This is a genomic window from Collinsella aerofaciens, assembly GCF_032584215.1.
Classification (GTDB): Bacteria; Actinomycetota; Coriobacteriia; order Coriobacteriales; family Coriobacteriaceae; genus Collinsella.
This window is the reverse complement of record NZ_JAWHPN010000001.1, coordinates 1-57,671: the sequence shown is the minus strand read 5'-3', so window position 1 is coordinate 57,671 and position 57,671 is coordinate 1. Positions and strand designations below refer to the sequence as shown.

Annotated in this window: 52 protein-coding genes and 1 riboswitch (1 of these 53 running past the window's edge); of the genes, 25 read left to right on the top strand and 27 right to left on the bottom strand. The window is 59.1% G+C overall.

Translation table 11 applies throughout. The annotated features are described in order from the left end of the window. The 4 genes from RX395_RS00260 to RX395_RS00245 form a co-directional block, all read left to right on the top strand. Positions 1-179: the end of an NCS2 family permease gene (locus RX395_RS00260; RefSeq protein WP_195192972.1), read on the top strand. It extends 1,135 nt beyond the left edge of the window; only the last 179 of its 1,314 coding nucleotides appear in the window; the start codon falls outside the window, past its left edge; it ends in the stop codon at positions 177-179. A gap of 207 nt (positions 180-386) precedes the next feature. Further along, positions 387-2,159 (top strand): carbohydrate-binding domain-containing protein, encoded by a 1,773-nt coding sequence (locus tag RX395_RS00255; protein ID WP_316364612.1) that lies wholly within the window; start codon positions 387-389, stop codon positions 2,157-2,159. 271 nt (positions 2,160-2,430) lie between these two features. Next, positions 2,431-4,221, top strand: coding sequence for a hypothetical protein (locus RX395_RS00250; RefSeq protein ID WP_316364611.1), 1,791 nt, complete (start codon positions 2,431-2,433; stop codon positions 4,219-4,221). A gap of 207 nt (positions 4,222-4,428) precedes the next feature. Next, positions 4,429-5,094, top strand: coding sequence for an alpha/beta hydrolase (locus RX395_RS00245; protein ID WP_316364609.1), 666 nt, complete (start codon positions 4,429-4,431; stop codon positions 5,092-5,094). 60 nt (positions 5,095-5,154) lie between these two features. On the opposite strand, the gene RX395_RS00240 is transcribed toward RX395_RS00245, so the two are convergent. The 4 genes from RX395_RS00240 to RX395_RS00225 all read right to left on the bottom strand — a co-directional run bounded on the left by RX395_RS00240 (position 5,155) and on the right by RX395_RS00225 (position 9,716). Then, positions 5,155-6,489, bottom strand: a complete 1,335-nt coding sequence (locus RX395_RS00240; protein WP_316364607.1) for a uracil-xanthine permease family protein — start codon at positions 6,487-6,489, stop codon at positions 5,155-5,157. 122 nt (positions 6,490-6,611) lie between these two features. After that, positions 6,612-7,745 carry a 5-methyltetrahydropteroyltriglutamate--homocysteine S-methyltransferase gene (locus RX395_RS00235; protein ID WP_316364604.1) on the bottom strand — a complete coding sequence of 378 codons (1,134 nt, stop codon included), beginning with the start codon at positions 7,743-7,745 and terminating at the stop codon, positions 6,612-6,614. Positions 7,746-7,900: 155 nt separating this feature from the next. Continuing rightward, positions 7,901-8,797, bottom strand: coding sequence for a LysR family transcriptional regulator (locus RX395_RS00230; RefSeq protein WP_117563541.1), 897 nt, complete (start codon positions 8,795-8,797; stop codon positions 7,901-7,903). Positions 8,798-8,807: 10 nt separating this feature from the next. After that, complete coding sequence (locus tag RX395_RS00225) at positions 8,808-9,716, bottom strand: HAD family hydrolase (RefSeq protein WP_316364600.1); 909 nt, start codon at positions 9,714-9,716, stop codon at positions 8,808-8,810. A 163-nt stretch (positions 9,717-9,879) separates the two neighbouring features. Then, positions 9,880-9,990, top strand: a riboswitch (TPP riboswitch). 51 nt (positions 9,991-10,041) lie between these two features. Here RX395_RS00225 and thiM point away from each other — a divergent pair. Genes thiM through RX395_RS00210 form a run of 3 tightly spaced genes read left to right on the top strand, consistent with a single transcriptional unit; the run spans position 10,042 to position 11,918 of the window. Continuing rightward, positions 10,042-10,881, top strand: a complete 840-nt coding sequence (gene thiM, locus RX395_RS00220) for a hydroxyethylthiazole kinase (protein ID WP_233543262.1) — start codon at positions 10,042-10,044, stop codon at positions 10,879-10,881. Positions 10,882-10,884: 3 nt separating this feature from the next. Further along, on the top strand, positions 10,885-11,226 hold the full coding sequence (locus RX395_RS00215; RefSeq protein WP_229030451.1) for a thiamine-binding protein: 342 nt from the start codon (positions 10,885-10,887) through the stop codon (positions 11,224-11,226). Continuing rightward, entirely contained in the window at positions 11,223-11,918 is a 696-nt protein-coding gene (locus RX395_RS00210) for a thiamine phosphate synthase (RefSeq protein WP_117803763.1), read from the top strand. Before RX395_RS00215 ends, RX395_RS00210 begins: the two co-directional genes overlap by 4 nt. A gap of 101 nt (positions 11,919-12,019) precedes the next feature. Here the strand turns inward: RX395_RS00210 and RX395_RS00205 are convergent, their stop codons facing one another. Continuing rightward, complete coding sequence (locus RX395_RS00205; RefSeq protein WP_316364595.1) at positions 12,020-12,889, bottom strand: patatin-like phospholipase family protein; 870 nt, start codon at positions 12,887-12,889, stop codon at positions 12,020-12,022. Positions 12,890-13,208: 319 nt separating this feature from the next. Here RX395_RS00205 and RX395_RS00200 point away from each other — a divergent pair, with 319 nt between their 5' ends. The 6 genes from RX395_RS00200 (at position 13,209) to RX395_RS00175 (ending at position 20,557) form a co-directional block, all read left to right on the top strand. After that, positions 13,209-15,926 (top strand): bifunctional diguanylate cyclase/phosphodiesterase, encoded by a 2,718-nt coding sequence (locus tag RX395_RS00200; RefSeq protein ID WP_316364593.1) that lies wholly within the window; start codon positions 13,209-13,211, stop codon positions 15,924-15,926. Positions 15,927-16,053: 127 nt separating this feature from the next. Next, complete coding sequence (locus RX395_RS00195) at positions 16,054-17,583, top strand: diguanylate cyclase domain-containing protein (protein ID WP_316364591.1); 1,530 nt, start codon at positions 16,054-16,056, stop codon at positions 17,581-17,583. A gap of 74 nt (positions 17,584-17,657) precedes the next feature. Beyond that, the gene (locus RX395_RS00190; RefSeq protein WP_089572906.1) at positions 17,658-18,281 is read left to right on the top strand and encodes a flavodoxin family protein; all 624 of its coding nucleotides are present in this window, start codon (positions 17,658-17,660) and stop codon (positions 18,279-18,281) included. Positions 18,282-18,298: 17 nt separating this feature from the next. After that, positions 18,299-18,640: an arsenate reductase family protein gene (locus RX395_RS00185; RefSeq protein WP_316364589.1), complete on the top strand. Its 342-nt coding sequence runs from the start codon at positions 18,299-18,301 to the stop codon at positions 18,638-18,640. Between the two features lie 86 nt (positions 18,641-18,726). After that, positions 18,727-19,857, top strand: coding sequence for a CobW family GTP-binding protein (locus RX395_RS00180; RefSeq protein ID WP_316364587.1), 1,131 nt, complete (start codon positions 18,727-18,729; stop codon positions 19,855-19,857). A 100-nt stretch (positions 19,858-19,957) separates the two neighbouring features. Further along, on the top strand, positions 19,958-20,557 hold the full coding sequence (locus RX395_RS00175) for a tRNA (cytidine(34)-2'-O)-methyltransferase (protein WP_316364586.1): 600 nt from the start codon (positions 19,958-19,960) through the stop codon (positions 20,555-20,557). Positions 20,558-20,660: 103 nt separating this feature from the next. Here RX395_RS00175 and RX395_RS00170 read toward each other — a convergent pair whose 3' ends face one another. The 8 genes from RX395_RS00170 to RX395_RS00135 form a co-directional block, all read right to left on the bottom strand. Next, the gene (locus tag RX395_RS00170; RefSeq protein WP_316364584.1) at positions 20,661-22,049 is read right to left on the bottom strand and encodes an EcsC family protein; all 1,389 of its coding nucleotides are present in this window, start codon (positions 22,047-22,049) and stop codon (positions 20,661-20,663) included. Positions 22,050-22,060: 11 nt separating this feature from the next. Beyond that, positions 22,061-22,777 carry a DUF4230 domain-containing protein gene (locus tag RX395_RS00165; RefSeq protein ID WP_316364581.1) on the bottom strand — a complete coding sequence of 239 codons (717 nt, stop codon included), beginning with the start codon at positions 22,775-22,777 and terminating at the stop codon, positions 22,061-22,063. A gap of 72 nt (positions 22,778-22,849) precedes the next feature. Continuing rightward, a complete protein-coding gene (locus RX395_RS00160; protein WP_118333956.1) occupies positions 22,850-23,662 on the bottom strand; it encodes an FxLYD domain-containing protein in 813 nt (270 codons plus the stop codon). A 167-nt stretch (positions 23,663-23,829) separates the two neighbouring features. Beyond that, positions 23,830-24,465: a recombinase family protein gene (locus RX395_RS00155; protein WP_117778936.1), complete on the bottom strand. Its 636-nt coding sequence runs from the start codon at positions 24,463-24,465 to the stop codon at positions 23,830-23,832. 255 nt (positions 24,466-24,720) lie between these two features. Continuing rightward, the gene (locus RX395_RS00150) at positions 24,721-27,234 is read right to left on the bottom strand and encodes an excinuclease ABC subunit UvrA (protein ID WP_457921680.1); all 2,514 of its coding nucleotides are present in this window, start codon (positions 27,232-27,234) and stop codon (positions 24,721-24,723) included. Then, complete coding sequence (locus RX395_RS00145; protein WP_316364576.1) at positions 27,227-28,345, bottom strand: ATP-binding protein; 1,119 nt, start codon at positions 28,343-28,345, stop codon at positions 27,227-27,229. The genes RX395_RS00150 and RX395_RS00145 overlap by 8 nt, the downstream gene beginning before the upstream one ends. 93 nt (positions 28,346-28,438) lie before the next feature. Then, positions 28,439-30,442: a translation factor GTPase family protein gene (locus tag RX395_RS00140; RefSeq protein ID WP_316364574.1), complete on the bottom strand. Its 2,004-nt coding sequence runs from the start codon at positions 30,440-30,442 to the stop codon at positions 28,439-28,441. Between the two features lie 305 nt (positions 30,443-30,747). Beyond that, the gene (locus tag RX395_RS00135; RefSeq protein WP_316364572.1) at positions 30,748-31,236 is read right to left on the bottom strand and encodes a GNAT family N-acetyltransferase; all 489 of its coding nucleotides are present in this window, start codon (positions 31,234-31,236) and stop codon (positions 30,748-30,750) included. Between the two features lie 77 nt (positions 31,237-31,313). On the opposite strand from RX395_RS00135, the gene RX395_RS00130 reads away from it, so the two are divergent. Beyond that, complete coding sequence (locus RX395_RS00130) at positions 31,314-31,610, top strand: hypothetical protein (RefSeq protein WP_117776030.1); 297 nt, start codon at positions 31,314-31,316, stop codon at positions 31,608-31,610. 48 nt (positions 31,611-31,658) lie between these two features. Here the strand turns inward: RX395_RS00130 and RX395_RS00125 are convergent, their stop codons facing one another. Then, positions 31,659-32,363, bottom strand: a complete 705-nt coding sequence (locus tag RX395_RS00125) for a class I SAM-dependent methyltransferase (RefSeq protein ID WP_316364570.1) — start codon at positions 32,361-32,363, stop codon at positions 31,659-31,661. 435 nt (positions 32,364-32,798) lie between these two features. Here RX395_RS00125 and RX395_RS00120 point away from each other — a divergent pair, with 435 nt between their 5' ends. After that, positions 32,799-33,200 carry a hypothetical protein gene (locus RX395_RS00120; protein WP_273375992.1) on the top strand — a complete coding sequence of 134 codons (402 nt, stop codon included), beginning with the start codon at positions 32,799-32,801 and terminating at the stop codon, positions 33,198-33,200. A gap of 128 nt (positions 33,201-33,328) precedes the next feature. Here RX395_RS00120 and RX395_RS00115 read toward each other — a convergent pair whose 3' ends face one another. Further along, on the bottom strand, positions 33,329-34,144 hold the full coding sequence (locus RX395_RS00115) for a putative RNA methyltransferase (protein WP_316364568.1): 816 nt from the start codon (positions 34,142-34,144) through the stop codon (positions 33,329-33,331). A 190-nt stretch (positions 34,145-34,334) separates the two neighbouring features. Between RX395_RS00115 and RX395_RS00110 the strand changes: the two genes are divergently transcribed. Then, entirely contained in the window at positions 34,335-35,717 is a 1,383-nt protein-coding gene (locus RX395_RS00110; RefSeq protein ID WP_316364566.1) for an MATE family efflux transporter, read from the top strand. A gap of 29 nt (positions 35,718-35,746) precedes the next feature. Here RX395_RS00110 and RX395_RS00105 read toward each other — a convergent pair whose 3' ends face one another. Then, positions 35,747-36,613, bottom strand: coding sequence for a LysR family transcriptional regulator (locus RX395_RS00105; RefSeq protein ID WP_316364565.1), 867 nt, complete (start codon positions 36,611-36,613; stop codon positions 35,747-35,749). A gap of 158 nt (positions 36,614-36,771) precedes the next feature. Between RX395_RS00105 and RX395_RS00100 the strand changes: the two genes are divergently transcribed. Next, the gene (locus RX395_RS00100; protein WP_117817266.1) at positions 36,772-37,674 is read left to right on the top strand and encodes a DMT family transporter; all 903 of its coding nucleotides are present in this window, start codon (positions 36,772-36,774) and stop codon (positions 37,672-37,674) included. 88 nt (positions 37,675-37,762) lie between these two features. Next, on the top strand, positions 37,763-38,488 hold the full coding sequence (locus RX395_RS00095; RefSeq protein ID WP_117817265.1) for a uracil-DNA glycosylase: 726 nt from the start codon (positions 37,763-37,765) through the stop codon (positions 38,486-38,488). A 50-nt stretch (positions 38,489-38,538) separates the two neighbouring features. Here RX395_RS00095 and RX395_RS00090 read toward each other — a convergent pair whose 3' ends face one another. The 3 genes from RX395_RS00090 to RX395_RS00080 form a co-directional block, all read right to left on the bottom strand. Continuing rightward, on the bottom strand, positions 38,539-39,219 hold the full coding sequence (locus RX395_RS00090) for an SDR family NAD(P)-dependent oxidoreductase (RefSeq protein ID WP_316364561.1): 681 nt from the start codon (positions 39,217-39,219) through the stop codon (positions 38,539-38,541). A 9-nt stretch (positions 39,220-39,228) separates the two neighbouring features. Next, complete coding sequence (locus RX395_RS00085) at positions 39,229-39,951, bottom strand: VUT family protein (protein WP_233539975.1); 723 nt, start codon at positions 39,949-39,951, stop codon at positions 39,229-39,231. 156 nt (positions 39,952-40,107) lie between these two features. Beyond that, positions 40,108-41,721, bottom strand: coding sequence for a peptide chain release factor 3 (locus RX395_RS00080; protein ID WP_316364558.1), 1,614 nt, complete (start codon positions 41,719-41,721; stop codon positions 40,108-40,110). A gap of 215 nt (positions 41,722-41,936) precedes the next feature. On the opposite strand from RX395_RS00080, the gene RX395_RS00075 reads away from it, so the two are divergent. The 3 genes from RX395_RS00075 to RX395_RS00065 are packed head-to-tail and all read left to right on the top strand — an operon-like array spanning position 41,937 to position 43,917. Further along, complete coding sequence (locus RX395_RS00075; protein ID WP_117640582.1) at positions 41,937-42,317, top strand: GntR family transcriptional regulator; 381 nt, start codon at positions 41,937-41,939, stop codon at positions 42,315-42,317. Between the two features lie 23 nt (positions 42,318-42,340). After that, positions 42,341-43,222 (top strand): ABC transporter ATP-binding protein, encoded by an 882-nt coding sequence (locus RX395_RS00070; protein ID WP_118333974.1) that lies wholly within the window; start codon positions 42,341-42,343, stop codon positions 43,220-43,222. Continuing rightward, on the top strand, positions 43,219-43,917 hold the full coding sequence (locus tag RX395_RS00065; RefSeq protein ID WP_316364555.1) for an ABC-2 transporter permease: 699 nt from the start codon (positions 43,219-43,221) through the stop codon (positions 43,915-43,917). The genes RX395_RS00070 and RX395_RS00065 overlap by 4 nt, the downstream gene beginning before the upstream one ends. Before the next feature lie 83 nt (positions 43,918-44,000). Here RX395_RS00065 and RX395_RS00060 read toward each other — a convergent pair whose 3' ends face one another. The 3 genes from RX395_RS00060 to RX395_RS00050 form a co-directional block, all read right to left on the bottom strand. Further along, entirely contained in the window at positions 44,001-45,305 is a 1,305-nt protein-coding gene (locus RX395_RS00060; protein WP_316364554.1) for a chloride channel protein, read from the bottom strand. 125 nt (positions 45,306-45,430) lie between these two features. Next, a complete protein-coding gene (locus tag RX395_RS00055; RefSeq protein WP_152068434.1) occupies positions 45,431-45,964 on the bottom strand; it encodes an LOG family protein in 534 nt (177 codons plus the stop codon). A 36-nt stretch (positions 45,965-46,000) separates the two neighbouring features. Beyond that, entirely contained in the window at positions 46,001-46,426 is a 426-nt protein-coding gene (locus RX395_RS00050; protein WP_316364552.1) for a potassium channel family protein, read from the bottom strand. A 286-nt stretch (positions 46,427-46,712) separates the two neighbouring features. On the opposite strand from RX395_RS00050, the gene RX395_RS00045 reads away from it, so the two are divergent. Continuing rightward, the gene (locus tag RX395_RS00045) at positions 46,713-49,517 is read left to right on the top strand and encodes an ATP-binding protein (RefSeq protein ID WP_316364550.1); all 2,805 of its coding nucleotides are present in this window, start codon (positions 46,713-46,715) and stop codon (positions 49,515-49,517) included. Between the two features lie 41 nt (positions 49,518-49,558). After that, a complete protein-coding gene (locus RX395_RS00040; protein WP_316364549.1) occupies positions 49,559-50,038 on the top strand; it encodes a pyridoxamine 5'-phosphate oxidase family protein in 480 nt (159 codons plus the stop codon). Positions 50,039-50,110: 72 nt separating this feature from the next. Here RX395_RS00040 and RX395_RS00035 read toward each other — a convergent pair whose 3' ends face one another. The 4 genes from RX395_RS00035 to RX395_RS00020 all read right to left on the bottom strand — a co-directional run bounded on the left by RX395_RS00035 (position 50,111) and on the right by RX395_RS00020 (position 55,378). Next, positions 50,111-52,303 carry a hybrid sensor histidine kinase/response regulator gene (locus RX395_RS00035; RefSeq protein WP_316364547.1) on the bottom strand — a complete coding sequence of 731 codons (2,193 nt, stop codon included), beginning with the start codon at positions 52,301-52,303 and terminating at the stop codon, positions 50,111-50,113. After that, complete coding sequence (locus tag RX395_RS00030; RefSeq protein WP_316364546.1) at positions 52,300-53,169, bottom strand: substrate-binding periplasmic protein; 870 nt, start codon at positions 53,167-53,169, stop codon at positions 52,300-52,302. The genes RX395_RS00035 and RX395_RS00030 overlap by 4 nt, the downstream gene beginning before the upstream one ends. Before the next feature lie 144 nt (positions 53,170-53,313). Next, positions 53,314-54,528 (bottom strand): MalY/PatB family protein, encoded by a 1,215-nt coding sequence (locus tag RX395_RS00025; protein ID WP_316364544.1) that lies wholly within the window; start codon positions 54,526-54,528, stop codon positions 53,314-53,316. A 112-nt stretch (positions 54,529-54,640) separates the two neighbouring features. Beyond that, positions 54,641-55,378 carry an SAM-dependent methyltransferase gene (locus RX395_RS00020; protein ID WP_316364542.1) on the bottom strand — a complete coding sequence of 246 codons (738 nt, stop codon included), beginning with the start codon at positions 55,376-55,378 and terminating at the stop codon, positions 54,641-54,643. Between the two features lie 141 nt (positions 55,379-55,519). On the opposite strand from RX395_RS00020, the gene RX395_RS00015 reads away from it, so the two are divergent. Beyond that, complete coding sequence (locus RX395_RS00015) at positions 55,520-56,347, top strand: TipAS antibiotic-recognition domain-containing protein (RefSeq protein WP_316364540.1); 828 nt, start codon at positions 55,520-55,522, stop codon at positions 56,345-56,347. 51 nt (positions 56,348-56,398) lie between these two features. After that, a complete protein-coding gene (locus RX395_RS00010) occupies positions 56,399-56,644 on the top strand; it encodes a glutaredoxin family protein (RefSeq protein ID WP_316364538.1) in 246 nt (81 codons plus the stop codon). Positions 56,645-57,457: 813 nt separating this feature from the next. Here RX395_RS00010 and RX395_RS00005 read toward each other — a convergent pair. Continuing rightward, positions 57,458-57,671, bottom strand: a 214-nt coding sequence (locus RX395_RS00005) for a hypothetical protein (protein WP_316364536.1), incomplete at its 5' end; no start/stop codon positions are given.

The following is a 57,671-nucleotide window of genomic DNA, read 5'->3' as shown; positions in this document are numbered from 1 at the left end:
GTTTCCCGGCGTTCATGATTGTCGCCGGCGTGCCCTTCACTTACTCCATCTCTGCCGGCATTGGCCTGGGCTTTATCGCCTACGTGATCGTCGCGCTCTTTAAGGGCGAGGCCTCCAAGATCAAGCCGCTCATGTGGATCGCAGCCCTTGCCTTCCTCGTCTACTTCTTTGTAGCGTAGGCGCAAGATTCGCAATACCAAACAGCAAAGCGCGGAGTCGCATCGAGCGGCTCCGCGCTTTGCTTTTAAAGCCAGGCACCACACGGACGCGCGATGTATTGCTTCGCAAGTTTTGGACGTTTTGCTCTCCAAACGGCACTACCGACGGCTACATCCTGCAGATATGCTGGATATAACCGCATAGGCCCTATGAGGATGGGAGTAACCATGGCCGCCTTGTTCACGACCCCCAAGCGCAATGACAAAACCTCTGGAGCCCATTTTGTCGAGCCCGACCTGCGCCGTCGCACGCTGCTCGCACACGGCAGCTGGCGCCGCGTGACGCGCCGCATCGTTGTAGGCGCCGTATGCGCGCTTACGGTAAGCTCGCTGCTCATGCCGAGCATCTCGCTCGCAGCCGAGTGGGTGGACGTTGGCGGCGTCCGCCACGAAGCGGCCGCGGGCCCCACGGGAGACGCCGCCGGTACCTGGTCATGGGATGGCGCCGATGACATGAAGCTCAACGGCTATAACGGCGGCGCGATCGAGGCAGCGGGCAAGCTCAACGTGAGCTACGAGGGCAACAACACCGTCACTAACGACGACGGCCGCGGCATCAAGGTTAAGGATGGCGCGAACGAGAACGCCGAGCTTAATATTCAGGGCGACGCGTCCAGCACGCTCAACGTGACATCTTCTCGTGACGCCATCACTTCCGTCGGCAACATCAACATCGACGGCGCTGGCACTGTCAACGCCACGAGCACCGAGCACGATGCCATCGATGCCGGGGGCGATGTCACCATCAAGGGCTCGGGAAACGTTAACGCCACGGGCGATTCGGATGGCATCAGGGCCGACGGCAACATCACGATCGACAACAGCGGAACCGTCACCGCCAAGGCCACCGAGGATCAGGGTATCGATGCTAACGAGAACCTCATCATAAAGGGCGGCGGCAAGGTAGAGGCAAGCTCTATCGAGGACAATGCGATTTGGGCCGACGGCAGTATCGAGATCTCGGGTGGCAGCCAGGTCAAGGCAAGCTCCGAGGAAGACGCCGCCATCGACGGTAAAAACAGCCTCACGGTCACGAACGCTTCCCTCAACGCAGGTGGCGTTGGGTATGGCATCTATGTCTACAAGGGCATCACGCTCGATGGCGCGACCGTGACGGTCCGCGCAAGCTCAGATGGCGGGGAAGTCAGCGCACTCTTCACCGATGAGGACGACATCGTCATCAAGAACGGCTCGACTGTGGATGCGCTCGCAGAAGGCAGGTTCTCGGTTGCAATCTCCACCAGTAATTTCTACTCCGGCGAAGCGGGTGGCCATATCTACATCAGCGACTCCGTTGTCAAGGCCATAGCCCGCTATGCCGAGACCGGCGGCGACGGCCCCGACCACTACAGTGGAGACCAAAACGACGAAATCATCCCTGAGTCCGAGGGCCTGAACATCGGCATCTTCGCGCAGACCAGCGAGGGCATCACGCCCGCGACCATCTCGATCGTCCGCAGCAGGGTCACGGCCGAGGGAGACACGGCGGCAATCTTCGCCCTTGCCATGAGCGCGGACGGCAAGGCGATCGGCACCATCGAAATCGAAGGAGCCACCATCCAGACGCCTGAAGGCGGCAAGGTCATTGACTATCGCAGCAAGGAAGAACTCAGCGACGGCATCGTCTACGAGGCGGGTCAAACCATCGGCACGGGCGACGCCGTGATCGACTCCCCCTACAACGAAGCAGTCGCCAAGCACACGCTCATCGCGCCTCCCGAGGAGACCAAACCCGAGGAAAAGCCCGGCGAGACCAAGCCGGGTTCCAAGTCCGAGGGCGCGAAGACGATCAAGACCGTTGCAGCTGCAGCCACGGGAGCCAAGACCGCCGGCAAACTCGCGGCAACCGGCGACGCCTCGAGCGCAGCCATCATAGCGACCGCCCTTGTAGGAACGGCCGCTATCGTCACAGGCGCCCTGGCGAGTCGCAAACGCTCGTAAACACTTTTTCGCACAGGACGGGTGGATCGCGGCTCTTGCCTTCCCCGTCTACTTCTTCGTAGCGTAAGGGCAAGGCTGCAAAAGCTGAACAATAAAGCGCGGAGTCGCCATGCGGCCCCGCGCTTTTCTTTTAGCGTCGGTCCCTGCGCCGGCGTGCGGCCTATTTCTCCCCCATTTTGGCCATTTTGCCCTCCAAACGGCACTACCGCCGGCAACATCCAGCAGATACGCTGAATCTAGCCGTATAGGCCCTATGAGAACGGGAGCAACCATGGCAGCCTTGTTCACGACCCCCAAACGCAATGACACTACCGCCGGAACCCATGTTGCCGAACCCGACGTTCGCCGTCGCATAGGACTCGCGCACGGCAGCTGGCGCCGCGTGACGCGCCGCATCGTCGTAGGCGCCGTGTGCGCGCTCACGGTGAGCTCGCTGCTCATGCCGAGCGTCTCGCTCGCGGCGGAATGGGTCAAGGTCGGCGAAACCAAATACAACGCCGGCACTGCGGCGGGCGACGAGACCGGCACCTGGTCGTGGGACGGCGCCGACGACTTGAAGCTCAACAACTATAACGGCGGCGAGATCCAGGCCGCAGGCAAGCTCAACGTGAATTACTCGGGAAACAACATCGTCACTGCCGACTGGATCGAAGGCATCAAGGCTTCTCATGGCAAGAATGAGAACGCCGAGCTCAATATCCAAGGCGACGCGGGCAGCACGCTCAGCGTGACATCTACTGAGGACGCTATCCTCTCCACGGGTAATATCAACATCGACGGAACCGGATCCGTCAACGCCACGAGCGCTGGGTTTGATGCCATCGACGCCGAGGGCGATCTCGCTATCAAAGGTTCGGGCAACGTCAACGCCACGGGCGTATCGGATGGCATCAGGGCAAACGGCAATATCACGATTGACGACAGCGGGGCCGTCACCGCCAGGGCTACCAAGGACAAGGGTATCGGAACCGACAAGAACCTCACCATCAAAGGTGGCGGCACAGTCGAGGCAAGCTCAGCCGATGGTGAGGCCATTTGGAGCGGCGGCAACATCAATATCTCGGACGGCAGCCAGGTCAAGGCGAGCTCCGAGAAAGACGCCGCCGTCGAGGCCAAGGGCAGCCTCGCAGCCACAAACGCCTCCCTCAACGCAAACGGTGTTGAATATGGCGTCTATGCCCACAAGGGCATCACACTCGATCATGCAAACGTGACAGTCCGCACAAGTAAAGGCAGATACGGTGGCGCCATTGCCCTCTTCACCCACCAAGACGATATCGTCGTCAAGAACGGCTCCACCGTGGACGCGTTTGCGGAAGGCGAGGTTTCGGCTGCATTCTCCACCAGAAACGATCGACCCAACGAGGAGGGTGGCCACATCTACATCAGCGACTCCGTTGTCAAGGCCATAGCCCGCTATGTCGAGAACGGCGACGGCCCCATCCCCTACAGCGAAAACCAAGATGGTGAGACGAGCCCCGAGCCCCGAGGCGAGAACATCGGCATCATCGCCCAGACCAGCGAGGGCGTCACACCCGCAGTCATCTCGATCATCCGCAGCAAGGTAACGGCCGAAGGAGATACAGCGGCAATCTTTGCCCGTGCCATGAGCGCTGACGGCAAGACAATCGGCACCATCAAGATTGAGAACGCCGCCATCCAGACGCCCGAAGGCGGCAAGGTCATTGACTATCGCAAGCTCCGTGACGGCATCTACGAGGCAGGCCAAGCCATCGGCACGGGCAACGCTGTGATCGACTCCCCCTATAACGAAGCTGTCGCCAAGAGCATGGTCATCGCACCTCCCGAGGTAGCCAAGCCGGAAGACCCCAAGCCCGACGAGACCAAGCCCGCAGAAAGCAAGCCCGCGGAGTCCAAGCAGAACCCCAAGCCTGAGGGCTCAAAGCCGACCAAGGCCGTTGCGGCTTCAATCACGAAAGCCAAGACTACCGGCGTGCTCGCGGCAACCGGCGACACCTCGGGTGCGGCCATCGTGGCAACCGTCCTTGCGGGAACAGCCGCTATCGCCGCAGGCACCATGGCGAGCCGCAAGCGCTCTTAGACGCCTCTGCGCACATGGCAGCTCCCGCGAAGGCCCCGAGTCCCAGCACCGTTTAACAACGCCACCGCCGAGCTCCCCTCCGGCGGTGGCGTTTTCCATATGCGTCCGCAGGGTATGCACGAGATTGTCTTTGGTCTAGCCCAATCTGCATGAGCCGGCGTGCGACAATGGGGGCCGTCGATATCACAACGCCGAGAGAAGCCCGTCATGGAAGCGTATCAAAAGCAGATAACCGTTCATGCACAGCATGCCGAAAGCGCACCAGTCATCTATCTTCCCGTGGTCATGGGCGACGGCACGGAGGTTTATGAACGCTGCCGAGAGCTCAACTGCCCGCCCTTCACGCTTGTCGGCATTGGCAGCCTCAACTGGAATCGCGAGCTGAGCCCCTGGGGATGCGACGGAACCGTGCGCGATGCCGAGCCCTTTGGCGGTCAGGCATCCGGATTTCTCGATGAGCTGTTGAACTGGATAATCCCAGAGGCCGAGTCGTCGCTTCCTCAGCCGCCCACCTGGCGCGGCATTGCCGGCTACTCGCTCGCGGGCCTCTTCGCGCTCTGGTCCCTCTGGCAAACCGACGCCTTTAGCCGCGCCGCAAGCGCATCGGGGTCGTTGTGGTTTCCCGACTTTGTCGATCGCGCCAGCACGGCCCCTTTTGCCGGCAACCCGCAGGCCGTCTATCTGTCACTCGGCAAAAAGGAAACCAAGACGCCCAACCGCATGATGCGGCACGTACTCGACGATACGCGCGCGATGGAAGAGCTGTTTATCGAGCGTGACATTCCAACAATGCTGGAGCTCAACCCCGGCAATCACTTTGCCCAAACTGACCTGCGCATGGCGCGCGGCATCCACTGGATACTGACGCATTAAAAATGGCGCCCACGCGTACATACGCATGGACGCCATTTTTAATTTGGCTGAACGCAACTGCTATTCAGCAGTCTCCTCAAGCTCGGAAGTATCGAACTCAAAGTCGTTACCGGGCAGGATGGCGTTGAGCACGATACCCACCAGCGAGCCCACGGCAAGGCCGGAAAGCGAAATCGTCACGCCGCCCAGCTCCAGCACGATGGCGCCGGTGGTACTGTAGGCAATGCCGAGCGAAAGCACGAGCACCAGAGCCGCCACCAGCACGTTGCGGTTGTTCTGGAAATCAACCTGGTTCTCGATAAGGTTGCGAACGCCCACGGCACTGATCATGCCGTAGAGCACAAGCGACACGCCACCGATAACGCATGCCGGCATAGCAGCGATCACAGCAGCGAACTTGGGGCAGAACGAAAGCACAATGGCACAGCAGGCGGCAATGCGAATCACGCGCGGGTCGAACACGCACGTCAGGGCAAGCACACCGGTGTTCTCACCATACGTCGTATTGGCAGGGGCGCCAAAGAGCGATGCCAAGATAGTCGCCAGGCCATCGCCGAGCAGGGTACGGTGCAGACCGGGATCGGCAATGTAATTGCGTTCGCAGGTAGAGCCAATGGCGGAAATATCTCCAATGTGCTCAATCATGGTCGCAAAGGCCAGTGGCATGATGGTGATAATGGCCGTCGTGGCAAGACTGCTATCGAACTGCGGTCCAAAGAGCGCGAACACGGTGTTGTCCCACACGACAGGTAGACCGACCCACGGCGCGGCGGCAACCCCCGAAAAATCAACCTCGCCCAGCACCGCCGCAACGGCATAGCTCACCACAACGCCCAGCAGAATCGGCACGATCTTGACCATGCCGCGGCCCCAAATGTTGCAGATGATGATCACGGCAACGGCAATAGCAGCAACAAACCAGTTGGTCTGGCAGTTGGCGATAGCAGAGCTTGCCAGGATCAAGCCGATGGAAATGACGATGGGACCGGTCACCACCGGCGGGAAGAAGCGCATGACGCGCTTGGCGCCAAAGGCGCGGAACAGCGCTGCCAGCACCGGATAGAGCAGGCCGGCGCAGGCAACGCCCAGACAAGCGTAGGGCAAAAGCTCGGCCTCGCCGTTGGGTGCAATGGCGGCATAACCCGCGATAAAGGCAAACGACGAGCCCAGGAACGCGGGCACCTTACCGCGCGATAGAAAATGAAACAGCAGCGTGCCGATGCCGGCGAACAGAAGCGTCGTCGAAACGGAAAGGCCGGTGAGCACGGGCACGAGCACCGTGGCTCCGAACATCGCAAACATGTGTTGCAAACCCAACACGAACATGCGTGGGCGGCCGAGCGACGATGCATCGTAGATGGCATCGGTGACGGCGGGCGTCGAAGACTGGGACATGGAAGTCCTTTCGAATGGAAGGGCGATCAGGCATATCGGATAACCTGCCCGAACGATACGATCCGAACCATTGTACGCGATATGCAGTACCTCGCACGCGCCGCCACCTGCAAACGCTAGCGCTATTTCCAAACGCGCTCGGCAATACGCCTGACCAGCGCAATCTTTGCCCACTGCTCGTCCTCGGTCAGCTTATTGCCAATCTCGCAGCTGGCAAAGCCACACTGCGGAGACAGATACAGGTTCTCGAGCGGCACGTACTTTGCCGCCTCGCGGATGCGCTCGACGATAACATCCTCGTTCTCGAGCTCTGCCGCCTTGGTGGTCACCAAGCCCAGCACGACCTTCTTGCCGGGAGCAACGTACTTGAGCGGCTCAAAACCACCGGCGCGGGGCGTGTCGAACTCCAGATAGAACGCGTCAACGTCCTCATGCGCAAACAGGTACGGCGCGATGGGGTCGTAGCCGCCCTCAAAAGCGTAGGTGGAGTGGTAGTTGCCGCGGCATACATGCGTGTTGATAACCAGATCGTCGGGCTTGCCCTCGATGGCGGCATTGTTGAGCGCCACGCCCAGCTCGCTTACCTTTTGCAGGTCGACCGGGCTCATGCCGGTTTTGGCAACAAAATCGGTATCGCAGTAGATGCCCCAGGTGCAGTCATCAAACTGGATGTTGCGGCAGCCCGCGGCATACAGGTCAGCAATCACGGTGCGGTATGCTGCGGCAATGGCATCGACGAGCTCTTCGTCGGTCTTGTAGACGGCGTGCAGACTCTCCTGCTGGCCATCGCAGCGGTCGAGTGTGACTTCGGAGAACGTCTGGATCGGCGCCGGAATGGTCTGGCGCGCGACCTGGCCCTCTCCCTCGAGCGACTTGATAAATTTGAAGTGCTCGACGAACGGATGATTCTCGCCGCTAATGGGACCGGTTACCACGGCGGTGTCGGCGGTAGTCTCCTCATCGTGGAACATGTAGCCCGTGCGCGAGGCGCGGCGCTCAATGCCGTTGAGGCCCCACATAAAATCGAGGTGCCAGTAGCTGCGGCGGAACTCGCCATCGGTAATCACCTGCAGGCCGGCAGCCTTCTGCTTGGCCACTAAGTCGCGGATGGCCTCGTCCTCGACGGCCTTAAGGCCGGAAGCGTCGAGTTTACCCGCGACATAGGCGGCACGGGCGTCCTTTACAGCCTGCGGACGAAGAAAACTGCCGACGATATCGGCACGAAACGGCGCGTTCGATTGAATCGAAGTGCTCATAGATATCTCCCTTTGCATTGGTTGCTTTACTGGGACAGAGTATGAGCGCTCATATGGACATCGTAAAATATATGTTTATAACAGTTTGATATAGATGCTTCCTATATCAGTTTGGACTGCCATAAAGAGATTTGACCCGCGCAGAACGCAGCAGTCTAGATGTGCTGACGAATCGCTTCGATATAGGCCTGCCCGTAGCGCGTAAGTGTCGTGTTCTTGCGCGTGATGATGCCAATCTCCATGTACTCGTCTACATCGAGCGGAATCGAGATAATACCGGGGCCGTTAAGTTCATGGCTGATCACGCCCGAACACACCGTGTAACCGTTAAGGCCCATAGCTAGGTTGAACAGCGTCGCACGGTCGCGCACGCGGATATTCTTGCGGCGCTCAAAGGTCGAGGTCAGCTCCTCGGAATAGTAAAACGAGTTGTAGCTGCCCTGCTCATAGGACAGGAACGGGTAGTCTTCCAAGTCCTCGAGCGTCACACTCGAGCGACCCGCCAGCGGATGGTCGGAGCACACAAAGACATGCGGCGTAGCGCAGAAGAGTCCTTCGAATACGAGCTCGTTGGCCGCCAGCATGCGCTCGATGACCTCGCGATTGTGCTCCGACAGATACAGGATGCCGAGCTCGCTTTTCATATGCGCGACGTCCTCGATAATCTCGTGGGTCTGCTCCTCGCGCAGGGTAAAGTCGTAGCGCGCGGCATCGAACTCGCGGATCACATCGACAAACGCATTAACGGCAAAGGAATAATGCTGGCAGCTCACACTAAAGTGCGGCACCTGCTCGGACGTGCCTTTGTACTTGCCCTCGAGCAGGTCGGCCTGGTCGAGCACCTGGCGCGCGTAGCCCAAGAAGGTCTCGCCTTCCTCGGACACAATGACGCCCTTGTTGGTGCGCTCAAAGATGTGTACACCCATCTCGTTTTCGAGATCGCGAATTGACGCGGTAATCGAAGGCTGCGACACAAAGAGCCGGCGCGAGGCCTCGGTGATGCTGCCGCATTCGGCAACTTTGACGACATATCTGAGCTGCTGGAGCTTCATGGCTTTCTCCCTAGACGTTCGTGACGTCGAAACCCGTCGCGTCCATCTGACGCATAAACGACGGCATCTCCCCCGTCGCGGCGCAGGCGGCAATCTGATGCAGAGCCCCGGCAACCGCATCATCTGCCGCAGCGCCGATATGCCAGCGCGCGGCAGCCGTGACGGCCTCGTTGGCATTGGCGACTGCAACGGAATTGGGAACGGCATCGATCATGGGCAAATCGTTATCGGAATCGCCGAATACGGCCACCTCGTCGGGCGTCAGGCCCAAAGCGCGCGCCAGCTCCAGCGCAGTACAGCCCTTGTCCCAGCCGGTCGGAAGAACGTCGAACAGGCGCACGCGGTTGTTGGGAAACACGAGCGAGAGCTCCGGCACCTCGGCGGCAACACGCTCGCGCAGCTCGGCGAGCTCCTCGCGCGAACGGGTACTCCAGATATTCGCCTTGTATACCGGGGCATCGTCAACGACAGGGCGACAGGGAGCCTCTTCGCCCTTGAGCCACGCGTTGCCGCCTGACTCCATGGCGCGACGCACACGCTCGGGATCGCTTGTCACGCAATAGGCGTCGTTGTCCCAAAAGTCATCACCCAGACGGTAGACCTTCAAATAGGTATCGTCGGTCTCTTGCTCCAGGTAGTCGGCCAGGCGCATAAGGGCATCGTTATCAGTTGCGCGCGAGGCAACCGCCTCGCCATCGACAAACATCACCTGGCCGTTGCAAAACGCACCGGTCGAGAAGCACTCGGAGCGATTGCGGAACATCCAGCTCATCGCGGACGGCTGGCGACCCGAAACCGGGCCAAAATGCAGGCCCGCCGCCTGCATGGCATGAATGCCCTCGATGGCGCAGTCGCTGGCGCCATCGTGTCCAGCAGGAATCAGCGTATCGTCCATATCGGTCAGCACAAGTTTGATCATAAGGTCCCCTCGGTCATTCTTTATCCCGTCTATTGTAACGACCTGCCAATAAGGGACAGGTTTATCTTGGCAGGTTTTATCTGGGAAAATGCAGCGCCCCTGTTGCCACCTGCCAAAATAAACCTGTCCCATATTGGCAGGTGCGCTAGTATAGGGAACAACAGATTCGATGCGGGAGTGCCGGCGGTGCAAACCACAGGGCTGAGAGGGCATAGGGCCCAATCCTTTGAACCTGTCAGTTAATGCTGGCGTAGGGAGCATGCCGCCTTTACAGGGGCGCTGTCTATGCACAGCGCCCCTTTTCTATGCCAAGGAGGCATGTGCAGTGATTGATTCGGAACAGCTTAAGCAACATATGGTCAAGGCCGTAGAGGAGATTCGAGCCACCAATCCGATGGCCGGCTCCATCACCAACACGGTGACGATCGACTTTGTCGCCAACGCGCAGCTCGCCGTGGGCGGTTCGGCCGCCATGGTCTATCTGCCCGACGAGGGCGAGGCGCTCGTTGCCGGCGGCGGCGCCATCTATCTCAACATGGGCACGCTCTTCCCCATCTATGAGCAGACGATTCCCCGCGCGGCCAAGGCGGCACACGACGCCGGCAAGCCCTGGGTGCTCGATCCGGTGGGTCTGGGCATCGGTAGCCTGCGCACCCAGCTGGTAAACGAGCTCAAGCAGTACAAGCCCGCCATCGTACGCGGCAACGCCTCCGAGATCATCGCACTCTCCGGCCTGTGGGGTCTTGAGGGCGAGTCGGCCGATCTGAGCCGCGTACGTGGTGTCGATACCACCGACACGGTCGACGCCGCCCGCGATGCCGCCGTGGCGCTCGCTCGCTACACCGGCGGCGCCGTTGTGGTCTCGGGCGAAGTCGACCTGATTACCGACGGCACGACCGTGGCCAAATCCCACGGCGGCAGCCCGCTCATGTCCAAGATCACCGGCTGCGGTTGCTCGCAGGGCGGCGTGCTGGCCGTGTACGCCTGTGCTACCGATCCGTTTACGGCAGCAGTCTGCGGCACCGCCGTCTACAACGTTGCCGGCACGCGTGCCGCCGCCGTCGCCGATGCCCCGGCAAGCTTTAAGGTCGCCTTTATCGACGAGCTCTACCGCGCAACCGCCCAGGATATTGCCGACAACCGACTCGAGCTCGAGGAGGCATAAGCCATGTCCGAACCCGCAACCAATGCCGGCATGAACACGCTCGTCGCCGTGGCCATCGCCCCATGCGGCACCGGCGACGAGCTGTCCGCCGAGGTCGCCGAGGTCGTGCGCGTCATTCGCGAGAGCGGCCTTCCCAACCGCACCACCTCGATGTTCACCGAGATCGAGGGCGACTGGGACGAGGTCATGCAGGTCGTGCGCGACGCGACCTTTGTGTTGGCGAGCAAGGGCATCCGCACCGAAGTCGTGCTCAAAGCCGATATTCGACCCGGATTTACCGACACCATGACCGGCAAACTCAAGCGCATGGAAGCACAGATCAAAAAGCAGGAGGAAGCACAATGAGCATCCGCGACAACCTTGATATCTCGGCCTATCTGGTACTCGGCCCCGAAAACACCCTCGGACGCCCCGTGGGCGATGTGGTGGCCCAGGCACTCGACGCCGGCTTTACCTGCATCCAGGTGCGCTCCAAGGTGGCAAGCGCCCGCGAGATCATTGCGCTGACCGACGACGCCGCGCAGGCAATCGCACAGGCCGGCAAGACCGGTCAGGTCGCCCTGTTAATCGATGACCGTCTGGACTGTGTGCTTGCCGCGCGCGAGCAGGGCATTGCCGTCGATGGCGTGCACGTAGGCCAGAGCGACATTCCCGTCGAGGTCTGCCGCAAGCTGCTGGGCCCCGATGCCATTGTGGGCCTTTCGGCCCGTTGCGAGGAGATGCTCGAGTACGTCAAGACCGCCGACATGAGCCTGGTCGACTACCTGGGCATCGGCCCGCTCCACGAGACCGAGACCAAGCGCGACTGCGGACGCGCGGCCGACGGCTCTATCATCACCAAGAGCTTTGAGGACCTTGCCGCACTCCACGCGGCAAGCCCCGTGCCCATCGTGGTGGGCGGCGGCGTTAAGACGGCCGACTTGCCGCAGCTTAAGGCCACCGGCGTCGACGGCTTCTTTGTGGTAAGCGCCGTCTGCAGCGCCGACGACCCCCATGCCGCAGCCAAGGAGCTTGTCGACACCTGGCAGCAGGCATAGGCATAGGCCGAACAGCTGATTCGCAGCCTCATATCTTCAGCAATGGAAAGCGCATCCCAGTTTGGGCCTCCATTCCGGGATGCGCTTTCCGTATGCGACCCTTACCCCGCCAGATACGCTTCCAACGCCGGCAAAGTCGCCTCTGCATCGTGGCGGCCGACCTGGTAGATGCGCTCGAGCTCATCCGGTTCGCGGCACAGCGACGGCACCTTCACCGATTCGCTCGGCCGCACCACAAAGATTTCCCCGGCAGCCTCTCGACGTGCCAGGTCATCGAGCGTGGCATTGTAGACCTCATGCCGATGCTCAAGCGCTGCAACAAACTCCGGATAGTGACGGAACACGCGCCGCAGCATGGGCATCACGCTGTTGGGCTGCTTCACAAAGCCCGCCGGCTGCGTGAGTACCACGATATTGCGGTCATACCCCTGCGCAAACAGCCATGCGCTGGGAATAGAATCAGCCACGCCACCATCCAGATACTTATGCCCGTCAATAGCAACGGGACGCGTCGCCACAGGAATGGCAGACGACGCCCGGATCCACTCGATATCGCGCTCGTCGCCATACGGTAGATCGTGGTAGACGGCCTTGCCCGTCTCGATATCGGTACACACGCACGTAAATCGCATGGGGCAGGCGCGATACGCCTCCAAGTCGATGGGATCGCGCTCGATAGGCACCTCGTGATAGGCAAAATCGGCATTGAACATATCGCCGGTTCGCAGCCAGCTGGTCACGCTCGCATAGCGCTTGTCGGCGCAATAGGCCTTGTTGTAACGAATGGCACGGCCGATCTGGCGCGATTTAAAGTTGTAGCCAAACGCCGCGCCCGCCGAGACACCCATCATATGGTCGCAGGTCAAACCGCGCTCCATCCAAACGTCGAGCACGCCCGCCGTATACATACCGCGGTAGCCGCCTCCCTCGAGCGCAAGCCCCACCGTGCGCGTCGTATCCGGCTGTGCCATGTGACCATCTCCGTTCCTGCGTTTTAAAACGGGACAAGTATACCCGTCAACATATATCGACTCAGTCGCATTTTTCATGCGCACCCAGGCGTTGCCGTTTGGCGAATAATAGCCGCCCACAGCATGTGCGCCCATATATAATTGTGCACTGTTGTCTATACTACTCAGCTGTTATCAACAGCGAACATTAGCCGGCAAAGTAACTCAACAACGCAGCAAGGCGGGGGCCTGGATACACGCAAGGCGCCGAGCAACGACGCGTGTACGCTACGAGCTCGCCCGACGCCATCCGCCCCGACCTCAGAAAGCCGCTTAGAACATGGATACTGTCAGCAATTACACCGAAACGCTCGAAAAGACCGTCCGTGACCTTCTCGAGCGGCAGGAGGATCTGATCAGGACTGCCTTTACCGACCAGCTTACCGGGCTTGGTAACCGCGGCGGCTTTGCCCGCTCCCTCGAAGAACTCTGGGAGCAGGACGCCCCCGTTACCATGGCGTTCATCGATATCGACAATCTCAAGCACTGCAACGACGTCTTTGGCCATGACGAGGGCAACCGCTATATCTTGCAGGTAAGTCTCTATCTTAATCTGTATATGAAGGTGGGCGAAGCGGCGTTTCGCATAGGCGGCGACGAGTTTGCCATCCTATCTACGATTGCAACCGAGGACGACCTCGCCGAACGTCTGAAACACTGCCGAACGGTTCTGCTCAAAAACAACGATTCCGAGATGCCCCACTCGTTTAGCTACGGAGTGTCACATGCCGACCCCGCCCTGGGTGAAGCCTCCAATCGCATGACACTCGATGCCGACCATCGCATGTACGACTACAAGCTACGCCATGCCATGCATCTTGATCGACGCAATATCGCGCAAGTCCACACCGACGACTTCGAAATAAGCGATCGCGTTTTTGACGCCTTTTCGATGCTCAACGAAGGCCGTTATTGCTTTATCGAGAACTTGGACAAACATCGCACCCTATGGTCACAAGGCGCCCTGCGCGATCTCGGTCTTCCTTCTGAGCATGTAGACAACTGCCACGATTGCTGGAAAACGCGCGTCCACCCCGATGACCTTGAGGCCTACATCAACGACATCGACCAAATCTATAATGGCTCCAAACACCGCCGCGTCATGCAGTACCGCATGCGCAATGCCGCGGGCGACTACGTCCTCTGCCGCGCTCGCGGGTTTCGCATCGACGGCGACGGAAATACCCCCTCGCTCTATGTCGGCGAACTTGTTAACCACTCACTCGCCGAGACCGTCGACGCCGCCACGGGCCTCGGAACGCAGCGTATGCTGATCAACGCTATCGATGCCTGCCGTCGCGACCGTTGCGAGACGGGGCTTATAGCGGTCCGCGTTTGTGGCACGGCAAAGTTCAACGAGCTCTACGGGGCCGAGGCTGTCGACAACATGCTCGCCGAATACGCAGGCCGCATGCTATCGATCACCCGCGGCAGAAGTCGCGTCTTCCGCTCGCGAAACGCCCAGTTCGTCGTGCTCAGCAACGATCTGGACCACGAGGCATTCGAGCAACTGACCCATCATCTTAAAGAGGCCGTTTTCGCTCCTGTTCGAATCGCGAACGACACCATTACCCCCGTCTGTCTTGTCGTCCCGGCCTTTTACGAGCGCTTAATCAATCAAGCGACCGCTGTTTTAGGCGAACTCGACCGTCGTCTTCGCGCCGCCGGCGAGCTTGCACCCAACGACAGCCTCCCCATACCCGAGATTGAGCGTAAAAGCGCCGTCGCCGAACGCATCGATACGCTCACGGGCCTCTATCGACCCAGCGAGTTTATGCGGCGTGCCAACGCATTTCTTAAGACAAGGCGCGACGCCGCTTGGTGTATCGCCACCGTCGACATGGGTCATATGCGACTGTTCAACGAATGGCACGGACAGGCCGAGGGCGACCGCGTGCTCGCCGATGTGGGCACGGTCCTCAAAGACATCGAGAATGCCGAGATGGGCGTCGCAGGATACTGGGGCCAAGACGACTTTTGCATTCTCATCCCCTTTGAGCACAACACCGTCCATCAAATCTATAACCGCGTTCGCGCCGCCGTGGCCAAGCATGATGACGGCGTGGGTTTCTGGCCGTCCATGGGCGTTTGCCCCATCGACCCCAACGAGGAAATCACCATCGACGCGCAGGCCAAGGCCATGTTTACCAATCGGCGCGCCAAAAACGATTTTAAGGATCGCATCGCCGTCTTTCGCCCCGAGGAATACAAGCGCGAGGTGGCGTTTCACCGCACCCTCACCGAGTTCCAGTATGCGCTCTCAAACGACCGCATCACCTACTACCTGCAGCCCCAGGTTGATATGGAAACCGGCGAGATCATTGGCGCCGAAGCACTCACCCGTTGGATTGACAAGGACGGCCCTCTCATTTCGCCCGCAACGTTTATCCCCGCACTCGAGGAAAGCGGCTTTGTGGTGACGCTCGACAAGTACATTTGGCAGGGTGTCGCCTCGTGGCTGCGCGGGCGCATCGATCGAGGACTTTGCGTGGTTCCGGTCTCGCTTAATGTGTCGCGCGTGGATATCCTTGCCTGCGACGTTGCCGAACATATGGGGGCGCTCGCCGCCCAATACAACCTACCGCCCGAGCTCATGCGTATCGAGATCACCGAGACGGCTTATACGGGGGAGTCCGAGGCCGTGGACAAACTGACAGCCGACCTGCACACCCGCGGCTTCTCGACCTATATGGACGATTTTGGCACCGGCCAGTCCACGCTCGCGATGCTCAAGAACGTCAACGTCGACGTCATCAAGCTCGACCGCACCTTTGTGCCCACCGACCGCGATCAAGGCCGCAGCGCGCAGATCGTGTCATCGATGCTCGAGATGGCGCAGTCGCTCCATCTGCCCGTCGTGGTCGAAGGCGTCGAGACAAATGAGCAGGCAAACATACTACGCCACATGGGCGCCCGCTACGCTCAGGGCTTCCTCTACTACCGCCCCATGCCGGCGAATGATTTTGAGGCATTGCTCGATGGTGGCAAAAACAACTAATACGCTCGCGCGCAAAACACCACCGCCGAAGGGGACATTTGTCTCCATTAGCTAACTTATATCCCCAATTCAAACCGAATTGGGGATATGATACAAACCGTTGTTCTGCCCAAGGAGGTTATTCATCATGAACGAGTCATATCGCTTGGGCGAGCAATCGATTATTGCCTATCTTCAGCGACTTGCGAATGGTGTCTCGACCGCCGAACTCGATGTTTCCGTGCTGCCTGCTGAGCTACGCGCCGTTGGTGAGCAACTGCAAAAGACGCATGCCATCCTGCAACAAGAGCGCCAGCTGCTTGAGTGCAACGCCTATATCGATCCGCTCACCAACTTGGACAACCGTGGCGGACTCGACCGTCACGTCGAGCAGCTCTGGCGCAAAGGCGACCCCTTCACCTGCGCCTATATTGACATCGACCATCTCAAGCATTGCAATGATAGGTTTGGCCACGCCGAAGGCAATCGCTATATTCTGAGCATCTGTCGCACGCTCTCCGAAACCATGGAGCACGATGAGATGCTGTTCCGTATCGGTGGAGACGAGTTTGTGCTTATCTCGCTCTCTGCAAACGAGACTGAACTCGAGCAGCGCTTGGAGCAGGTACGTGCCGGGCTGATCGAGGCGAGCTCAGGTGGCAAGGCGCCCATGATCGCTAGCTTTAGCTTTGGCTGCTCGCGCGTCAATCCACTTGCCGGCGACACGCGTCGCCAGATGACGATGGATGCCGATCGCAAGATGTATCGCTATAAGCTTATGCATCGTGTGCAGCAACCGAAAGACAATGACGCGCCGCCACACCCAATTGCCGAGCAGCTTCCGTGCAACGACCGCGTATTCCAAGCGATCTCTATGAGCTCCGAGACGCGCTATCCGTTTATCCTCAATCTCGATACGGGCGAATCACAATGGTCGGTTAATGCCGTACGCGATTTTGGCCTGCCCTCCCAGCATCCCTACAACTCACTCGACTTGTGGCTTGCCCGCGTTCACCCCGAGGACCGCGACAACGTACGCGCCGAGCTCGACATGGTGATAAACGGCACGTGGCACTTCCACTACATGCAGTATCGCGTGATGGATGCCACCGAAGCATACGTGCTTTGCGACTGCACGGGCCACCGCTTGGACGGCACCGATACCGAGCCCAACATGTACGTGGGCATGATTATCAACCGCAGCTTGGCAGATACGACCGATTCCGTGACCGGCCTGGGCGACATCCACGCCCTGGTCAACGCCATTGGCGAAATGCGTCGCGTCGCGCGCAAGGCGGGCTTGGTCGCCATTAAAATCGACGATATCGCTCAGGTCAATGCCCGCTTTGGCTTTGATGCAGGCGACCGCGTTTTGGCGGAGAGCGCCGCCTGCCTCATGGATTGTTCGCGCGGTAAGGGTCGTCTGTTCCGCTCGACCGGACCGATGTTCGTGGCGCTTTTCGACGAATTCGATCCCGAAGAGACCGACGCGATCGCAAAGGAAATCGAGCGGTTCCTGGGCTCTCCCGTGCTCTTTGGCTCGTTTGAATATCAGCCGCCCCTTCGCGTGGCCACGCTTCATCTGGATACCGTCGACCGACAGCCCGTTTCCATTTTGAACGAGCTCAAAGTGTTGCTCGGGAAAGCCGTGCAGGTGCCAGGTACCAAACTGGATTAGCACCACGCCCGCACCGCCTCCCCCATCGTGCGATAATCCTCTGCAGAAGTCACCAACAGCAGAGGGAGTTTGTGATGAAGGTTCTTTTGGTCAATGGCAGCCCCAAGGCAAACGGCAACACCGCTCGCGCGCTCGCCGAAGTCGCCGAGCAACTTAAAGCCGAGGGCATCGACAGCGAGGTATTCCAACTGGGCGCCAAGCCCATCCGCGACTGCATCGGCTGCGGTCAGTGCGGCAAGCTTGGCGGTCGCTGCACCTTTGACGACGACGTGGTGAACGAGCTCATCGCTGCCGCCGAGCAGGCAGACGGTTTTGTCTTTGGCTCCCCCGTCTACTATGCGCATCCCAGCGGACGCATCCTCTCGGCTCTCGACCGCGCATTCTATGCTGGCAGCAAGGCCTTTGTGCACAAGCCGGGTGCCGCGGTCGCCGTCGCCCGTCGCGGCGGCACGTCGACCACCTTCGATGTACTCAACAAATACTTCACTATCAACCAGATGCCCGTGGTGGCCTCCACATACTGGAACAACGTCTTTGGTGCCATGCCGGGCGAGGCCGCCCAGGACGCCGAGGGCCTGGCCACCATGCGCAACATCGGCAAGAACATGGCTTGGCTCCTGCATTGTATCGAGGCAGGACAGGCTGCCGGCATCGAAGCCCCCGAAGCCGATCGCGAGCGCACCAACTTCATTCGTTAGAACGGCGGAACATACACATGAATATTCAGATTTTTGGCACCAAAAAGTCCTTCGATACCAAGAAGGCCCAGCGCTATTTTAAGGAGCGCCGCATTAAGGTGCAGTTTATCGACCTTAAGGAAAAGGAGATGAGCAAAGGCGAGCTCACGAGCGTGATGCAGGCGGTCGGCGGCATCGACAAGCTGCTCAACCCCAAGGCCAAGGACGAGGAGACGCTCGCGCTCATCCAGCACCTCACCCCTAGCCAGCGCTTCGACAAGTTGTTCGAAAACCAGCAGGTTCTGGCCGAGCCCATCGTGCGCAACGGCAAAAAGGCCACCGTCGGTTATTGCCCCGATGTATGGGGAGCCTGGGAGTAGCCTGTGTTATTTGTCAGCGCGTGGGTATAAGAGCAGGCGTTTGGCATAAGATTCAACTGTAAGCCATGTCTAACAAAGGAGGGCACATGCCCAACAAACCCGTGAAGATTATCATGCTTACCGGATACCTCGGTGCCGGCAAGACCACGCTGCTCAACCACATCCTCGCTAACGATGGCGGCATCCGCGCCGCCGTGATCGTCAACGATATCGGCGAGATCAACGTCGACGCCAGCCTCATCGCCGACGGCGGCCTTTCCGAGACCGACGACCTCATCCCGCTCACCAACGGCTGCATCTGCTGCACGCTTTCGGACGACCTGGCCAACCAGCTGCAGGGCATCGCCGATTCGGGCAACTTCGATTACATCATCATCGAGGCCTCGGGTATCTGCGAGCCTATCCCCATCGCCTACACCATCTCGAGCTTCTGCGATGAGGCCAAGGTGGGCGGCGAGCCCAAGCTCGCGCTCGACAACATCGTGGCCGTGGTCGACTGCGCCCGCATGTACGACGAGTTCAACGGCGGTCGCGACCTGCTGGCTGAGGATATCGACGAGGACGACATCGAGAGTCTGCTCATCCAGCAGATCGAGTTCTGCTCTACGCTGATCCTCAACAAGACCGATACCGTGACGCCCGAGCAGATCGCCGAGCTCAAGGCCATCGTGCGCAGCCTGCAGAAGGACGCCGTGATTGTCGAGGCCCAAAACGGCGAGGTCCCCATGGAGGAACTGCTCGATACCGACCGCTTCGACTTTATGCGCGCCTACAACTCCGCCGCCTGGATCGAGGCCATGGAGCATCCCGAGGAGCACGACGACCCCGAGGTGCTCGAGTACGACATCGAGACCTTTGTGTACTCGCGCCGCAAGCCGTTCGACCTGCAGAAGTTCACCGATTTTGTTGAGCAGGAGTGGCCCGACGAGGTCATTCGCGTCAAGGGTCCGCTGTGGCAGACCGGCGATCCGGACATGTGCTACATGTTTGAGCAGGCCGGCCACCAGATGCGCCTGATGGAGAACGGCCTGTTTGTCGATTCTGCGCCCGAGGGCGAGAAGCAGAAGATCATCGACGAGAACCCCGAGATCATGCAGATTTGGGACGACAAGACGGGCGACCGCATGACGAGCCTGTGCATCATCGGCCGTCACATGGACAAGGATGCGCTCATCGCCTCCCTCGATGCCTGCCTGACTGACTGGCACCGCGCCTAGGTTTATCCAAGCGGGCATTTTTCCGCTACGTAACCGCCAAACCACCACGAAGGTGCCCGTCCCCTTCGTGGTGGTTTTTCGTTCTATGCCAAGGAGATTCATGTTCAACATTGTGCTGTATGCGCCCGAGATTCCGGCCAATACGGGCAATATCGGCCGTACCTGCGTGGTCACCGGCGCCCGCCTGCATCTGGTAGAGCCGCTGGGCTTTTCGCTCGATGACAAGACGGTACGTCGCGCCGGCCTGGGCTACTGGCAGAATTTGGACGTGACGACCTATGCCGGCTGGGAGGATTTCCTTGCGCGCAACGGTCTCTCCCCCGCTGACGAGCGCCTGCATCTGCTGACCAAAAAGGCACGCCGCACCTATGCGCAGAGTACCTACCGCGGCGGTGACTATTTGGTCTTTGGCAGCGAGAGCTCGGGGATTCCCGAGCCACTGCTTGCCGCGGCGCCCGAGCGCTGCGAGCGCATCCCCATGCTGCGCGATTGTGATTCGCTCGATAATGCCGAGGCCTGGGAAGCCCACGAGGAATCGCTGGGACATACCGAGGACAGCCACGAGGCCATCCTTCAACAGGATATCTGCGGCAACTTCGTCAATCCGGACGACTACCGCATCAGCGCACTCAACCTCTCCAACAGCGCCGCCATCGTCCTCTATGAGGCTCTGCGCCAAACAAGCTTTCCGGGAATGTGACAAAGGGACTGTACCTTTGTCACACAATTAGGTCCGCACCCCTACCTATACCGATTTACACCAAACGCCGCCAAAGTTCTCCGCCATCGAAGAACACGGCCGGCTATCCTTCTGCATCGCAAGCCTCAACCTCACCGTTCACAGCGGCCGTTTCCATACCCACTAGTATTGCAACACGCTCCTGTTTTTCAATGATGAATCGCTTGTGGTAGAAGATGTTGGCATATTGCAAAACACGATTCATCTGCGAGACATCAAACAAGGCGCCGACAGCGCCGCCAAATACGGGAATAGCCTTGCCGAGGGATTTTTGAGTGATATTCCTGCCAATTTGCTCGAGTACGTTTTTGAAAACACTGCTCTCGATCGACTTCTTACCGGCATTCTCGAGCGCCTTACGCGCAGCGACATTAGCAAGAGCGCGAATCTGCGTGACAAGCATAGCCGCGCCGCCCCGTGCCGCCATGGCCGTCCAGCCCTTCTTGACTGTCTGTTTCACGCCCTCCATCTCGGCCACAAGCATCACCTTACCGATTGCGAGAGCCATGCCATCAGCAGAACCTGCAGACGGAGCCATCGCGTTTGAAAACACATCGCCCGCAATGACCATTTCAGCCGGATCTTCTTTAACGTTAAATCCGTACATCATGGCCACTGACTGCACCGCACGATAATAGAGGAACATGCTGAATACGATATTGAAAGGCAGACCGGCAAAACCAGGAGCACCCGTCACCGCGCCCTCGGTCGCCGCAAGCAGCAGGTGCTTACCGTTCTCACCTGCCGCAATCTTCGCAACGTCAAAACTCCGAAGCATGAATAGCTCATCAATCGAACGGATAGTAACGTTTTCAAGAGTGGTGTTTGCGGCCTCAACAATCTGCGCCTCAGTAACGCTGTACTTGGCAGCTTGCTCCTCGATAACCTTGAAACCATCGACAACCTGCTTCATAACCTGTGCATACAGCTCTTGTTGCTGAATCTCACTTGTAAGCCCGTCGAGCGCATCTCCAACGGTAGCACGAAGATTTTCCGGTATCTTTGACCCAGCCTTATCGGTCAGCTGTTTGAGTTTTGAAGGCGCCACCATCTTTTCGTATTGCTCAGTCAATGCCTCGAGCTCGGCAAGCTCTCGATTGGTCAGTAACGGGTCGGGCAACACCCAATCACCATTACCGTCGATGAACGTCGACGACAGACCGAGTTGCTCTTGTCGCTTTGCGTTGTAGCGTTCGTTCGCCGCAGCTGCGGTTGCAGAAGCAATCCCGTTTGCAAAGTCCGAAACACCTTTAAGCGCATTATCCGCCAACGGGCTAGCGGCTTCCGCCAATTCACCCGATTTCTTTTGAGCCTCCTTGACCACATCCATAATGGCGTTTCCAACGCCATTAAATGCTCCAGTCATTATGTTCTCCAGCGAAGAAAAACCAATACCGGACTTCTTCTGTTTTTCGAGCTTCGCCTCAACAAACTGCTGCTGTTTGTCCGACACGCCAATCACCCTTACTTAAACGTAACGTTAACATCGACATCGTCGCCGCATAGGGCTTTGACCTGTTTTTCGATCAGACCACGGGCTCTGTCATCAGATTCTTTGAGCATATTGCTCTCTTTGACCTTCTTGGTCTGCTCTTTCTTAGCCTGTTTCAACAAACCGTTCAGATCGTCTGTACTCACTTGATTCCAGTTCAGAAAACCATTGTCCTCAACATATTTCTTCAGTGTATTGGGGTCTGTTGAGAAAGAGGTGATTTCCAAGTGAGGCAATGTAACCTTTACGCTCTTGACCTCTGAGCTCTTGTCGTTCATATCAACCCGCTTGATTTCAGTCTTCACTTTATCGGCATTGATCCCGATGTCAGCCTTGCCGTCAATCGTTGCGACATATCGCTTAGACGTAAAGGGGTTTTCCCACCCAAGCGGATTCCCCGCTTCGTCAATTGAGAGCAGCTGCGTGAAGTTATATTCGTACGTCACGAGCTTTACGACCGGAGTAATCTCCTCACGAATCGAATCATCGGTGATCGTTGTGGGATTACGCGTCAAATACATCCAGATGCACCCGGCAGTCGCCACGGCTGTAACGGCCAGCAAACCGCCAAAGACAAGCTTTTGCGTTATTGTTGTAAACAAGTTAGTTTTTGCCATCCTGTTTCGCCTTTCTTTTATTAGCTCGACTTTTCCATCATCTTCCATCGTGCGCATGGCTGCACGAATCATTCTGTCAACGGCTTAATGCAAAACGTGACCGTTCGGAGAAAACGGTCGCGCTCTCTTTCCTATTCCCGCGAATTATTCCTTGACACTGTAACTCGATACTGTCGGTGCAACCCTCGAAGCGTCAACCTCGCTCATTACCTCAAACTTCACCTTCTCGCCAGGCGCCCAGGCGGATGTATCTGCGTAGCATTCTTCCGCCCTTACACCATCGGCATCGTAAAGGGCAACATTTAGAAAAACGTTTTCGAACGATATGTCGGAGGTGTTTTCGACGATTGCGGTGTACGTATAGAGGCCGTAGCCATCGTCACTTTTCTCAAAGGTCGCCGATGAGAGCAGACCGTTGATGGCCTCATCATTATGCGTCTTCTCCTCTACGGTCCTACCGTTCTTGATCAGCTCGTCAAACGCATCACGATACTCGTCATCGACCGTCAAGTCATACCGATCAACCAGTTTCTTAAGCTGTGCTGATCGTGCGTCGTAGGCCCTTTCCCATTCGTCGTAGTACTTGGGATCCGATTCCGCGTACTTCTTGACAACATCAAGCTGATTATCAAGCAGGTTGAGATAGGCGATGACGTCTTCTTGCATCTTAGTGTCTTTAAATGACGCCTTTTTGAGTTCTTTGTCGTTATCGACCTCGGTTTTAATTGCCTCTTTTCGCACTTTATTCGAGCCTAGATCAGCATCCTCTCCCAGTGAATCAAGGTAATCAGACCGCTTTTGATAGCCTTGAGCAATCACGGCCATTGCACGGTCGTCGGCATAATCAGGCTCATCGTTTTTCTTCTCGGCCTGCGAGCAGCCGCTCAGCAGAAGAGCCCCACAAAACACCGTCGCAAATAGCGCGATCGCCGCAGCTATCCCATAACGCCTTTTCATTTCGTCCTCCTTTAAATACAAAACAAAACACGATATCTAGCCACCTCGTCAAAAAGCAGACGAATTGGCAACGCGGTGGCACTATTTGGTTCTAGGGCGTGAACTGGATAATCATCGAGGGAAGGAGTGAGCTCTGTGCAATAAACTCCCCTCGTCAAAATGTCTAGCTAAAGAGGACGGGCAGACGGCGGACGGTCAAAACTGGTCGCGTCCGCCCGCCTCCAACGGTCGAACGTCGATGCGCTAACGTTCAAAAGCGCGGCGGCCTCTCGCCTCGTGACCTCACCCCCTTCATATGATCTGATGACATCGCGATAGCTATCTGGGCGTTCGAGTGCCGGCCTCCCAAATCTCACGCCACGCAGGCGCGCCGACGCGATACCCTCCGCCTGGCGCTGCTTGATGTTTTCGCGCTCTAGCTGCGCCACATAGCTCAAGATCTGAAGGACCAGATCCGCCATGAACGTTCCCGTGATGCCATCGGGCTGCTCGCGCGTATCGAGTAACGGCATATCAAGCACCACGATGGCAGCACGCCTATTCACCGTGATGCGTCGCCATTCATCGAGGACTTCACGATAATCGCGACCCAAACGGTCAATACTTTTGATTACGAGAACGTCACCCTCGCGCAACCTGCGAAGAAGACGCTGATATTGGGGGCGTCTAAAGTTCTTACCGCTTGCCTTGTCAGCGTAAATCCGACCCTGTTGGACGGGAAACCTTCCCAGTGCGTCCAACTGGCGATCCAAGTTCTGGTCTGCGGAAGAAACACGCGCATACCCAAAGATTCGATTGTCCATAATTGCCCCTATCGGCCGCCTCTTGGCAGCATCAGCTCAAGCGAGAGCCCACTCACTATAGGGCGTGCAAATTTCGCGAATGGGCTAAGGTCATTTTGGCCCTCAGACACAAGCTGTTCAAGCGCTACATCGATAACATGCTAGCTTTTAACAGCAATTAACTGCTTTTTACCAGAATTGGCTAGAAAAGAAAAGCGTGATGCTGACAGGCTTTGCCGGCATGAGACAAAGGAACTGTCCCTTTGTCTCATTCGGTTAGAGATAGCGGCCAGTGATGCTCTTGGAGTAGGCCGCGATGTCGCCCGGCGTGCCGGCGCAGACGACTCGCCCGCCCGCATCGCCACCGCCCGGGCCCATATCGATCACATAATCGGCATTACGGATAAGGTCGAGATCGTGTTCGATCACGATAACCGTGGCGCCCTTGGCGACGAGGCCGTCAAACACACCCAGCAACACCTGAACATCGAGCGGATGCAGGCCGATCGTGGGCTCGTCAAATACGAATACGGCATCGTCCTGCACGCGGCCCATCTCGCTCGCAAGCTTAAGACGCTGCGCCTCGCCGCCCGAAAGCGCCGGCGTGGGCTCACCGAGCGTGAGATAACCCAAGCCCAGGTCGTGCAAGGTCTGCAAGCGCGCCTGTACCTTTTTGAGTCCCAGCGTGGCGTCGAGGGCCTCGTCCACACTCATGTCCATGAGCTGCGGCAACGTCAGTAAGCTCCCGTCCCTGCCCTCACGATGGATATGCGAAGCCGCGTCTGCATAACGTGAGCCGCGACATGCCGGGCAGACGATCTCGACGTCGGGCAAAAACTGCACGTCGAGCGATATCGAACCCGTGCCATCGCACGTAGGGCAGCGCAGAGTGCCAGTGTTGTAGCTAAAGGCACCCGCCTTGTAACCGGCTGCCTTGGCCTCGGGCGTACGGGCGAAGGCGCGACGCAGCTCATCATGGATGTCGGCATAAGTTGCCACCGTCGAGCGCACGTTGGCGCCGATGGGCGTGGCGTCAATCAGGTTGGCGCGCGCGATGCCCTCGGCATCGACCCAACGCACGTGCCCGGGCAGGCGCTCGCCGGCTGCCTGCGCCTTGAGCGCCGGGATGAGCGTCTCGAGTACCAATGTCGTCTTGCCCGAACCCGAAACGCCCGTCACCGCGACGAGACGGCCGCGCGGGATATCGACTTCGAGCGGCTTGACGGTATGGATGGTATCGGTCGCCATGCGGATGTGGCCCTGGTCGAACATTTCGTCGTCAGTCACCTGCGGACGCAAACGCTTGGAGTCCGATCTCAAAAACGGCGCGATGCGGCTACCCTGCGATTGTTCGACCTCACCCACCGTACCGGCGGCGATCACATTGCCACCGCCCGCTCCGGCAACGGGACCCATCTCGACCAGATAGTCAGCTTCCGCCAGAACGCGCGTATCGTGGTCGACAACAACCACGGTGTTGCCGTCATCCACCAGGTCGCGCATCACGCCTACCAGGCCGTCGACATTGGCAGGATGCAAGCCGATCGAAGGCTCATCGAGTACATAAAGCACGCCCGTCGAGCGGTTGCGCACCACGCGGGCGAGCTGCACACGCTGGCGCTCACCCGTGGAGAGCGTGGCACCTGCGCGATCGAGTGAAAGGTAATCGAGACCCAGGTCGACCAGACGACGGGCCGCGCCCAAAAACGAATCGCAGATATCCGCTGCCATGGGCTGCATCTCGGCCGGCAAGGATGCGGGCACCCCGCGCACCCACTCAATCGCCTCACCCAGCGTCATGGCCGCGGCCTGCGCCAGATTGATACCGCGCACCTGGGGCTGGCGCGCAGCCTCGGAGAGGCGCGTGCCGCCGCAATCACGGCACGGGCCCTCGCGCAAAAAGCGTGCCACGCGTTTGAGGCCCTTATCGTCCTTAACCTTGGCGAGCGCGTTCTCGACCGTATAGACGGCGTTGTAATAGGTGAAGTCGAGCGGCGTGGCGCCCTCGCCGTTTTTGGGAACGTAGAGAATATGCTTCTTAACCGCCGGACCATGGAACACGATGTCGCGCTCTTGAGGCGTGAGCTGGTTAAACGGCACGTCGGTGCGCACGCCCATCTCGCCGGCCACCTGCTTCATCAGGTCCCACATGAGCGTGCCCCAGGGAAGCACTGCGCCTTCATTGATAGTCTTTGACTCGTCGGGCACCAGGCTCGCCTCGTCCACCTCGCGCATGACACCGGTGCCGCCGCAGGTAGGGCACGCACCGCCGCTATTGAAAGCCAAATCCTCGGCACTCGGCGCGTAGAACTCGCGGCCGCATGCGGGGCACGTGAGCGACAGGCCCGCAGCCACGTTAAGGCTCGGCTCCACGCGCGCCCCGCAATGCGGGCACACGTGATGGGCGCAACGGCTAAAGAGCAGGCGCAGACTATTGTTGAGCTCGGTCATGGTACCAAAGGTGGAACGCACGCCCGGCACGCTAGGGCGCTGATGCAATGCGAGCGCCGCCGGTACGTGCAGCACCTCGTCCACCTGGGCGTGCTCGGCCTGCGTCAGACGACGGCGGGTATAGGTGCTGAGCGCCTCCAGGTAACGGCGCGAGCCCTCGGCATAAAGAACTCCCAGCGCCAGCGAGCTCTTGCCCGAACCCGATACGCCGGCAATACCCACGAGCCTTCCCAGCGGAATATCGATATCGATGTCCTTAAGGTTATGGACGCGCGCACCACGCACCTCGATAGCCTGCGGGCTCATCTTCTGTTCCGTCACCTTTATCACCCTACTCATGCCATAAAATGCGATCGCGAATGTACTCGCCCAGCATGGGCACGGTAAACCGCACAAGGCCGTATCCGGCGGCCTCGATGACGCGCTCGCGAATCAGGCTTGCGCGATATTTACTCGCCCAGCTCTGGGTACGGTCGCAGCGCTCAATGATATCCGCCATGCGCGTCGGTTTGCCCTCGTCAACCGCCATGGCCTCGATAAAGAGGCGCTGTGGACTGCGCAGCCCGTAATACAGGGGCGCATCGACCGCTTCGTAGAACTCGGAGATGGCATCGGCGTAGCCAGCCTCGACATCGCACACTTCAATGACCTGCGAGCCACGCCGGACAGCAGAGCGCCACATGTAATATCCCACCAGCTGAACCATATAGGGATGCCCCATGCTCTTGTGTGCCGCAAGGTCCGCCGTCTCCGCGTCAACGCAAAGGCCAGCGTCTTTAACCGTCTGGATAAATGAATCGCGCACCTTGGGCAAAGATATCGCCCCCAGCGTACGCTGCTGGGCACGCCGCAAAAACGTCACGCTCGGCTCTTCGAGCAGATCGTCAACCATACTGGGTAAGCCGGCGAACACCAGCGCAAGACCGCGCTGGTCGCTATCGGACAAGCCCGTGGCATCCTGATCTCCGAGCACCTGCTGATAGAGAACGGCAAGAGCCGCCAGTTCCTCGATAGACGCAGATTGTGCCTCGTCAATCGCAAACAGTATGCCCTTGCCTGGACCGAGCTTCTTGAGGCGCTCGTTGACCAGCCCCCGTAGCGTCTCGCCCTTTGCCCGAGCCGCCTCGACCGAAATCCGACCAAACGACGGCCCAAACTCCATTGACGTCACAACGGGTTTATTCGAGCGAAGCGCGTCGGCCAGGCGATCGCACAAGCCAAGCGAAGCAGAATCGGAGACAACCGCCCATCCGCGCTCATTGGCTAGACGTTGCAGCTCCCGCAGGAGAACCGTCTTGCCGCAGCCGCGGTTTCCCGTAATGAGCATGAGCCCGCCCGGCGCTCCGGCGCCGTTATCGAGCCCTTCCTCGAAATCTTCGACGACCGACTCGCGACCGATGAGTATCGGAGGCCGCTTACCAGCTGTGGGCTTAAAGGGATTTGGATTCATATCGGCCTCCTCGGATTGGCAAACCCTGGTAACAGTTATACCAACTTATACTGAGTTATACCAATAGCATGTGACAAAGGGGCTGTCCCTTTGTCACATGTGGCCGAAAAACTCGGCGTCTGCTGCTCGCCAGGGACGGAAGGTGGCGGGATCGATCTTTACGTGCGCTGCGGCGGGCACGTCATACCATTTGACCGTGTAGCCGGCGCCGTGAGAGCAAAAGACCGAGTCGGGCGTGTTGGGCAGATCGGCCTCGGGCTCATAGGCGGCCGTCTCGATTACGCGCTCGGCATCATGGCAAGCCGCATAACCGGCGAACTCCAGGTACAGATGACCGCGCCCGCTCGTGTAGGCAGCCACCTCCAGCGCGTAATCCTGCACCTCGGATGCCGGCACGCGACCCACAAGCTTCGCTCGGTCTCCCGCCATCGTCGGCGGCTCGTACTCGGCACCCATGCGCGTGGCATCCGAGAGCGCCCGGCCCACGCACTCCCCCGGCACCTCGAGCTCAAAGTGGTACCACGGCTCCAGCAGCACCGCCGCGCCCGCCTCGCGCGCCTGCATCAAACCCTGGCGAATCGCGCGGTACGTGGCCTGGCGAAAATCGCCACCCTCGGTGTGTTTGGCATGCGCGCGGCCGCCCGTAAGCGTAATGCGCACATCGGTGATGGGCGAGCCGGTCAGCACGCCCAGGTGGTCGCGCTCCATGGCGTTGGTGAGTGCCAGACGCTGCCAGTTAAGATCGAGCTCGTCGGTCGAGGTCACGGTGCCAAACTGCACGCCCGAACCTGCTGGCAACGGCTCCAGGCGCAGATGCACCTCGGCATAGTGGCGCAGCGGCTCAAAGTGGCCCACGCCCTCGACCGGCTGCGAGATAGTCTCCTTATAGAGAATGCCGCCGGGCTCAAACCCAACCGTAAGACCAAAGCGATCGGCCAGCACCCGCTGCACGACCTCGAGTTGCACAACGCCCATCAACTGCAAATGAATCTGCTCAAGATGCGTATTCCAGCTCACGCCAAGCATGGGATCTTCGTCCGCCAACTCAGTCAGCGCTTTGAACACCGCATGGACGTCATGTTCGCCCGGCAGCACCGTATAGGTGAGGACTGGCGCAATGACGGGCGCATCGCCCGCGGGCTCCGCGCCCAGGGCGTCCCCTGGGCGAACGTACGCAAGACCCGTCACGGCGCAGATGCCGCCAGCAGCAACTTCCTGGGCAAGCTCGTATTTCTCACCGTTATAGATGCGCACCTGATCGACCTTCTGTTCCCATGCCTCGGCACCGGAACGTCCGTCAATCATCTGCTTGGTGCGCAGCATGCCGCCGGTCACTTTAACCCAAGCCAAGCGCTCGCCATGATCCCCGCGGCTGACACGATAGACGCGCGCAGCAAACTCCGGGAGCCACGCATGCTCACGCATCAGCGCGCATATGCCATCCAACAGCTTGTCCACACCCTGGTCCTTGAGCGCCGAGCCGGCAAAGCAGGGAAAGAGCTTGCGCTCAACAACCATGCGCGACAGCGTTGCGACGGAAAGCTCGCCCGCCTCGAGAAACTCCTCGAGCGCCGCCTCGTCCAACGCGGCAGCGTCCTCCCAGGCGGCACCGCCCGCCAGCAGCTCGCTGGCATCCAGGCAGCCTTCGGAAAGACGCTGCCCAAGCTGTGCCAGCAAAACATCGCGGCCGGGATTCTCCAAATCGATTTTGTTGATATAGATGAACGTCGGAATGTCATAGCGCGCAAGCAGGCGCCACAGGGTTTCGGTGTGCCCCTGCACGCCATCGTTAGCGCCCACAACTAAAATCGCGTAGTCGAGCGCGCGCAATGTGCGCTCCGCCTCGGCAGAAAAATCGACATGCCCGGGAGCATCCACGAGCATGACGTGAGTATCGCCGTGGTCGAGCACGGCCTGCGACGAGAAAATCGTGATACCGCGCTCACGCTCGATCGCGTTGGTGTCCAGATGCGAATCGCCATCGTCCACGCGGCCGCGCTTGCGAATGCGACCCGCGTTGAACAGCATGGCCTCGGCCAACGTGGTCTTGCCGGCATCGACATGCGCCAAGATTCCAACGACCGCTTGCTTCGACATGGCTCTCCTCTTATTACAAGCCCATCGCACGCGGCAACGGACGTTCACGCTCCACACTGGATGATACAATTTACGGGCCGGCGGGCGAAGCGGGCCCTATCCCCCGACCGAGCTCATCGCCCCGCGTTGCCGCGCGGCGATTTTCGTAGGTTCGCGCCTTGCGAAAGCCGGCACCTCCCCTTTTGTCTGCCCGGTCTCATCTGAGGCGGTAACAATGCGAGTCCCACAACGACGCGTTTTACCAAAAATGGCCCCACTCGGGGCCATTTTTTATTTGAGCTGGGTGACGATACGTGCCTTGGCTCCTACGCCTCGCGCAGCCAATCAAACGCGACACGCGGCGTACCGTCCGACACATATACGATACCGGCGCGCTTAAACCCGGCCTTGGCGATGACGCCCTGCATGGGCAAGTTGTCCTCGTGCGTGTCGATACGCAAGTGGCTGGCGTGCTCCTTGGCAAAGGCAAACATCGCTGCCGCGATACCGTGCACGGTGCCGTCGGATGCCACGCGATGTAGCACATGGTATGGAGCGTCGCTGCGCCAGGTGCCATCCTCAATGACGTCATAGCACTCGTCCGGACCCGGTAAAAAGGCAAACGTCGCCACCACGTGACCGTCGACTTCGCACACATAGCTGCCATCGGCGGCGATATCGGCAGCCAACTGCTCGGCCGAAGGCGTGCCCTCGGGCCACTGCGTGGCGTTGCCATGTGCGCGCATAAAGGCGCGGGCGGTGTCATAGATGGCCATGACGGCGGGAATGTCGGTATCGAGGGTTTTTCTGATCATCGCGCGGCGACCTCACGTTTATTGGTATCACTTTGATTGAGCAATGATACCAACGTATGGAGAGGGGCGCGAAGCAGATGGGGAGCAAAAAGCGAGCCGCCTGGTCAAAGGCAAAGAGCGAGTTTTTGGGCGCTGCCACCGGCGGCGATATGAGCGACCTGTTTGTGCGCGAGGACGAGCGCCGCGACGCCCTGGACGCCGAGCGCGATGAAGCCTGGCGCTACAAGTCGTGCGAGCGTAAAAACCGTTACGACACGCGCGCCGAGGCCGAGGCAGTTATGGCCGACTGCGAAAACCGCGGACGGCGCGGTTTGGCCTGCTACAAATGCGAATACTGTGGCGGGTGGCATCTGACGTCGCACCCTTGGAAATAGACCCCGCATCGGCACGGTGTTGACGGAGCGCCAACCATCGCACGCAAGCTACGGGCGCGGCGGCACCAAAACATCGTAGCGAACGGCCTTGCCCGCAAGTTGATAGCTCGGCTTAACGCCGGCAAGCAGCGGCCCCTTCACCGGCCGCTTGATAACGACCTTGCGTGGGCGCACCGCAAGCGCAGCTTCGGCCAGCGTTTCCTCATCGGCGCACGGCTGCTCCAAATGGTGCAAGAGCTGGAACTTCTTTTTGACCGCCGCGCTCTTGGTGCGCTCGGGAAACATGGGGTCCAGATACACCACGTCGGGAGCCGCGAGCTCGCCCCGCTCGATCAGCTCGGCCGTATGGCGAAGACCGGCAATGCTGTCCTCGCCCGCATGTAAGTGCATGCGCGCCACGGCGGCCGCAAGCGCCGGATCATCTGCCGCGCGATCCAGGGCATCCTGGAGGAGCGCCGCGATCACGCAATCCTGCTCATACAAATCGACCGCAAAACCCGCGGCAGCCAGCAGCAGCGAATCCTCGCCAAAGCCTGCTGTGGCATCAATCGCCCATGGTTGCTCGATGCCTTTTGTGCGCGCAGCCTTCACCAGTAGCTCTTGCTGCAGACGACCCTGCTTGAGCCGTGGAAGCATGCGGCCAAAATCGGCACGCAACTCCATCGTGCCGTCGGTGAGCGTAAGGCCCTCGGACGTCCGCACGAGCTCGAGCCCAGCAGCCCGAGCAACAGAAAAGGGATCGACGACGCCCATGGACACTCCTTAGCAAGCAAAACGAATACGTGAGCGCCACCTCAGTTGGCACCCAACCGTCCGCTATTGTCCCACACGCGACATGGTCCACAGCATCCCAATGCAAAGCACCGCCATCAATCCCGTGCACACGGCAGCGATCACAGAATCACCCATGCGCCTTCCCAACGACCGCGGCTCACGCACTTGCCCTGCTCCGTACATCATGGCTCCTCCTTCGGTCCAACTCTTACCATGGCCTCATCATCGCAGTGCCGCGCATACGCTGCCATCGATTTGACTTACGTCCAGCTTTCCTTTTTGAAAGGTTGGACCGTGCAGGCAAGAGACGCTTTCAAACGCATGCATCGCCCCGTTGAACTACAATGTGCTTCACGATATGTGCCGCAACCTGGGTGCGACAGATTCACCGCGCCCGCATCGAAAGGACCAGCTATGAGCGCCGCTCGCAAGACACTCAAAATCCTTGCCCTGATTTATTTTGTTCTGGGCATCGCCAGTCTCGTCATTGGAATCGCCGGCATCGCGACCGGCAAGCTCGAGTCCACCTACGGGTCGAACGCCATGCTCGCCGCGGCCGTGATTATCGCCAAGGGCCTCATCGATCTCGCCGCAGGTGTTGCGGGCATCAAGGGCGCCAACAAGCCCTCGCAGGTGGATGGCGCGTTTAAGCTCGGCATCGTTGCCGCACTCGCCACGATTGCGCAGGCCGTGCTCACGCTTCCCGCACTCGGCGGCAGCGCCGTCAATATCGGCGCCTTTGTCATCGTGGTCTACGACCTGTTCTTTGTTCAGCAGGCGCACGCCGTCAAGGCCGAGAACAAGGACCGCCTGTAAGCGCTCGCTTCTCATAGCCTCTGCAGCCAAGCAACTAAAAAGGGCCGATCGCGTATCTCCGCGGTCGGCCCTTTGCGTTTGCCCAGATAAAACCTGCCAAAATAAACCTGTCCCTTTTTGGCAGGTTGTTAGCGGTGGCGGTACTCGGCGATGATGAAGTCGATATCGGTCTGAAGGGTGTCCAGGTTTGCCAGGCGCTCTTTGTCGGCGGGACGCGTGCGGTAGTAGTACGGCGTCATCTGGAACACCGCTTCAATGTCGACCTGCGTCTGGAGCGTAATGTTCGCAGACACCCGCTGCGTTCCCACCAGCTCGAGCTCGGTTGTCTGCGGCAGCTTCTCATCGTTGAGATACGGTGTGTCGTAGAGCACCTCCTTGAGCCCAAACAAGTGCCGAGCACCCGGCACCACGGAATAGAGCGAGCCCTCTGGCGCCAGCACGCGGGCAAACTCGCGCTCGCTAAAGGGAGCGAAGAGCTCGGTCACCATATCGAAGGCGCCATCGGCCACGGGGATGTCCTTCATATTGGCCACAAAGTAGGTCGCATCGCCGCGCTTGGCGGCCAGGCGCACCATCTCCTTGCCCAGGTCGAAACCGTAAGCATCCACGTCCGGCACCGCGCCCATAGCGCTCGTGTAGTAGCCCTCGCCACAGCAAATATCGAGCAAGGTCATGGGGCCGCCCGTAGACGCCGCACGCTCAGACGCCTGCTCGCGCACCAGCTCGACCATCGCATCGCGCAACGGCGCGTAGTAGCCGCGGTTCAAAAAGTCGCGACGACTGCGCGCCTGCGACTTGGGATCGCCCATGGAGTCGCCGCTCTTGGACGAGCGCAGCAGATATAGATAGCCCTCGCGCGCACGGTCAAACCGGTGTCCGCCCGCGCATGCAGCACCGCGCTCGTCGTCCACCAACGGCTCATGGCAAACGGGACACAACAACATGGCAACTCCTTAGCGCGGACAACACAACGCCCACCATTGTCGCACGCCTTCCCCATCTAGTCATAGAAGAGACAAGGAGTGTCCCCAGCTGCCGGCAGAAAAGGAACGTCCCTAAGTGCCGACTAGTCGATTAGGAGTATCATCGTCTGCACAAATAAGCACGAATGAGCATGTTAGAGATTGAGAGCGCATGGCTGACACCGCATCTAAGCACATCGACATGACTACCGGCTCGCTGTGGCGCAATATTCCCCTGTTCGCCTTCCCCGTGGCTGCCACGAGCATCTTAGAGCAGCTGTCGAACCTCATCGCCACGGTCATCATCGGTAACTTCTCGGGCGACCAGGGAACCCTCGCCATGGCGGCGGTCGGCTCCAATGTTCCGCTTACCAGTCTTATGATCAACCTGTTTATTGGGCTGTCGCTTGGCTCCAATGTGGTCATCGCCAACGCCATCGGCCGCAACGATCAGAACATGGTCAAGCGCGCCGTCCATACCTCGATTCTGATGGCACTCGTGGGCTTTGTCGTCATCGCGCTGGGCGAGATCTTTGCCGAGCCCATGCTCGCCGCGCTCAACGTCCCTGACGAAACCATGCCGCTCGCATCGCTCTACCTGCGCGTCTTTTTGCTCAGCATGCCCTCGATCTTGCTCTACAACTTTGAGGCCGCAATCTTCCGCTCCGTCGGCATCACCCGCATGCCGCTGCAGGCGCTTGCCGTGTCCACCGTCCTCAACATTGGCCTGGACCTCATCTTTGTCCCCGTACTCCACTGGGGCGTCGCGGGCGTCGCTATCGCCACCGCCATCGCCTACACCGCCAGCGCCGCTACGCTCTTTATCCGCCTGCTCAAGACCGACTCTGTCGTCCGTGTCACCCCGCGCGACCTGGCCATCGACCCCGTCGCCCTCAAGCGCATCGTCAGAATAGGCCTGCCCGCCGGCATCCAAAGCGCTGTCTTTGCCGTCGCCAACATCATCATCCAGTCCGCCATCAACAGCCTGGGCACCGAGGTCATGGCGGCATCGAGCGCTGCCATGAGCTTGGAGTACGTGTGCTACAACCTGCTCAACAGCTTTAGCCAGGCCTGCACCACCTTTGTGGGACAAAACCACGGTGCCCGCCAGATCGACCGCTGCACCAAAACGCTCAAGGTCTGCCTGGTCGAAGGCGGTATCGTTGCGCTCACCACCATCGTCATCATCGTCGGTCTGGGGCGCGAGATCCTGGCGCTCTTTAACAGCGATCCCAACATCGTCTCGATCGGCTATATCCGCGTGTGCTCGATCTTCCCGGCATACGCCTTTAGCATGTTCTACGAAAACATGTCCGGTTACCTGCGCGGCTTTGGCATCTCGCTCATGCCCGCCCTCATCACCATGATCTGCGTCTGCGGCATCCGCTTCTATTGGGTGTTCTGCGTGTTCCCGAACTTCCGCACCTTTGCGAACATCATGATGGTCTACCCCATCAGCCTGGGCACCACGGCGTTCTTTATGGTCGTGGCGGTATTGCTCTGTCACCCGGCACGCACCTACCGTCTGACGCAAGCCAAGACCGGGACGCGCTAGACACATCCAACAAGGTGGCGCATCGGCAACTAGCTCACGATATGCGAGCTCATATAATCGATAAAGCGCCTCGTGGCGATAGGCATGGTGTCCCAGCTGCGCCAAGCCGCCACCACATCACGCGAGGGAGCGTGCACGATGGGGCGCACGCAAATATCAGCCTGCATGCCCTCGACGGTACGGCGGTAGAGCATGCTCACGCCAAGGCCTTCCTCCACCATCGCCATAATGGTGTAGTCGTCGGTAACCTCACTTGTCACGTGCGGCGACAGCCCATGCGCCGCAAATGCATCGAGCACCAGGCTCTGTTCACCCTCATCCAGCAGCACAAACGGCTCGGACGCTAGGTCGGCGAGTGTCACCTTTTCCTTTGCCGCCAGCGGATGCGTGGCCGGCAACAATGCTACCAACTCGTCGTGATAGACCACGCGCTTCTGGAGCCCCGCGGTAAATCCACGTGCCGTAAAGCAAAAGTCAACCATGCCATCGTGCACCCACTGGGCGTTGCGCGTGTAATCGCCCTGCTTGAGGGTAAAGTGCACGCCCGGATGCAGGGCCCCAAAGTCGCGGATCACGCGCGGCAACACGGTGCGGCTCACGTTGGTAAACGTCGCAATGCGAATGTCAGTCGACGAAAACCCCAGCAGCTCCTGGCGCTTGCCCTCAAGCTCAGCCTCGGCCGTTACGATCTGGCGCAGATACGGCAGGTACTGTTTGCCGTCGCGCGTAAGCGACACGCCCTGCTTGCCGCGCTCGATAATCGTGGTGCCCAACTCGCGCTCGAGCGCCTTGACAGCCTGGCTCACCGCACTTTGCGTATAGCCCAGCTCGTCGGCCGCACGTTTCAGGCTGCCGCAATCGACCACCATACATACAATCTGATATCGCGATGCCATCGTGCCTCCACATCGATGTAGCCGTAAAACGTTTTGCCAGCGCTTTTTCTAGCAACATTAGTATTTCTTAATCATACTGAAGATACATTCGCTTTACTACATCCACATCTGGGAGCAGAATCCTTTTTGCGAAACCGTTCTGTAACAAAAGGAGTCCCATGGATCGCAAAAAAGCAATCGCGCTCTCATTTTCCGTTCCCGTCGCATGGGGCTTTTCGTACCCCCTCATGAAGATCGGCATGGACAGCATGAACGCCACGAGCATCGTTGCGCTGCGCTGCATCATCGCCTTTGTGGCCTGCCTGCTGCTCTTCCACAAGCACGCGCTGCGCATTAACCGCGACCTGATGGTTCGCGCCGCCATCATCGGCGCCATCATGGCAACCGAGCTCACCTGCATGTGCTTGGGCTCCAGCCTTACCTCCGCCTCCACCGCCGGCTTTTTGCAGAGCCTGACGGTCGTGATCGTGCCGTTTGCCAACGCCGCCCTGCTGCGTCGCGCCCCCGAGCGCAAGGTACTCATCGGCACCGCCATCGTCACCTGCGGTATGCTGCTGCTCTCGGGTGCCGACTTTACCAGCCTGAATCCCGGCGCGATCATCATGCTGCTCTCCGCTTTTGTCTATGCCGGCCATATCATTGTGGCGAAGCGCTTTGTCGAAGATGTCGACCCGCTGGCTCTGGGCGTTTGGCAGCTGGGCTTTGGCGGCCTGTTCTCGGGCATCGCCGCATTTGCCTTTGGCGGCTTTACGCTTCCCAGCACGCCGAGCGAGGTCGCGGTCGTCGTCGCACTCGCGCTCATCTGCTCTGCCTATGGCTTTATCACCCAAACGCTCGTGCAGCCCCACGTGCCCGCCGAGACCACCGGCTTCGCCTTCTCGCTCGAGCCGGTCTGCTCCGCTGTCTTCTCGTTCTTTCTGGTCGGCGAGGTCCTGAGCCCCATCGCCTTCTTTGGCGCCGCCCTCATCCTCACCGGCGTGATGGTGGCAACCGTCGAGCTCCCGTGCCTTCGCTCGCAAGGACACGCTCACATGGCAGGAGCGACCGAGCGCGTCTCGTAGACCCCACTCTTCATACAGCCGCGGCATAAAGGCAATCGGTGCGCCTTTACAATAGATACCAACAGAGTATCTGCCATAAAGGAGCCCCATGGACACCGCAACTCGCGACCGCAACATAGCAACCTGGTTGGGCGATGCGCCGCAGCCGGTACGTGACACTACGAACCAGCTGCTCGAGCGCATCGCCCTTTTGCGTGCCGAGCAGACCATCTACCCGGCACAAGACGACATCCTCAATGCCCTCGTCTACACGCCGGCAGACCAAGCCAAAGTTGTCATCTTGGGTCAAGACCCCTATCACGGACCCAACCAGGCCATGGGGCTTTCGTTCTCGGTCCCCGCGACGCAAACCAAGCTGCCGCCGAGCCTGCGCAACATCTATAAGGAACTCAACGCCGATCTGGGTTGCCCCATTCCCGCCACGGGAGACCTAACCCCATGGGCACAACAGGGCGTCCTGCTCCTCAACACCACACTCACCGTGCGCGAGCATGCCGCCAATTCGCACGCCAAGCTGGGCTGGAGCACCCTGACCGACTACGTCATCGAGCGCTGCTGCCAGCTGCCCCAGCCGGTAGTCTTTTTGGCATGGGGTCGCTTTGCCCAGCAGATGGTCGAGGGCAAGCTTGCCGCGACCGGCGCGGGAAAGGCAACCGGCAAGTTCTGTCTGGCCTCTACGCACCCCTCGCCGCTTTCGGCAAACCGTGCCACGGCAGAACTCCCCGCTTTTATGGGGTCGCGCCCCTTCTCGGCAGCTGATCGGCTACTCGAACAGCACGGCTCGACCCCCGTCAACTGGACTTGCCTCGGATAAAAACCGGTACATCAAAAACGCGCCCGACGGCTTTCCATCGGGCGCGTTTCCTATTCGGGCCAAATAAATTGTGTGCGGCCGGCCTCGCCGCCATCGATCAGCAGGCTCTGCCCGGTCATAAAACGGTTGGTCACGCCCACAAAGTAGATCCACTCAGCGATCTCCTGGGCGGTAGCCCAGCGCTTAAGCGGCGTGAGCTCCATAATCTGGTTCCACAGGTGCTCGTCTTCCATCACGCAACGGTTGAGCGGCGTGATAACGCCGCCCGGGTCCACACTGTTGGCGATGGCCTGCGGTGCTAGGCGGTTTGCAAGGTTCTTGGTGTAGGCGATAACGCCGCCCTTGCTGGCGGCATAGGCGGGAAACTCCGATCCCGTATGTCCGCTCGCCGACCCCACATTGACCACGGATTTGATAGCCGGCGCCGGCTTGGCGGCAAGCCCCTCCCCCACAAAGGCGTAGCGCTCAGTCACGTTGATGGTGCCACGCAGGTTGGCGGCAATGTCGTCGGCCGAATCCTGCGTACCGGCAACGTTCACGATTACCTGGGGTTCAAGGTCAACTGGAAACGAGTCCGGCTCGCGGACATCAACGATCAGATGGCGGTAGCGCTCGTGTTCGATCGCCGCCGGCAGCAGATCAAAGCCCACGACCTCGTGGCCCTCGTCCAAAAAGCGCTGCACGCACGCGGCTCCGATACCGCCCGAAGCGCCCGTGATCAAAACCCGCATGCTTGCTCCTTAGGCGGTTGCGTGACGCTCGAGGTACTCGGCGCCCACGTTCTCGCGCTCCCAGCCGCGCACGACCTTGTAGCCCACGGGGCTCAGGAAGACCTCGCACAGCAGCTCGGCAACAGCGCCGGTCAGCGAGCACATAAGAACCTGCACCCAGGTCCAACCAAAGAACGTGTGGCTCACCACAATGGCAAAGACCAGGTTGTCGACAAACTGGCCAACACCCGTGGACACATAGGAGCGGAAGGCGAAGCTCGCAAAGTTATTCTTTTTGAGCATACGGCCGAGCGACTGGTTGAGCGTGGAGTTAACCACGGCAGAAACGAGCATTGCCAGCGAAGAGCCCAGCACCACGTACCAGGTGCCGCCAATGGTGGCGTTAAGGGCGCTGTTGACCTCGATCATGCCCGTGTCGTAGTAGGCGCCCCACATGCCGGGCGTGAGCGAGCATGCCCAAAAGCACAGGCTCACGGCCAGGTTGACCAGCAGCGCGAGGATAGAGATTTTGATGGATGCCTTGGCGCCAAAGCGCTTGCAGATCATGTCCTGGCACAAAAACGAAACCCAGCTCACCACAAAGCCGCAATCGAGTGCCAGATACGGCAGGCTGATGAGCTCTTTGTTGGCCAGTAGGTTCATCATGATGACGCTCACGAAAAACAGCGAAACCGTTGCCGCGGGAATGCTCCGCAACAGGACCTTGTAGTCCTCCATGACCTTCTTGATCATTATGTACTCCTTTGGTTTTAGGTTTAACGAGCAGGATATCGGACCCGAACTGCTCGGACGCCCCGGTCTTGAGACGACGGTGGGTATGATAGCCGCTCATACGGCATCAGGCAAGTAAACGGCGCGGCAGCCCCGCAGGGCCACCGCGCCGATGCGCTAAAAGGCCACGTTGCCAAACTCCGACAGGATAAGGTCGGGGTTGTGGTCAGTTGCCCAATCCACGTTCCACGGGCTCGTGAACAGCAGCAGCTTACCGCCGCGCATGTCCTCGACGCGCAGGGTGTCGCGCGTGAGCGAAAGAGCCGGAATGTCAATGGTATCAGGGTCGTTCTGGATCCAGCGAATGTCCGTATAGGGCAGCGGCTGGCGACGAACCTCAACACGGTACTCGGCCTTAAGGCGGCGCTCGAGCACCTCAAACTGCAGTACGCCGACCACGCCCACGATGACGCTCTCCATGCCGGCACCCAGCTCGCGGAAGATCTGGATGGCGCCCTCCTGGGCAAGCTCCTCCATGCCCTTCACAAACTGCTTGCGCTTGAGCGTATCGACCTGCGTAATGCGGGCGAACATCTCGGGGGCAAACGTCGGGATCTGCGGATACTGCACATGGCGCTTGCCAGAGCACACGGTGTCACCGATGCTAAAGATACCCGGATCGAACAGGCCCACGATATCGCCCGCGTATGCCTCGTCCACGATGGCGCGGTCATCGGCCATCATCGACGTGCCCGTGGCAAGCTTGAGTTTACGGTTGCCCTGCACGTGGAAGGCGTCCATGCCACGCTCGAACTTGCCCGAGCAAATGCGCACAAAGGCGATGCGGTCTCGGTGGTTCTTGTCCATATTGGCCTGGATCTTAAACACAAAGCCGCTAAAGTCGTCGCGGCAGGGATCGACCGGCTCGCTGGTGAGCGTATCGATATAGGCGCGCGGCGTCGGGGCCAGGCGCAGGAACTCCTTGAGGAAGGGCTCCACACCAAAGTTGGTGAGCGCCGAGCCAAAGAACGCCGGGCTCAGCTTGCCGCAGGCCACAGCATCCAAGTCGAGCTCGTCGCCGGCGCCATCGAGCAGCTCGATGTCGTCCATCAGGTTCTTGTGGTTCTCCTCGCCGATGAGCTCGTCCATGGAAGGATCGCCCAGCTCGGCCTCGACCTCGGCGACCTTCTTGGTGGCGTTGGCATGACCGTCGCCCTCAAAGGCAATGACGCGACGAGTCTGACGGTCGAACACGCCACGGAAGTTGCGACCACTGCCGATCGGCCAGTTCATGGGATACGTATTGATACCCAGGACGTTCTCGATCTCTTCCATGAGCTCAAACGGATCGCGAGCCTCGTGGTCGAGCTTATTCACAAAGGTGAAGATGGGAATGTGGCGCAGCGTACAGACCCTAAAGAGCTTTTTGGTCTGGGCCTCGACGCCCTTAGCGCCGTCGATGACCATGACTGCGGCGTCGGCGGCCATAAGGGTACGGTAGGTATCCTCCGAGAAGTCCTGGTGGCCGGGGGTATCGAGGATGTTGACGCAGGCGCCATTATAGGTGAACTGCAGCACCGAGGAGGTAACGGAAATGCCGCGCTCCTTCTCGATGTCCATCCAGTCCGAGACGGCGTGCTTGGCCGAGCTCTTGCCCTTGACCGAACCGGCAGTCTGGATGCTGCCGGTATAGAGCAGCAGCTTCTCGGTAAGCGTGGTCTTACCGGCGTCCGGGTGGCTGATGATCGCGAATGTGCGGCGCGACGAGATTTCATCCGACAGGCTTGCCATGCGGATCCTTTCTTGCATTGAGTGCATTACGTCGTTGTAACCGCACTATTGTAGCCGCGAAATCCCGCTCTAGGGCGCCTATCAGGACAAATTCATCAGTTGGGGCCTGGGTAGCCGGCCCAATCCGAATTTGTCTCTTGCGTAACTGTACATAGTGTATATATACTGTGCTTACCGGTTATATACACGTGTAGCCCAACAGCTAAGGAGCCGCTGTGGACATCATCCTATCCAATTCGAGCGACAAGCCCATCTACGAGCAAATAGCCTCGCAAGTCAAAGCTCAGATCCTTTCGGGCGCGCTCGCTGCGGGAGCCAAACTCCCCAGCATCCGTGCACTCGCGAGCGATCTTGGCGTGAGTGTCATCACCACCAAGCGCGCCTACGCCGACCTGGAGCAACTCGGCTTTATCTGCACCGTGCAGGGCAAGGGCTGTTTTGTCGCCGAGGGCAACCAAGAACTCTTGCGCGAAAATCAGCTCTGCCATATCGAAGAGCTGCTTGCGAAAGCGGCGAGCCAAGCCGAAGCCTTGGGCGTCACGCGCGACAAGCTGCACGAGATGCTCGACCTCGTAGCCCCCGAAACCATGCAGTAACCATCTGCAAGAAAGGCTATACCATGCAAAAGTTGCTAGAACTTAAAGGTGTATCGCGCCGCGTGAGCGACCGCTTTTCACTGCGCGACGTCACGCTTGCCGTGGAGCCCGGCCAGATCGTTGGCTTTGTGGGCGCAAATGGCGCCGGCAAGACGACGACCATTCGCGCCGCGCTTGGGCTTATAAAGCCCGATGCCGGCGAGGTGCATCTGCTTGGACAGCGCTGCGACGCCAACGCGCCCGACGAGACGCAGCGCCACCTGCGCTCCCGCATCGGGCTTGTCCTGGACACGTGCCCCTTCCCCTCCACGCTCAAGGTGGGCCAGGTCGAGAAGCTCGTAGGCCCGGCATACCCCACGTGGAGCTGCGAAACGTTCGCCGGATTCATCGACCGATTTGGCCTCGATCCCAAGACGAAGGTCAAGGACCTCTCCCGCGGCATGGGCATGAAGCTGCAGCTCGCCTGTGCGCTCAGCCACAATGCCAAGCTGCTCGTTTTGGACGAAGCCACCGCGGGCCTCGATCCCATGGCGCGCGAGGAACTGCTCGACGAGTTGCTTGCCTTTGTCGCCGACGGCCAGCACAGCGTGCTGCTCTCGAGCCACATTACATCCGACCTCGATCGCACTGCCGACCGCGTCATCTGCATCGATAACGGCTCGATTGTGTTTGACCTGCCGCGCGAGGACATTACCGACCGAGCCGGCATCGCCCACTGCACCCAAGCACAGGCCGCAGAGCTTATGGCTTGCGTCGAAGGCGCCCGTGCCGCCCACCACGCCTATAGCGTGGACGTGCTCGTACCCAACCGTCGCGAGGCGCTCGAGGCCTTCCCCGAGATTCCCTGCGACCGGGCAACCATTGATGACTATCTTCGCCTCATACTGAAAGGGGCTTCGAAATGAAACGCGCCTTTATGTCTGAGCTCGCCATCGTCCGCACGCTTGTCCCGAGCATCGCGGGCGTCGGCCTGTTCATCTTCGTCGTATTGACCCTTGCCAACGCGACAGACGGCGATTCCGGCATGAGCGCCGGCGCCTGTGCGGTCAGCGCAATGTCGCCCATCATAATCATGAACTCGCTAGCTGGCTACGATAACCAAAACGGCTGGGAGCGTTATCGAGCAACGTTGCCCTTCTCGCGCAAAGACATTATTTGCGCACGCTACCTGTGCATCGTTATCTTCTCGGTCGTCATGGCGTGCGCGGCTACGCTTCTGAACATCCTCGCCCTTCCGCTCTTCGACCCCATGGGCATCCCTTCGACATGCCAGACGATCTTTGAAATCGCAACCGCCTCGGCGGCATCGATGCTCATCTCCCTCATGATGGTATTCTTGACACAGCCGCTGTTCTTCCGATTTGGACACATGGAGGCGCTGCGCCTATCCGTTGCCCTGTTTGCCCTGCTCGGGTGCCTTGCCATGGCCACGCTGAGCTCCTCCAACCCCATCAGCAACGGGCTCATGTCGATTGCCGGAGCGAATCCCGATCCTGCCGTTCTGGGCTGTCTGTGCGCAGGAATTGCCGTGCTGGCCCTCGCGCTATGTGCAATCAGCTGCACCGTCAGCACCAAGGTTTATCGAGTACGCGACCTGTAGCCACGCGAGCCTCAATCCACGAAGGACGCGATCGCCCCCCGCAAATCCGTGACAAATGGCATATCCCGGCGTACGCCACCGTACTACTTGCGCAGCGGCTTGGGCAGCGGAATGCCGGCGGCGATAACGGCGGCTATGATCATGCAGACGATACCCTTGAGCGGGAAGCACATGAGCAGCAGGCCCACGACCATGATGGGCTGGCGCATGACGGCGCCCATCGTCGAGGCCGTGCAAACGGCGACGCAAAAGACCGGATCGGCGCCGGTGAGGATAGCAAGGCCATAGCCCAGGCTTACGCCCGAGAAGATAACCGGGAAGAAGTGGCCGCCGCGCCAACCAAGGTTGATGAGGGCGGGCGTCAGCATGGCCTTAACGAGACCGGTCGCGATAAGCACGCCGGCGGGAATGGTCAGATAGGTTTCCATGAGCACGTCGGCCTGCGTCTCGCCGGCAAACATGGTGTAGGGCAGGACCGTGCCGCAGATGGCGAGCGCCAGACCGGCCAGCATGGCTTTGACGACAGGCCGCGCCCCTATTGCATGAGCAAGCGCTTCGCTCGCGTGCTCAGAGACAAAGTACAGCCAGCCGCAGATTGTTCCGATCAGCGACAGAGGGATGAGCCAGGTAAGCTCCAGGTTGCCCACCTCGGCGGACTCGAACCTGGGCATGCCCATGCCGCCGCCCAAAAGCTGGCCAAGCAGCAGGTAAGTGCCCAGACCGCCGGCAATCGCAATGCCGTAGACCACCGTCTTTTGCGCCTTGGGCAGCTTGATGGTGATTTCACCGGACGCGGACTCATCGTCGGCGTCTTCGCCCTGGCCGTCGGCGCTACCGGCGAGCGGTGCCACAAAGCCAAAGACGGGCGCGGTAAAGAGCGCCGTCAGGGCAGCCTGGGTACCCAGCAGCGTGAGCTCCCTAAACTCGGCGCCAAAGCGACGCATGCGGTCGCCGACCCAGCTGCACAGACCCGCGATAACGCCGGTCAGACCGGCCTCCGGTCCAATGCTGCCGCCAAACAGCAGCGGCAGCAATGCCGCGAGCGAAAGCTTGCCCAGGTTGTCGTACGGGTAGCGCCCGTCTTGCTTAACCTTAGCCATCACCTGGTTGAGGTCATCGGTCTTGGTGCCTGTCATCTTTTCGTACAGACCGATTAACAGGCCGCCCAGCAGGCAGACAAAAAACGGGTACGGCAGAAAGCCAAACGGGCCGCTGGCAAGCTCGGGCGAAGCGACGCCCAGCGCGTGCGGAATCTCGGTCCATAGATAGTCGATACCGTGCTCCATCGCAAAAAAGAACAGCCAGACCGCAGCACCTGCGAGTGCACCGGTCACGGCAACGCTGACCAAAAACAGCGCGCGGTTTGTGGGTTTGACAAGGTTATCCATCGGGTCCTCCCGCGGTTAAAGTCGACATAGATACGTTTTATTGTAGAGCGAGCGTTGCTCGAACGAGCCAACCATCTGCGCCGCAAACGGCACCATTGGGAGTCATGGTGGGGCAGGCTCAAGACTTATCCGTTGATAATCGAGGCAATCTCGCGCAAATCGTCGGCAAAGTAGATGCCGTGCTGGCGCCTCGGGCTCGAAAGCCCCTTATCAATCATGTGCCCGAGCAGCGCCTTGAGGTCGTTGTAGTAACCGTCCAGGTTATACAGGATGCACGGAGCACTCAGGTGTCCCAACGACACCGCGGACATGACCTCGGCAATCTCCTCGAGCGTGCCCGTGCCGCCCGGAAATGCGATGAACGCATCGCCGAGCTCAATCATCTTAGCCTTGCGCTCCGCCATATCGCTCGTCACGATAAGGTCGTTGATACCGTCATGTTGAAACTCGGCCTCGATAAAAAAGCTCGGCTCAACACCCGTCACGTGTCCACCCGCCTCGAGTACGCTATCGGCGAGCGCACCCATCAGCCCCGATTTGGACCCGCCGTATACCAGCGCGTGCCCGTTGGCGCCAATCCAGTTGCCCAGCTCCTGCACCGCGGGCAGAAACGCCGGATCATTGCCGGCACTGGCACCCAGATACACGGTGATATTCATATTTGGTCCCCCTTGTTGTGGCGCACGACGTTCGTCTTAGCGCTGGCGTCGACGATACTCGCGCACGCGACGCGAAAGATCGGCGAGCTCGTCACGATCGAGCTCTTCCAAATGCTCAAGATCGTCCATAAAGCGCGCCATGGTGTCCTTTTGGCGCAGCTTGATAAGCGTATTGCAGTAGTTCACCGCCACGCCCGTGAGCATGGCGATGTAGAAGATGCTGATGACGCTCAAGACGACGGTAATGCCGCGGGCAACCGGTGTCTCGGCAGGAATGTCACCAAAGCCGATGGTCGAGACCGTCTCAAAGCTAAACCAGAGACCGTCGCCAAACGTAAGGGACGTGGGCTCGGACAGCCAGACGGCAGTCGAGCACAGCAGGTAAAAGATTAGAAACAGGCCCGTGATGCGCGCAAAGCCAGCCTGTCGCAGCACATCGGCAAGCGTCCTCAACCTGTTCATCGCGACCCCTTTCCCAGACGCCCAATCTCGTTCGCTCGGTATTGTCCCACGCCTCCCCCGCAAACGAAACTAGTCATTGGGAACTAGTCATAGGGAACTAGTCATTGGGAACTAGTCATTGGGGACGTTCTTAAATGACTAGTCAAACAAGAACATCCCCAATGACTAGTCGTTTAAGAACGTCCCCAATGACTGCCGGGCGGGACCGTTTAGCGGTGCAGCTGCCGGCTGGGCAGGCTGAGCTGGTATCCTTATGCGGTAATGTCTCGATTCGTTAGGATTGCATGTGAGAGCTGCCACTGTCCTTCGTTCAGTTATATATCGCACCCTGGCCGTCGCGCTTGCCGCGCTCGCCGTACTGAGCACCATCATGCCCGCCCCCGCCTATGCCGCCAATACCGATCAGCAGGTCAAAACGGTCCGCGTTGGTTGGCTCGTCAACAACGAGGGCTTCCAGGACGGCACCCCCGGCGAGCGTCTCTCGGGATGGGGTTACGAGTACCTCCAGACCCTCTCGTACTACACACCCGGCTGGCAGTACGAATACGTCTCCGGCACCTTCACCGAGCTTATGGAGAAGCTCGAAGCCGGCGAGATTGACCTCATGCCCAACATCTCCTACTCCGAGGAACGTGCCCAAAAGCTGCTCTTTTCCTCGAACCCCGAGGGCACCGAGCGCTACTACATCTACGCCAAGCCCGACCGTGACGACCTTGCAAAGGGTGACCCTCAAGCACTCCAGGGTCTCACTATCGGTTGCAACCCCGACGTCATGCAAACCTTCGTTGGCCAGCAATGGCTCGCCAGCGAAGGAATCGCCTGCACATACAAGGAGTATGACGGAGGATCCGATCTCTTTGACGCGCTCGCAAACGACGAAGTCGATGCCGTCATCATGAACGACACAATCTCGTCGCCCAATGCCTCCCCCATGTTCTACATTGGTTCGAACGACTACTACTTTGCCGTTCCCAAAAGCCGCCCCGACCTGATGGACGACATCAATGCTGCCATGGCGGCAATCGCCCGCGTCAACCCACGCTATAACGACGAAGTCAAATCTAACTACTCGACCCAAAACAGCGGCTCATCATCGCTCAACGGCCCCGAACGTTCCTGGCTCAAGGCGAACAACAACACCATCACGCTCGGCTACATTACGGGCAAACTCCCCTACTGCAACGAGGACGAAGACGGCGAAATGGAAGGCTCGCTCGCATCGCTTGCGACGACGCTACACGATAAATTTGGCATTACGGTCAAAACCGTCGCCTTTGATAGCTACAAGATGATGTCAAAGGCCCTGTCAAAGGGAAGCATAGACGTTGCGCTGCCGGTATACCGAGATTACTGGTTTGCCGAGCAAACAGGCGTTGTGCAGTCGATATCGTTGGGGACCATATCCCTCACCGCCATCCACACCGGCAGCAACCTGAACAAAGACCTTCAGAACATCGCCTGTACCAAATCATCGTTTGTCAACAAAAATGCACTTGAAAGTCTGTTCCCCACAGCGACCGTAACCGAATACCAATCCGACGATGAAGCGCTCGACGCCCTCAGGAAGGGAACGGCGCACTGCATCGTCGCTCCCAGTTCACGCGTAAAAACCATCGGTGACCGTTACGATCTCGAGGACTGCGAGACGACCGAGCTCCCTGACACCTGTGAGATCTCGTGCTGGATTTCGCGCGGAAAACCCGAGCTGTTGGGAATCATCAACAAGGGCATCATCAATGCCGGAGAATCGCTCTCCGCAAGCAATTTCTCCTCCACGTCGTACACGGCCCAGGAATCCAACACGCTTCAATTCCTTTATCGCAACCGCACCGCCATTGCAGCTACCCTCATCGGTATGTTGTCGGTCGGCATCGTCCTGCTCATCTGGGCGCTCGTGCGCGCTCGAACCGAGCGCAAAAAAGCCGATGCTGCCAACGCCGCTAAGACGGCATTCCTCACGCGCATGAGCCACGACATCCGTACGCCGCTCAACGGTATCCTGGGCCTTATCGAGATCGAGGAATTGAAGGAAGGCGATATGCAAGTCGCCCGCGAGAGCCGTGCCAAGGCGCGCGTTGCCGCCAATCACCTGCTCTCGCTGATCAACGACATCCTCGAGATGGGCAAAATCGAAGACCGCAAGCTAACACTGGAGCATGCGCCTTTTAACCTCAAAGAGCTCTGTGACGATACGCTAGTGCTGTGCAAGCTCCGCGCGTCCAGTAACGGCATCACAATGCAGGACAATAGTCTGCCGTACGCCACGGGGCCATACATGATCGGCAGTCCCACCCATATCCGACAGATCATGATCAACCTGTTAGACAACAGCATTAAGTACAACAAGCACGGCGGCTCCGTCACCTTTAGCTCAAAGACCAAGCCACTCGATAACGGGCGCGCGCTCTTTTGCTTTAGCGTTTCGGATACCGGCATTGGCATGGCTCCCGAGTTTTTAAAGCATATCTATGAGCCGTTTGCCCAAGAAGGTGACGATGCGCGCAGCAAGTTCCAAGGAACCGGCATGGGCATGCCAATCGTCAAGTCGCTTATTGAACTGATGGGCGGCACCATCGAAGTCACCAGCGAACTCCATGTGGGCACCACGTTCTACGTGGAAATTCCGCTCGATATCGACAAGAACCCCCGGGCGCGGACGGATACGGTCGAGAAGGCGCTCGACTGCTCGCTTGCCAACATGAACGTGCTGCTCGCCGAAGACAACGAATTGAATGCCGAGATTGCCCAGGCGCTGCTAGAATCCGAGGGCGTCGTGGTCACCCGCGCCGTCAACGGCAACGAAGTCGTCGATCTGTACCTGTCTCATCCCGCCGGCAGCTTCGATGCGATCCTGATGGACATTATGATGCCGGACATGGACGGTTACGAGGCAACCCGCGCGATTCGTCTGAGCGAGAAGGTCGATGCAGCCGATATCCCCATCATCGCGCTCACCGCCAATGCCTTTGCCGAGGACGCCAAGGCGGCACACGACGCCGGCATGAACGCCCATCTGTCCAAACCGCTCGACTTTAACAAGCTCAAAAACATACTCGCCCGCATCAAGAAAAACAGATCCGTTTCGCTATAGTTTGTGCTCAACAACCATACGCAGCAGAAAGGAAGCCAACGATGTTTAGGCCCTTACGTCGAAAGAAACGCGCCATCACTGACGAGGAAGCGCGCGAACTGCTCGCCACCTGCAAGCGCGGCGTCTTTGCCGTCAACGGCGACGATGGCTACCCGTACGCCATTCCCGTCAACTACTTCTTTGACACCGAGCACGACAAGATTTATTTCCATGGTGCCAAGGCTGGCCACAAGGTTGATTCACTCAAGCGCGATGACAAGGTCTGCTTTACCGTTTACGGCAACGAGTGGTACAAGGACGGTGACTGGGCTCCCTACGTTATGAGCACCGTGGTCTTTGGCCGCTGTCGCCTGGCGAATGACACTCCCGCGTTTATCGAGGATACAGTCCGCCAGCTCGCGCTTAAGTACTACCCTTCTGCCGAGGAAGTCGAAGAGGAAATCGCCAAGGACATTAAGGGCGTCCAGCTCTACGAGATTACGATTGAGCATCTTTGCGGCAAGCAGATTCAAGAAAAGTAAGCCCCCCCTCAGCAGACCTCATCAATAACAATATGGCCTGGTTCCAACCCACCTTGGAACCAGGCCATATGCTTATAGAGCGTCGGCAGCTATGTGCGCAAGCGCCTCAACAAGTTCCTGCGAGCTCACGGGTTTACTCAGGTGCGCGTCCATGCCCGCCTCACGCGAAAGCCTGCGGTCGTCGGCAAAGGCGTTGGCACTCACAGCGATAATCGGCGTAGTCGCGGCATCCTCGCGATCGAGTGCTCGAATTCGACGCGTGGCCTCAAGGCCATCGATACCGGGCATCATGATGTCCATCAACACCACGTCGTACTCGTGCGGTGCGCTCGCGGCAAACGCCTCAACGGCAGACTCGCCATCCTTAGCATGCGTCACGACGGCACCGGCACGGCTGAGCGTAAACTGCGCGATCTCGGCATTCAGATCGTTATCCTCTACGAGCAAAACGCGCAAGCCCTGAAGCGCATCGCCATCGCCCGCATCCGCGCGAACTGCCCGAGGAATCTCGGAGCGCTTGCATTTCTCGAGCGGCAGGCGGATGGTAAACGTCGTCCCCTGCCCCAAGACGCTCGTAAAGCTCATGGTTCCGCCCATAAGCTCGACCAACTGTTTTGCGATAGGCGCGCCCAGGCCAGTTCCCGATGAAGCGCCTTCCACCTGTTGCTCCTCGCGGCAAAACGGCTCGTAGAGGTGCTGTTGGAACTCCTCGCTCATGCCAATACCGTTGTCGGCGACCGTGTATTCATAGACGGGGACGCCATCCGCTGGCTCCACCTCGCGGCACACCAGGCGAACATAGCCGCCCTGGCGGTTGTACTTGACGGCATTGCCGGTAATATTGAGCAACAGGCGCTTGAGGTGCGTCACGCTCACCCGCGCATAGGGATGATTAAGCGTCTGCTGGTCGCAGATAATTGTCACCAGACGCTCCTCGGCCTGGCGCTCCAGAATATCGCGCACCTCGTGGTTGAGGGTCACCAAGTTTGTGGGAACAAGCTCCAAATCGACCTGGCCGCTCTCCAGGCGACTCATATCCAGGGCCTCGTTGGCAAGGTCGAGCAGCAGCCCCGATGCCGTCCAGATTTTTGAGCGGCAATCGGTCTGCTTTTGCAGATCGTCCGCATTGGCATCGCCAACCTCGACCATGCCGCGAATGCCGTTGATGGGCGTGCGCAGATCGTGGCTCATGCGGCGCAGAAACTCCGTCTTTGCCGAGTTGGCAGACGAGGCCTCACGCGCCGCCTTTGCCAGCCTGTCGCCATAGTCGCGCTCTTGCTGCAGCAAGTCCGTCAAACGTCGGCGATCAGCGCGGCGACGCACCATCACAACAACGGCTATAACACCGCTGTAGAGCACCAGCACGCCGGCAGCAACAGCCGCGACGACCTCAAAGTAGCGCCGCGCCGAGGCATAGGTGTACACGTAGAACCCGCGCGCTTTTCCAAATGTGCCCAAATACCACTCGCCGTCGGCGTTAACCAATCTGACCTTACCAGCCGGGCACCGATCCTTTATACCGTCAACAATGAAGGCATCCGTCGCAGGCAGATCGAATACGCGCAATATGGTGGGTTCAACGGCATTGGTCGCAACGACCTTGCCATCGCTTTCGATCACGATATTGCCACTGTCGATGGTCTCATAACCACCGAGCAGGCTCTGCAGTTTGAGCGTATTGCTTGCAACTGCCTTCGCGCTCTGATGCCTTACTGCGACAACGATGCCCTCGTCATCCTGCCGGGTTACGCAGCCAATGTCTGCGACCGAATCATCCGCAAGTGTGATGCGGGCGGTATAGGACTTAAGCGGATAGGCTGCCACCTCCAGCACGGGTGCTTCCTTGAGATACGTAGCGAGCGACTCGTAGCCCACGCCATCCGTCGAGGACTCAGACACCAAATTGCCCGATGCGTCCGTCACGATCAGTGCGCTCACGTTGAACTGGTCGTCATATTGCTCCAGCATGGCGTTATCCACCGAACCGTCGCGCTCCATATCGCGCGCTGTCTCTCCGGCGATCTCCATAACGCGAATCAGGTTTTTGGTTGTATAGGCGCTATTGAATGCATCGTAGGAAAGGCTCTGCGTCGCCACGTAATCGACAACGTCGGCAAAGCGCTGCTCGGCCTGAGCTGTCGTGTAGCTGTAGCTCATCATGCCGGCAACAACCGAGAGCGCTATCCCCAGCAGAGCGACAAGAAGCCATGCCCCTGTCGAACGATTGCCCCGCTCCTGAGCGGCGTGGTCGGGCGCATCGATCATGACAGGCCCTCCATATTCAAAAATGGCGAAGGGTCATCAAAGTACTTTGACACCAGGCGTTCCATGGTGCCATCGGCAAGCATTTCTTGGTAGGCATGAGTGAGCTTGACGTCGATGCCGCGCGTATCGTTGATATCGAAAGCGGTGCCCAAACCAACCTCTAGCAGCGGCTCATCCAAAATGCGATACGTTACGCCATAGTCTTTTTCGTAGGTGAGCAGCGAGGACTCATGCGCGGCGATGGCGTCGACCAGACCTTCGACGAGCGCCGGGTTCAGGTATGAACGGTCCGAAAAGCAGTAGAGTTCCTTGATCTGCGGAACGTTTTCATTTGTACGGTTGAGCAAAATGTCCTCGGGCTTGGTGGTGGACTGAACGGCCACGACCTTATCCTCAAGATCGGCAAGCGTGTAGATATCGCTCTGGGGATCGACTGCGACCACCTGGCGGCTCGCAAGGTACGGGCCGGCCCAACGATACTCGTTTTCGCGACCCGTCATGCTAAAGCTACCCATGACGCAATCGAGCTCGCCGCTCGCCAGCAGCTCTTCCTTCTTTTCCCAGTCAATCAGCTGGTATTTTGGCTTGTAACCAATGCGGGCCAAAGCCTCGGTCAATATCTCGACATCCAGGCCAACGATATCGCCGTACTCGTCGGTATACACAAACGGTGGATAGAGGTCGCTGCCAACGTTGAGCGTCTTAAGATTGTCGTCCTGGACCTGCGAGGCCTCCAGGCCTTTTGATGCAGACGTCGATGCCTCGTCATTCGACCCGAAGCAGCCAGCTATCGCTACGACAAAAGCGCTCGCCACTGCAAGCGCAACAAACAACGAAATGGCAACCGAGCGACGGGATCTTTTCATCGAGCTCCATACGATCCTGTTTACAGACTGAAATGGTTAAAGATAATAGCAAACAAAACCACACGAGCACCCAATTGTTACAGACGCTTTACCGTGTGGGGCCTTCCAGCCGACTTGGCAGAAGACCCCGCATGCAGCGCTCACTTACCGTGCATTAAAAACGTAGCGGTCCAGGCGGCCGCACGCTTCCTTTACGCGCGAAAGCGGCAGCGCCAGATTCACGCGAATGTGGCAGGGCCCGTGGAACGGACGGCCGTCCTGATACCCCACGCCCACGCGCGCCCCCTCGTCGAGCAGCCACTGAATATCGCGGCCATGCTCGCGGCACCACTCGGTGCAGTCCAGAAACACCATGTACGTGCCCTGCGGACGCGAATAAGACACGCCCTCAAAATGCTCGTCCACGTAATTGCAGAAGTACTCGATATTGCCGGCAAGCACCTGGTTGAGCTCGTCCAGCCACTCGTAGCCTTGCGGCTGGTAGGCACCGATAAGCGCGTGCATCGAGAGGACGTTCATCTCGTTGTAGTGAGTCTTGTTGGACACGGCACACACGCGGTCGCGCAGCGTCTCGTTGTAGATGATGTGGTAGCTGCCGACCAGACCCGCCAGGTTAAACGTCTTGCTCGGCGCATAGAGGGCAACCGTGCGCATGCGGGCATCCTCGCTCACCGACTGCGTCGGGATATGCTTGTGTCCCGGCAGGATGATATCGGACCAAATCTCGTCCGAGATCACCACGCAATCGTGCTGGCGATAGATGTCCATGGCGCGCTCGATTTCGTCGCGCTCCCATACGCGCCCGCAGGGATTGTGCGGCGAGCAGAACACCGCGGCATGGATGTTGTTTTGGGCGAGTTTGCACTCCATGTCCTCAAAGTCCATGCGCCACACGCCCCGGTTGTCGAGTTTAAGCGAGCTGTGGACAATGCGATAGCCCGCGGCCTCGATGGACTTGGTAAAGCCGATGTAGGTGGGGCTGTGGACCAGCACCGCATCGCCCGGCTGGACATACGCGCGCAGCGTCGACACGACGCCGCCCAGCACGCCATTTTCGTAGCCGATATGTTCAGGGCTCAAACCTTCGACGCCATTGCGGCGATTCTGCCATTCGATGATGCGATCGAAGTACTCAGCGCGCGGGTTAAAGTAGCCAAACATGGGGTGCTGGGCACGCTGAATGATGTGTTCCTGGACCGTGGGCACCGTGGCAAAATTCATGTCGGCCACCCACATGGGGATGCGGTCGAAGCCCTCGTCGGGTGCGTTCGGAGCCATACCGGGGATCTCGCCCCAAGAGTCAACGGCGATGGAGTCCATGCCGTGGCGGTCGATGATTGAAGTGAAGTCGTATTTCATGCTGGACCCCCGTGCAAAGTAGACTGTTTCGATAGGCGCTATTGTCCACCAGCACGGGCGGTTTTGGCGCGGGGTTTGGCGCTTAATTTGACGGGTGCGAGCGAATGGCTGGTTAGTCTCGCGCGTCGTTGACGGCGACTACGGTTAGCTGGGTTTCATCGACCGTAAACGATATGTCGAGCCCGGCGAAGGCAAGATGATAGACGCGGTTTGGCTCGTGCTTGCTGCCCGCGCGGCGCGGATCTTGGCGAAGGACCTCGACCAAGCCGGGGAGCTTTGCGGGCGAGACCATATCCTGCAGCGCCTGCGGAAACTCAACATCGAGCTCTTGCCACGGAGCATCCTCAATCCAGCCGCCCGTTGCATCCGGGTGGCAGTCCGCAAACGGAATGTAGGGCTTAATGTCGTAGATGGGCGTGCCGTCGCGCAGGTCGGCCCCCAACACATGGATGATGGGACCATCGTCGGTAAGCTCCACGCGGTCGAGCTTGACGCAGGTGAGCCCAATGGAATTAGGGCGAAACGGACTGCGCGTGGCAAAGACGCCCACACGCTCGGCTCCACCCAGGCGCGGCGGACGCACAGTTTTCGACCATTTTGCGTTGGTGCCGGACCTGTCCTGCGTTTTGGCATCGGCGGCTATGTCCTTAGCCGTGCCGCCGGGCGTTCCGTTTTCGAAGCGCCACAGCAGCCACAGGTAAGAGAAGGAGTCCAGACCCTCAACCGCTGCGTTGGAGGCAAATTCCGGCTCAAAAACGATGCGTCCCTGCAGATGAGGCGCCAAAAAGCTGTTGCGCGGGATGCCGAACTTCTGCGGCAGGTCGGTATGTATGTGTGCAATAGGTTCCATGCCGGTCATTGTACGGCATGGAGGCGTGGGGCGTTGCGTGCAATTCTTCGCCGCGGTCCCCCGCCGTGCAACCAACGGTTGCTTGGAAGGGCGTCTGCCGCCGCGTATGCTTAAGCCATCAACCAGCAGAAAGGAGCCGCTATGGCCTTTGCAGAAAAGCTCATTGCCATCCGTCGCGCCCATCACCTTACCCAAGAGCAGCTCGCCGCCAAACTCTTTGTCACGCGCCAAGCCGTCAGCCGTTGGGAGCGCGACGAGGTCACCCCGGGCATCGACATGATGAAGCTCATTGCCGCCGTAACCGGCGAGCCACTGTCCCACCTGCTCGAAATGCCCGAGCATTATTGCCAGAGCTGCGGCATGATACTCACGCCCGACGACTGCGGCACCGATGCCACAGGCGCCACGACCGACCATTACTGCAAGTGGTGCTACGACCACGGCAAGTACACCTACGCCACCACCATGGAGGCGATGATCGAGGACTGTGCCCCGCGCCTGGCGCAAAACACCGGCATGTCGCTCGACGAAGCCGTCTCGCTCATGGGCGCCGTCCTGCCGCAACTGGAGCGCTGGCGCACCGTGCAGGAAAACGAGGAATGCTACGGCGCCGAGGCTCGAGCTCGCTATGGCAATGAGGCTATCGATGCAGCAAACAAAACGTTACTGGATATGGATCCTCAGACATGGAACGACATGAAGGAACTTGAACGCGCCATTTTGGGCCAGCTCTCGATTGCCATGGGCATTGGCGACCCAGAGAGCAACGAAGCCCAAAAACTGGTTACAATGCACCGTCGATGGATTGCTCTCAACTGGGGATGCGAGCCCCAAGACGAGGCGTACCTGGGCCTCGCCCACGGCTATCTTGCCGACCAGCGCTTTGTTGACTATTACGACAAGCCCTGCGGCACCGGAGCCACGGCGTTTCTGGTCCAGGCCATCGAGCCGTCGTTGACGTGCGCATAGACCGCGGCGGCTTTGGGTATTTCAATCAAAACCGCAACCGATTGGAGACCTATGACTACTGATCACGAGCTCGTGCTCTACGTTATGACCGGCTGCCCGTATTGCATAAAGGTCAAGCACTTTCTGGCCGATAACGGCGTGACCATTCCCGAGCGCAATATCTCGACCGACTCCGATGCCGAACAGACACTCATCGCCGTCGGCGGAAAGCGCCAGGTTCCCTGCCTGTTCATCGACGGCAAGCCACTCTACGAATCGAGCGACATCATCGCGTGGGCGCAAGAGAACCTGCTCTAGTACGCGCATCCCGTCCGTCCAAGGCCCCACCCCATACGGCCTAAACATGTACACCAGCATCCAAAGTCAACATTTTTCGACATCTTTGGATGCTGGTGTACAGCTTTTGCGGGTAGTCATGGACGCACTTAACCGGCTAATTGTTTGAGGCGACCTTTGGATTATGGCTGTTTGACGCCTCTGGAAAGGGTTTCCGAGAGGGCTGTGGTCAAAAAAGGGCAAATATGAGTACTGCTACCTGTTTAGTAGCAGCGATTTTGATCACTTCAGGAACTATTCAACGTTCCACTCGTCCGCAGACGACGTTATTTCTCCTCATATGTTCAATAAAAGTAGCTCCTAATGGGAACAAATCTCATCAGGAGCTACTATTTATAGCAAAGTAAATGCAACCATAATGGCAACAGTACTCATATTTGCCCTTTTTTGACCACGACCCTCCAGAATAGTCGCTGAGAACGACACTAAATGACAAAATCCGGCACTTGGACGTTCTTATATGAGTAGCCATTGAAGGACACCTAACGACTACTCCCATTCGCGACACACTGTGTCGCGAATTAAGCTGGTCTCACCACCGAAGACCAGTGAAAGCTCCTGGCCAGAATCTCGATAGTTTGTTAAAGTGCCCCCCTCTGCAAGTTCAATGAGCGCTCATGTTCCAAACTGAAAAATGAAGAAATATCGAAGCCGTCAATGCTCATTTTCTATCGAACAGGCAGGTCAAAACAAGCTAATTAGCCCGATAAACTGCTTGTATGTTTGTCTACAAAATTGTATACAAAAAGAGAATCCGAGAAGTGACGCTCGACATTATGTCGATCGATAGGAGGCGCCATGGATGCTAAGCAGCTCGAAAAGATAAGGCTCTGTTAGACCAGGATTGACATACATGTGTCCCCACGGTGCCATATCGTTGACCCCATAGACCGCGATGATGGGGGCAGCATGAACGCCGAAGACCTGGTCCTCAACTTCAAGAAGGGCATGGCGAACCTCAGCAAGACCGAGCGCCGCCGCGCTATCG

Coding starts and splice junctions, on each gene's coding strand:
- RX395_RS00070 (WP_118333974.1), top strand. CDS start 42,341: ATGCAAAAGTTGCTAGAACTTAAAGGTGTATCGCGCCGCGTGAGCGAC.
- RX395_RS00085 (WP_233539975.1), bottom strand. CDS start 39,951: ATGATCAAGAAGGTCATGGAGGACTACAAGGTCCTGTTGCGGAGCATT.
- RX395_RS00090 (WP_316364561.1), bottom strand. CDS start 39,219: ATGCGGGTTTTGATCACGGGCGCTTCGGGCGGTATCGGAGCCGCGTGC.
- RX395_RS00025 (WP_316364544.1), bottom strand. CDS start 54,528: ATGAAATACGACTTCACTTCAATCATCGACCGCCACGGCATGGACTCC.
- RX395_RS00030 (WP_316364546.1), bottom strand. CDS start 53,169: ATGAAAAGATCCCGTCGCTCGGTTGCCATTTCGTTGTTTGTTGCGCTT.
- RX395_RS00205 (WP_316364595.1), bottom strand. CDS start 12,889: ATGGCACAGCCGGATACGACGCGCACGGTGGGGCTTGCGCTCGAGGGA.
- RX395_RS00185 (WP_316364589.1), top strand. CDS start 18,299: ATGAATATTCAGATTTTTGGCACCAAAAAGTCCTTCGATACCAAGAAG.
- RX395_RS00120 (WP_273375992.1), top strand. CDS start 32,799: ATGAGCGCCGCTCGCAAGACACTCAAAATCCTTGCCCTGATTTATTTT.
- RX395_RS00135 (WP_316364572.1), bottom strand. CDS start 31,236: ATGATCAGAAAAACCCTCGATACCGACATTCCCGCCGTCATGGCCATC.
- RX395_RS00140 (WP_316364574.1), bottom strand. CDS start 30,442: ATGTCGAAGCAAGCGGTCGTTGGAATCTTGGCGCATGTCGATGCCGGC.
- RX395_RS00040 (WP_316364549.1), top strand. CDS start 49,559: ATGTTTAGGCCCTTACGTCGAAAGAAACGCGCCATCACTGACGAGGAA.
- RX395_RS00195 (WP_316364591.1), top strand. CDS start 16,054: ATGAACGAGTCATATCGCTTGGGCGAGCAATCGATTATTGCCTATCTT.
- RX395_RS00125 (WP_316364570.1), bottom strand. CDS start 32,363: ATGGGCGTCGTCGATCCCTTTTCTGTTGCTCGGGCTGCTGGGCTCGAG.
- RX395_RS00010 (WP_316364538.1), top strand. CDS start 56,399: ATGACTACTGATCACGAGCTCGTGCTCTACGTTATGACCGGCTGCCCG.
- RX395_RS00240 (WP_316364607.1), bottom strand. CDS start 6,489: ATGTCCCAGTCTTCGACGCCCGCCGTCACCGATGCCATCTACGATGCA.
- RX395_RS00150 (WP_457921680.1), bottom strand. CDS start 27,234: ATGAGTAGGGTGATAAAGGTGACGGAACAGAAGATGAGCCCGCAGGCT.
- RX395_RS00035 (WP_316364547.1), bottom strand. CDS start 52,303: ATGATCGATGCGCCCGACCACGCCGCTCAGGAGCGGGGCAATCGTTCG.
- RX395_RS00060 (WP_316364554.1), bottom strand. CDS start 45,305: ATGGATAACCTTGTCAAACCCACAAACCGCGCGCTGTTTTTGGTCAGC.
- RX395_RS00080 (WP_316364558.1), bottom strand. CDS start 41,721: ATGGCAAGCCTGTCGGATGAAATCTCGTCGCGCCGCACATTCGCGATC.
- RX395_RS00095 (WP_117817265.1), top strand. CDS start 37,763: ATGGACACCGCAACTCGCGACCGCAACATAGCAACCTGGTTGGGCGAT.
- RX395_RS00175 (WP_316364586.1), top strand. CDS start 19,958: ATGTTCAACATTGTGCTGTATGCGCCCGAGATTCCGGCCAATACGGGC.
- RX395_RS00160 (WP_118333956.1), bottom strand. CDS start 23,662: ATGAAAAGGCGTTATGGGATAGCTGCGGCGATCGCGCTATTTGCGACG.
- RX395_RS00055 (WP_152068434.1), bottom strand. CDS start 45,964: ATGAATATCACCGTGTATCTGGGTGCCAGTGCCGGCAATGATCCGGCG.
- RX395_RS00255 (WP_316364612.1), top strand. CDS start 387: ATGGCCGCCTTGTTCACGACCCCCAAGCGCAATGACAAAACCTCTGGA.
- RX395_RS00215 (WP_229030451.1), top strand. CDS start 10,885: ATGTCCGAACCCGCAACCAATGCCGGCATGAACACGCTCGTCGCCGTG.
- RX395_RS00100 (WP_117817266.1), top strand. CDS start 36,772: ATGGATCGCAAAAAAGCAATCGCGCTCTCATTTTCCGTTCCCGTCGCA.
- RX395_RS00245 (WP_316364609.1), top strand. CDS start 4,429: ATGGAAGCGTATCAAAAGCAGATAACCGTTCATGCACAGCATGCCGAA.
- RX395_RS00250 (WP_316364611.1), top strand. CDS start 2,431: ATGGCAGCCTTGTTCACGACCCCCAAACGCAATGACACTACCGCCGGA.
- RX395_RS00115 (WP_316364568.1), bottom strand. CDS start 34,144: ATGTTGTTGTGTCCCGTTTGCCATGAGCCGTTGGTGGACGACGAGCGC.
- RX395_RS00145 (WP_316364576.1), bottom strand. CDS start 28,345: ATGAATCCAAATCCCTTTAAGCCCACAGCTGGTAAGCGGCCTCCGATA.
- RX395_RS00105 (WP_316364565.1), bottom strand. CDS start 36,613: ATGGCATCGCGATATCAGATTGTATGTATGGTGGTCGATTGCGGCAGC.
- RX395_RS00230 (WP_117563541.1), bottom strand. CDS start 8,797: ATGAAGCTCCAGCAGCTCAGATATGTCGTCAAAGTTGCCGAATGCGGC.
- RX395_RS00200 (WP_316364593.1), top strand. CDS start 13,209: ATGGATACTGTCAGCAATTACACCGAAACGCTCGAAAAGACCGTCCGT.
- RX395_RS00155 (WP_117778936.1), bottom strand. CDS start 24,465: ATGGACAATCGAATCTTTGGGTATGCGCGTGTTTCTTCCGCAGACCAG.
- RX395_RS00130 (WP_117776030.1), top strand. CDS start 31,314: ATGGGGAGCAAAAAGCGAGCCGCCTGGTCAAAGGCAAAGAGCGAGTTT.
- RX395_RS00190 (WP_089572906.1), top strand. CDS start 17,658: ATGAAGGTTCTTTTGGTCAATGGCAGCCCCAAGGCAAACGGCAACACC.
- RX395_RS00235 (WP_316364604.1), bottom strand. CDS start 7,745: ATGAGCACTTCGATTCAATCGAACGCGCCGTTTCGTGCCGATATCGTC.
- RX395_RS00065 (WP_316364555.1), top strand. CDS start 43,219: ATGAAACGCGCCTTTATGTCTGAGCTCGCCATCGTCCGCACGCTTGTC.
- RX395_RS00020 (WP_316364542.1), bottom strand. CDS start 55,378: ATGGAACCTATTGCACACATACATACCGACCTGCCGCAGAAGTTCGGC.
- RX395_RS00180 (WP_316364587.1), top strand. CDS start 18,727: ATGCCCAACAAACCCGTGAAGATTATCATGCTTACCGGATACCTCGGT.
- RX395_RS00210 (WP_117803763.1), top strand. CDS start 11,223: ATGAGCATCCGCGACAACCTTGATATCTCGGCCTATCTGGTACTCGGC.
- RX395_RS00165 (WP_316364581.1), bottom strand. CDS start 22,777: ATGATTCGTGCAGCCATGCGCACGATGGAAGATGATGGAAAAGTCGAG.
- RX395_RS00050 (WP_316364552.1), bottom strand. CDS start 46,426: ATGAACAGGTTGAGGACGCTTGCCGATGTGCTGCGACAGGCTGGCTTT.
- RX395_RS00225 (WP_316364600.1), bottom strand. CDS start 9,716: ATGATCAAACTTGTGCTGACCGATATGGACGATACGCTGATTCCTGCT.
- RX395_RS00110 (WP_316364566.1), top strand. CDS start 34,335: ATGGCTGACACCGCATCTAAGCACATCGACATGACTACCGGCTCGCTG.
- RX395_RS00015 (WP_316364540.1), top strand. CDS start 55,520: ATGGCCTTTGCAGAAAAGCTCATTGCCATCCGTCGCGCCCATCACCTT.